49 protein-coding genes, 1 tRNA gene and 1 pseudogene (1 of these 51 only partly in view) are annotated in these 57055 nt (G+C 71.5%); 23 read left to right on the forward strand and 28 right to left on the reverse strand.

Annotation, left to right across the window (positions count from 1 at the left end; genetic code table 11):
• The 3 genes in view from C8250_RS20790 to C8250_RS20800 are tightly spaced (at most 27 nt apart) and all read right to left on the reverse strand, a layout consistent with a single transcriptional unit that may run on beyond the window.
• Positions 1-381: the 5' end (the start) of a PDR/VanB family oxidoreductase gene (locus C8250_RS20790; RefSeq protein WP_198358825.1), read on the reverse strand. The gene continues 774 nt to the left of window position 1, outside the view; 381 of the gene's 1155 nt are visible here — the first part of the coding sequence; the start codon lies at positions 379-381; its stop codon lies off the left edge, out of view.
• Between the two features lie 27 nt (positions 382-408).
• Complete coding sequence (locus tag C8250_RS20795) at positions 409-1284, reverse strand: metal-dependent hydrolase (protein WP_138355857.1); 876 nt, start codon at positions 1282-1284, stop codon at positions 409-411.
• The gene (locus tag C8250_RS20800; protein WP_138355856.1) at positions 1281-2228 is read right to left on the reverse strand and encodes an alpha/beta fold hydrolase; all 948 of its coding nucleotides are present in this window, start codon (positions 2226-2228) and stop codon (positions 1281-1283) included. The genes C8250_RS20795 and C8250_RS20800 overlap by 4 nt, the downstream gene beginning before the upstream one ends.
• A gap of 240 nt (positions 2229-2468) precedes the next feature.
• On the opposite strand from C8250_RS20800, the gene C8250_RS20805 reads away from it, so the two are divergent.
• The gene (locus C8250_RS20805; protein ID WP_138355855.1) at positions 2469-4184 is read left to right on the forward strand and encodes a von Willebrand factor type A domain-containing protein; all 1716 of its coding nucleotides are present in this window, start codon (positions 2469-2471) and stop codon (positions 4182-4184) included.
• A 40-nt stretch (positions 4185-4224) separates the two neighbouring features.
• On the opposite strand, the gene C8250_RS20810 is transcribed toward C8250_RS20805, so the two are convergent.
• The 3 genes from C8250_RS20810 to C8250_RS20820 all read right to left on the reverse strand — a co-directional run bounded on the left by C8250_RS20810 (position 4225) and on the right by C8250_RS20820 (position 7005).
• The gene (locus tag C8250_RS20810) at positions 4225-5526 is read right to left on the reverse strand and encodes a DUF2786 domain-containing protein (protein WP_244809236.1); all 1302 of its coding nucleotides are present in this window, start codon (positions 5524-5526) and stop codon (positions 4225-4227) included.
• A gap of 61 nt (positions 5527-5587) precedes the next feature.
• Positions 5588-6556: a M56 family metallopeptidase gene (locus tag C8250_RS20815; RefSeq protein WP_244809238.1), complete on the reverse strand. Its 969-nt coding sequence runs from the start codon at positions 6554-6556 to the stop codon at positions 5588-5590.
• Positions 6553-7005 carry a BlaI/MecI/CopY family transcriptional regulator gene (locus C8250_RS20820; protein WP_138355853.1) on the reverse strand — a complete coding sequence of 151 codons (453 nt, stop codon included), beginning with the start codon at positions 7003-7005 and terminating at the stop codon, positions 6553-6555. The genes C8250_RS20815 and C8250_RS20820 overlap by 4 nt, the downstream gene beginning before the upstream one ends.
• A 115-nt stretch (positions 7006-7120) precedes the next feature.
• On the opposite strand from C8250_RS20820, the gene C8250_RS43570 reads away from it, so the two are divergent.
• Complete coding sequence (locus C8250_RS43570) at positions 7121-7894, forward strand: DedA family protein (RefSeq protein ID WP_232485926.1); 774 nt, start codon at positions 7121-7123, stop codon at positions 7892-7894.
• Positions 7891-8478: a phosphatase PAP2 family protein gene (locus tag C8250_RS43575; protein WP_244809240.1), complete on the forward strand. Its 588-nt coding sequence runs from the start codon at positions 7891-7893 to the stop codon at positions 8476-8478. Before C8250_RS43570 ends, C8250_RS43575 begins: the two co-directional genes overlap by 4 nt.
• Here C8250_RS43575 and C8250_RS20830 read toward each other — a convergent pair.
• From C8250_RS20830 to C8250_RS20855, 6 genes are all read right to left on the reverse strand, one after another.
• Positions 8465-13303, reverse strand: a complete 4839-nt coding sequence (locus C8250_RS20830) for a DNA repair ATPase (protein WP_244809242.1) — start codon at positions 13301-13303, stop codon at positions 8465-8467. The genes C8250_RS43575 and C8250_RS20830 overlap by 14 nt on opposite strands.
• 66 nt (positions 13304-13369) lie before the next feature.
• Positions 13370-15442, reverse strand: coding sequence for an SPFH domain-containing protein (locus C8250_RS20835; RefSeq protein WP_138355851.1), 2073 nt, complete (start codon positions 15440-15442; stop codon positions 13370-13372).
• A 155-nt stretch (positions 15443-15597) separates the two neighbouring features.
• Positions 15598-16275: a hypothetical protein gene (locus tag C8250_RS20840; RefSeq protein WP_307811570.1), complete on the reverse strand. Its 678-nt coding sequence runs from the start codon at positions 16273-16275 to the stop codon at positions 15598-15600.
• A 198-nt stretch (positions 16276-16473) separates the two neighbouring features.
• Positions 16474-17556, reverse strand: a complete 1083-nt coding sequence (locus C8250_RS20845) for a helix-turn-helix domain-containing protein (RefSeq protein WP_138355849.1) — start codon at positions 17554-17556, stop codon at positions 16474-16476.
• Positions 17557-17650: 94 nt separating this feature from the next.
• Positions 17651-17893, reverse strand: a complete 243-nt coding sequence (gene tatA, locus C8250_RS20850; protein WP_138355848.1) for a Sec-independent protein translocase subunit TatA — start codon at positions 17891-17893, stop codon at positions 17651-17653.
• Positions 17894-18146: 253 nt separating this feature from the next.
• Positions 18147-18779 (reverse strand): response regulator transcription factor, encoded by a 633-nt coding sequence (locus C8250_RS20855; RefSeq protein ID WP_138355913.1) that lies wholly within the window; start codon positions 18777-18779, stop codon positions 18147-18149.
• 149 nt (positions 18780-18928) lie between these two features.
• Here C8250_RS20855 and C8250_RS20860 point away from each other — a divergent pair, with 149 nt between their 5' ends.
• Complete coding sequence (locus C8250_RS20860) at positions 18929-21472, forward strand: ABC transporter permease (protein ID WP_187144925.1); 2544 nt, start codon at positions 18929-18931, stop codon at positions 21470-21472.
• 45 nt (positions 21473-21517) lie between these two features.
• Here the strand turns inward: C8250_RS20860 and C8250_RS20865 are convergent, their stop codons facing one another.
• The 3 genes from C8250_RS20865 to C8250_RS44865 all read right to left on the reverse strand — a co-directional run bounded on the left by C8250_RS20865 (position 21518) and on the right by C8250_RS44865 (position 24205).
• Complete coding sequence (locus C8250_RS20865) at positions 21518-22834, reverse strand: hypothetical protein (protein WP_138359609.1); 1317 nt, start codon at positions 22832-22834, stop codon at positions 21518-21520.
• A 121-nt stretch (positions 22835-22955) separates the two neighbouring features.
• Positions 22956-23465, reverse strand: coding sequence for a SigE family RNA polymerase sigma factor (locus C8250_RS20870; RefSeq protein WP_138359607.1), 510 nt, complete (start codon positions 23463-23465; stop codon positions 22956-22958).
• Positions 23384-24205, reverse strand: coding sequence for a GtrA family protein (locus C8250_RS44865; RefSeq protein ID WP_346268759.1), 822 nt, complete (start codon positions 24203-24205; stop codon positions 23384-23386). The genes C8250_RS20870 and C8250_RS44865 overlap by 82 nt, the downstream gene beginning before the upstream one ends.
• A gap of 119 nt (positions 24206-24324) precedes the next feature.
• On the opposite strand from C8250_RS44865, the gene C8250_RS20880 reads away from it, so the two are divergent.
• On the forward strand, positions 24325-24873 hold the full coding sequence (locus C8250_RS20880; RefSeq protein ID WP_232485925.1) for a GNAT family N-acetyltransferase: 549 nt from the start codon (positions 24325-24327) through the stop codon (positions 24871-24873).
• A 127-nt stretch (positions 24874-25000) separates the two neighbouring features.
• Here the strand turns inward: C8250_RS20880 and C8250_RS20885 are convergent, their stop codons facing one another.
• The 3 genes from C8250_RS20885 to C8250_RS20895 form a co-directional block, all read right to left on the reverse strand.
• Positions 25001-25978 carry a zinc-binding dehydrogenase gene (locus C8250_RS20885; protein ID WP_187144926.1) on the reverse strand — a complete coding sequence of 326 codons (978 nt, stop codon included), beginning with the start codon at positions 25976-25978 and terminating at the stop codon, positions 25001-25003.
• Positions 25979-26093: 115 nt separating this feature from the next.
• On the reverse strand, positions 26094-26996 hold the full coding sequence (locus C8250_RS20890; protein ID WP_138359477.1) for an aldo/keto reductase: 903 nt from the start codon (positions 26994-26996) through the stop codon (positions 26094-26096).
• 32 nt (positions 26997-27028) lie between these two features.
• Positions 27029-27997, reverse strand: coding sequence for an NAD-dependent epimerase/dehydratase family protein (locus C8250_RS20895; RefSeq protein WP_232485924.1), 969 nt, complete (start codon positions 27995-27997; stop codon positions 27029-27031).
• An 87-nt stretch (positions 27998-28084) separates the two neighbouring features.
• Here C8250_RS20895 and C8250_RS20900 point away from each other — a divergent pair, with 87 nt between their 5' ends.
• Positions 28085-28618, forward strand: coding sequence for an Lrp/AsnC family transcriptional regulator (locus C8250_RS20900; RefSeq protein WP_187144927.1), 534 nt, complete (start codon positions 28085-28087; stop codon positions 28616-28618).
• A gap of 153 nt (positions 28619-28771) precedes the next feature.
• On the opposite strand, the gene C8250_RS20905 is transcribed toward C8250_RS20900, so the two are convergent.
• On the reverse strand, positions 28772-29035 hold the full coding sequence (locus C8250_RS20905; RefSeq protein WP_138359475.1) for a hypothetical protein: 264 nt from the start codon (positions 29033-29035) through the stop codon (positions 28772-28774).
• Positions 29036-29169: 134 nt separating this feature from the next.
• Here C8250_RS20905 and C8250_RS43580 point away from each other — a divergent pair, with 134 nt between their 5' ends.
• The 3 genes from C8250_RS43580 (at position 29170) to C8250_RS20915 (ending at position 30305) form a co-directional block, all read left to right on the forward strand.
• Positions 29170-29505 carry a hypothetical protein gene (locus tag C8250_RS43580; RefSeq protein WP_244809246.1) on the forward strand — a complete coding sequence of 112 codons (336 nt, stop codon included), beginning with the start codon at positions 29170-29172 and terminating at the stop codon, positions 29503-29505.
• A gap of 44 nt (positions 29506-29549) precedes the next feature.
• The gene (locus tag C8250_RS43585) at positions 29550-29636 is read left to right on the forward strand and encodes a hypothetical protein (protein WP_244809835.1); all 87 of its coding nucleotides are present in this window, start codon (positions 29550-29552) and stop codon (positions 29634-29636) included.
• A 63-nt stretch (positions 29637-29699) separates the two neighbouring features.
• Positions 29700-30305 carry a class F sortase gene (locus C8250_RS20915; RefSeq protein ID WP_138355775.1) on the forward strand — a complete coding sequence of 202 codons (606 nt, stop codon included), beginning with the start codon at positions 29700-29702 and terminating at the stop codon, positions 30303-30305.
• A 74-nt stretch (positions 30306-30379) separates the two neighbouring features.
• Here the strand turns inward: C8250_RS20915 and C8250_RS20920 are convergent.
• A tRNA-Thr gene (locus C8250_RS20920) sits at positions 30380-30456 on the reverse strand.
• Positions 30457-30560: 104 nt separating this feature from the next.
• Positions 30561-32117, reverse strand: a complete 1557-nt coding sequence (locus C8250_RS20925; protein WP_138355776.1) for an alpha/beta hydrolase — start codon at positions 32115-32117, stop codon at positions 30561-30563.
• A 361-nt stretch (positions 32118-32478) separates the two neighbouring features.
• On the opposite strand from C8250_RS20925, the gene C8250_RS20930 reads away from it, so the two are divergent.
• On the forward strand, positions 32479-33111 hold the full coding sequence (locus tag C8250_RS20930) for a hypothetical protein (protein ID WP_187144928.1): 633 nt from the start codon (positions 32479-32481) through the stop codon (positions 33109-33111).
• 396 nt (positions 33112-33507) lie between these two features.
• Here the strand turns inward: C8250_RS20930 and C8250_RS20935 are convergent, their stop codons facing one another.
• Together C8250_RS20935 and C8250_RS20940 are read right to left on the reverse strand one after the other, a co-directional pair.
• Complete coding sequence (locus C8250_RS20935) at positions 33508-34728, reverse strand: DNA polymerase III subunit delta' (protein ID WP_138355778.1); 1221 nt, start codon at positions 34726-34728, stop codon at positions 33508-33510.
• 133 nt (positions 34729-34861) lie between these two features.
• On the reverse strand, positions 34862-37222 hold the full coding sequence (locus C8250_RS20940) for an asparagine synthase-related protein (RefSeq protein ID WP_244809248.1): 2361 nt from the start codon (positions 37220-37222) through the stop codon (positions 34862-34864).
• 1300 nt (positions 37223-38522) lie between these two features.
• Between C8250_RS20940 and C8250_RS20945 the strand changes: the two genes are divergently transcribed.
• From C8250_RS20945 to C8250_RS20975, 8 genes and pseudogenes are all read left to right on the forward strand, one after another.
• On the forward strand, positions 38523-39938 hold the full coding sequence (locus tag C8250_RS20945; protein ID WP_138355779.1) for an MFS transporter: 1416 nt from the start codon (positions 38523-38525) through the stop codon (positions 39936-39938).
• A 361-nt stretch (positions 39939-40299) separates the two neighbouring features.
• The gene (lhgO, locus tag C8250_RS20950) at positions 40300-41547 is read left to right on the forward strand and encodes an L-2-hydroxyglutarate oxidase (protein ID WP_138355780.1); all 1248 of its coding nucleotides are present in this window, start codon (positions 40300-40302) and stop codon (positions 41545-41547) included.
• 105 nt (positions 41548-41652) lie between these two features.
• Positions 41653-42543 carry a tRNA (guanosine(46)-N7)-methyltransferase TrmB gene (trmB, locus tag C8250_RS20955; RefSeq protein WP_244809250.1) on the forward strand — a complete coding sequence of 297 codons (891 nt, stop codon included), beginning with the start codon at positions 41653-41655 and terminating at the stop codon, positions 42541-42543.
• 132 nt (positions 42544-42675) lie between these two features.
• Positions 42676-44166 (forward strand): PrsW family intramembrane metalloprotease, encoded by a 1491-nt coding sequence (locus C8250_RS20960; RefSeq protein WP_138355781.1) that lies wholly within the window; start codon positions 42676-42678, stop codon positions 44164-44166.
• An 81-nt stretch (positions 44167-44247) separates the two neighbouring features.
• Complete coding sequence (locus C8250_RS20965; RefSeq protein ID WP_138355782.1) at positions 44248-45255, forward strand: hypothetical protein; 1008 nt, start codon at positions 44248-44250, stop codon at positions 45253-45255.
• A 12-nt stretch (positions 45256-45267) separates the two neighbouring features.
• Positions 45268-45837, forward strand: coding sequence for a Uma2 family endonuclease (locus C8250_RS20970; protein WP_138355783.1), 570 nt, complete (start codon positions 45268-45270; stop codon positions 45835-45837).
• A 96-nt stretch (positions 45838-45933) separates the two neighbouring features.
• Positions 45934-46126 (forward strand): annotated as a pseudogene (locus C8250_RS43590) (very short patch repair endonuclease); the annotation flags it as partial.
• Positions 46127-46412: 286 nt separating this feature from the next.
• A complete protein-coding gene (locus C8250_RS20975) occupies positions 46413-46868 on the forward strand; it encodes a very short patch repair endonuclease (protein WP_138355784.1) in 456 nt (151 codons plus the stop codon).
• Here C8250_RS20975 and dcm read toward each other — a convergent pair.
• The 4 genes from dcm to C8250_RS20995 form a co-directional block, all read right to left on the reverse strand.
• Positions 46800-48068 (reverse strand): DNA (cytosine-5-)-methyltransferase, encoded by a 1269-nt coding sequence (dcm, locus tag C8250_RS20980; protein WP_244809252.1) that lies wholly within the window; start codon positions 48066-48068, stop codon positions 46800-46802. The two genes, C8250_RS20975 and dcm, sit on opposite strands and share 69 nt — an antisense overlap.
• A gap of 148 nt (positions 48069-48216) precedes the next feature.
• Complete coding sequence (locus C8250_RS20985; RefSeq protein WP_138355786.1) at positions 48217-50031, reverse strand: DEAD/DEAH box helicase; 1815 nt, start codon at positions 50029-50031, stop codon at positions 48217-48219.
• Complete coding sequence (locus tag C8250_RS20990) at positions 50031-51461, reverse strand: hypothetical protein (RefSeq protein WP_306665060.1); 1431 nt, start codon at positions 51459-51461, stop codon at positions 50031-50033. The genes C8250_RS20985 and C8250_RS20990 overlap by 1 nt, the downstream gene beginning before the upstream one ends.
• A gap of 12 nt (positions 51462-51473) precedes the next feature.
• Positions 51474-52172 carry a hypothetical protein gene (locus tag C8250_RS20995; protein ID WP_138355787.1) on the reverse strand — a complete coding sequence of 233 codons (699 nt, stop codon included), beginning with the start codon at positions 52170-52172 and terminating at the stop codon, positions 51474-51476.
• A 191-nt stretch (positions 52173-52363) separates the two neighbouring features.
• Here C8250_RS20995 and C8250_RS21000 point away from each other — a divergent pair, with 191 nt between their 5' ends.
• Positions 52364-53125: a hypothetical protein gene (locus tag C8250_RS21000; RefSeq protein ID WP_138355788.1), complete on the forward strand. Its 762-nt coding sequence runs from the start codon at positions 52364-52366 to the stop codon at positions 53123-53125.
• Positions 53126-53158: 33 nt separating this feature from the next.
• Here C8250_RS21000 and C8250_RS21005 read toward each other — a convergent pair whose 3' ends face one another.
• Positions 53159-53791 carry an ATP-binding protein gene (locus C8250_RS21005; protein WP_138355789.1) on the reverse strand — a complete coding sequence of 211 codons (633 nt, stop codon included), beginning with the start codon at positions 53789-53791 and terminating at the stop codon, positions 53159-53161.
• A 189-nt stretch (positions 53792-53980) separates the two neighbouring features.
• On the opposite strand from C8250_RS21005, the gene C8250_RS21010 reads away from it, so the two are divergent.
• The 4 genes from C8250_RS21010 (at position 53981) to C8250_RS21025 (ending at position 56900) form a co-directional block, all read left to right on the forward strand.
• Positions 53981-54826 carry a helix-turn-helix transcriptional regulator gene (locus tag C8250_RS21010; RefSeq protein ID WP_138355790.1) on the forward strand — a complete coding sequence of 282 codons (846 nt, stop codon included), beginning with the start codon at positions 53981-53983 and terminating at the stop codon, positions 54824-54826.
• Positions 54826-55038 carry a DUF397 domain-containing protein gene (locus tag C8250_RS21015; protein WP_138355791.1) on the forward strand — a complete coding sequence of 71 codons (213 nt, stop codon included), beginning with the start codon at positions 54826-54828 and terminating at the stop codon, positions 55036-55038. The genes C8250_RS21010 and C8250_RS21015 overlap by 1 nt, the downstream gene beginning before the upstream one ends.
• 75 nt (positions 55039-55113) lie before the next feature.
• Complete coding sequence (lepB, locus tag C8250_RS21020) at positions 55114-55914, forward strand: signal peptidase I (RefSeq protein ID WP_138355792.1); 801 nt, start codon at positions 55114-55116, stop codon at positions 55912-55914.
• Between the two features lie 122 nt (positions 55915-56036).
• A complete protein-coding gene (locus C8250_RS21025; RefSeq protein WP_138355793.1) occupies positions 56037-56900 on the forward strand; it encodes a hypothetical protein in 864 nt (287 codons plus the stop codon).
• Positions 56901-57055 lie beyond the last annotated feature (155 nt).

Below are 57055 nucleotides of genomic sequence, written 5' to 3' on the forward strand. Positions count from 1 at the left end.
GGGGTCGCCGCAGAGGGAGTACTGGCGGCGGCGCCCCGACGGCAGGTCGAGGTCCAGATGCGAACCCGGGTGCCAGCCCGGCAGCGGGCTGCCGTCAGCTGCTGTGAAGCGCAGGCTGACGACGTCCTCGGCCTCCTGCCGCACCTCGGTGACGACGAGCCGCAGCGAGCGGTCGACCGGGCGTGGCTCGCGGCGCTTGCGGCGGGCGCTCTGCCACAGCAGGAAGGGTGTGACGCGCGCCAGCAGGGCGAGGATCGGGTCCGGGCGCGGGTCGGTGGCGCTGCGTGGTGGCGGCGTCCGCAGGTCGTCCCCGGTCCCGGCTCCGGTCCTGGTCCGTGACCCGGTCCTGGTCTCTGTCCCGGTCTCTGTCTCGGTGCTCACGTTCGGTCCTTCGACGAGTGGAACAGGTCAGCGGTGGGCGGCGCGCGCGGCGGGCGAGGCGGCGAGGTAGGCGACGGCCTGGGTCGTCGAGCCGTACTGCGAGGGGTGGTAGCCGGGGCGCAGATAGCCGAAGTACAGCCGCACCAGGCTCTTCGGGCTCGGCAGCACGCCCTTGCGCGAGGCCCGGAACCAGTCGCGGAAGCGCGGCTTGTCGCGGCCCGCGATGCGCTCGGGGTCGGCGGCCATCAGGTAGCGCAGGCCCCGGACCCACCAGTAGACGAGGACGGGGAAGGCGACGACATGGGCGCGGACGCGGTTGCGGTAGCGGCCGTCGAGGTGCGTGAACAGGTCGTAGGCGACCGCGCGGTGTTCGACCTCCTCCGCGCCGTGCCAGCGGTACAGGTCGAGGATCTCGGGGTTGTGGTCGGTGCGGTCGATCGCTTCGGCGTTGAGGATCCAGTCACCGAGGTACGCGGTGACGTGCTCGATCGCCGCGATGATCGCGATCCGGTCGATGATCCAGCCCTGCGCCTTCTTCCCGGTCAGCTCCCGGTCGCCGAGCATCTTGCTGAAGAACCAGCGCAGTTGGTCGGTGTAGGGCGAGGTGTCGAAGCCGACCTTCCTGAAGTGCGTGAGGACGGTCTGGTGCGAGGCGGAGTGCGTCGCCTCCTGGCCGATGAACCCGATGACGTCCTCGCGCAGCCGGTCGTCCTTGATCATCGGGACGGCCTGCTGGAAGACCGTGATGAACCAGTCCTCGCCCTCGGGCAGCAGGATGTTCAGCACGTTCGCGAAGTGCGTGGTGAACGGGTCGCCGTCGATGTAGTGCATCGGCAGGCCCGTCCAGTCCCACTGGACATCGCGGGGGGTGAGAACCAGGTTGTCCGGTTCGGTCGCGGTCATTCCTGCCCTGCCTTCCGTGCGGCGGTCGTCCTTGCGGCGGTCCGCTCGGGCGTCGTCACGCCCGGCGTCCGGTCGATCCGGTCGATGAGCCGTGCCGTGAACTCCGCGACCAGATCGGGGCGGAACGCGGGCAGCCAGTGCCCGCCGTCCACGATGTGGATCTCGGTGTCCGGCGCCCAGTCGGTGATCTCGGTCTGCCACGGCACGAGCACGAACATGTCCCGCCGGGGCGCGAGGACCTGCGCGGGCAGCGCGGCGTGGCGGGTCCGGGGCCGGAGGGTGCGGGGCAGCACATTGGCCCGGTAGAGCTTGAGTCCCGCACGGTTGCGGGCGGCCAGTCCCGGGCCGTAGCCGGCCGGCGGCTCACCCGTCTCCAGCCGCTGCGCGGCCTTGGTCACCGCGTCGAGGAGTCCCGCGCGGCAGGCGAGTTCCGCGATGCCGGGCAGATGGAAGAAGCCCACGTAGCCGGAGGCGAGCGACTGCCGGGTGAAGTGCCGGAGCTTGCGCGGGCTCGGGCGTAGCTGCGCCCGGAACCAGCGGCCGGTGTGGTCCAGGTCCGGGCCGGAGATCGAGGTCAGCGACGCGAAGCGGTGGGCGGTCGCCGGCACGGTCACCGTGTGCCAGCTCTGCACGGAGCCCCAGTCGTGCGCCAGGACGTGCACGGGCGCGTCCGGGCTGACGGCGTCGGCGACGGCGGTGAGGTCGGCGGCGAGCTGCGGGAGCCGGTAGTCCTGGTTCCTGCGCGGTACGCCGGAGGCCCCGGAGCCGCGCACGTCGTACGTCACCACGTGGAAGCGGTCCGCGAGGCGCCGCACGACGCCGTCCCAGACACCGTGGTCGTCGGGGAAGCCGTGCACGCACACGACCGTCGGTGCGGCCGGTTCGCCGTGTTCGTAGACGGCCAGCCGGACGCCGTCCGAGGCCGTGACCCATCGCTGCGACATGGCGGTCACGATGGCAGCTTGTTGACGCCGTGTCTACTAGTGGGCGGAGACTCGTCCGGCCGGATCCGCCGGGCGGGAAACGGGGTCCGCGGGCGGAGTACCGGGCCCACTCCCGGACGACCCGGGGCATACCGACCGGCCGTTGCCCCATCGAGACGCTTCCGCAATTCCTCCGATGCCTCCGTCACGGGCCGGCGTTCGTCACAGGGGCAAAGGCCGACGAGTCCGTGGGGGAATCGCATGAAGCGGTACGAGCAGCGGTACGGCAAGGGGTACGGGACGCGCTCCGGAACGCAGGACGGGACGCGTTCCGTAACGCAGGACGGCAAGCGGGCGGGGAAGCGGGCCGGGAACGCGCGCCGGGTCGCCGTGGCGGCGGCGGTCGCCGGCGGGCTGCTGCTCGCCGGGTGCAGCAGCGGAACCCCCGACGCGTCGCGGAACGGCAGCGCCGACCGAGCCCCCGTACGACCGGCGCCCGCACCGCCGAACCTGAACGGCGGACCGGCCGCGTCGGCGGCCCCGGACGGAGCGGCCAAGGACAGCTCCGGCGAAGCGCAGAAGCACAGCCAGGCGGTGCCCAGCTATCTGTCCACCTTCGCGCTGGACGTCGACACCGCCTCGTACGGCTACGCCCGACGCACCCTGGCCGGCGGCCGGCTGCCGGCCCCCGAGACCGTGCGCCAGGAGGAGTTCGTCAACAGCTTCCGGCAGGACTACCCGCAGCCCGAGGGCGACGGATTCACCGTCACCACCGACGGCGCCCGCACGGACGGCGAGGGCATCTACACCAAGAACGACACCCCGAACGACGTCAAGGGCACCGACAGCGAGGGCAGTTGGTCGCTGCTGCGCGTCGGCCTGGCGACCCGCTCCGCGCAGAGCGGGAGCCGGCCGCCCGCCGCCATGACGTTCGTCGTGGACGTCTCCGGCTCGATGGCCGAGCCCGGCAGGCTCGACCTCGTGAAGCAGGCGCTCGGCAGCTCCATCGACTCGCTGCGCCCGGAGGACTCCCTCGCCATCGTCACCTTCAGCGGCGAGGCGCGGGTGGAACTGCCGATGACCCGGCTGGGCAGGGTCGAGAGCCGCGGCCGGATCCACTCGGTCGTCGACGGCCTGGAGCCGCGCGACGAGACCAACCTCGCCGCAGGCGTGCAGGCGGGCTACAACGAGGCGGTCAAGGCCGCACGGCCCGGCGTCACCAACCGCGTCGTGCTGCTCTCCGACGGCCTCGCCAACTCCGGTGACACCACCGCCGCCGCGATCCTCGACCGGATCGGGACGGCCCGGCACGACCACGGCATCACGCTGTTCGGGGTGGGCGTGGGCAGCCAGTACGGCGACAAGCTGATGGAACAGCTCGCCGACAAGGGCGACGGGCACACGAGTTACGTCTCGGAGCCCGAAGCGGCCCGCAGGCTCTTCACCGAGCAACTGCCCGCCAATGTGGACCTCAGGGCCCGCGACGCCAAGGCGCAGGTCGCCTTCGACCCGCAGACCGTCAGCGAGTACCGGCTGATCGGCTTCGACGACCGGACCGTCGCCAACGGGGACTTCCGCAACGACGCGGTGGACGGCGGCGAGGTCGGCCCCGGGCACACCGTCACGGCCCTGTACTCGGTCCACCTCAAGCCCGGTGCCTCGGGCCACGTCGCCACCGCCACCGTCCGGTGGCTCGACCCGTCCACCCGGGCTCCGCACGAGCAGTCCGGCACGATCGAGGCCGCCGCGCTCACGTCCCCGCTCTGGACCGCCGCCCCGAAGCGGCTGCAGGTCGACGCCCTGGCGGCCTACTTCGCCGACTGGCTGCGCAACCGCGGCGACGCCGACCGCCTCCCCGGCGCCCCGGAGCTGCCGGTCCTCGCCGAGCACGCCACCACCCTGGCGAGCAGCACCGAGGACCCGGCCGTCCGGGACCTCTCCCAGGCGGTGACGCAGGCACGGCACCTGACGGGCTGACGGGCTGACGGACCGACGGACCGAACGGGCTCGGAAAGCGCTACTGGCGGCCGCCGAGTACGGCGCGGTCGGCCGCCTCGGTGCCGTGCGTCCAGCCTTCGTGGTCGCGGCCCTTGAGCCGGTGCGAGGTGGTGGTGGGGAACATGCGGGTGGTGGTGTCGCGGACCGCGACATCCCGCGCGGCGAGAGCCGGCAGCAGGCGTTCCGCCGGGAGGTCGGGGGCGTGGGTGGCCTGCTCGGTGGCGTCGGCGAGGCGTTCGCGGATACGGCCGGCGTAGGCGATGAGGAAGGACTGCCGGAAGTCCTTGGAGCGCGAACCACCGTGCCGGGCCTTGCCGTTGCGGCCCTTCCCCGAGCCGTTCCCCGAGCCGTTCCCCGCACCCTTCGCGGTGCGCAGCATGGCGGCGTCCGCTTGGACGAGCAGCGAGGTGTAGAGCAGCTCGACGGCCTCCAGGTCGGGCTCGAAACCGACGACCGTCGAGAAGCCGACGTCGCCCGCCCACACCGCCTGGCAGCGGTTGGCCGCCGCCACGGCGTCGAGGAGCAGCGCCTTGGCGCCCTCGTAGGGCTGGTCGATGCCGATACGGCAGGCTCCCGGACCGTCGGAGCCGCCCGCGCCCGCGTCCGAGGCGATGAGGGCCTCGTCGATGCTGTGCCGGGCCATCAGTTGCTGGGCCTTCGAGCTGAGGGCCTCGGCCTCCTCCGGGAAGTCGGTGGATTCGGCCTTGGCGAGCAGGGCGCGGATCCGGCCGAGCAGCGGGGCCGCGTGGCGGTGGGCGGCTGCGCAGGCCGCCGTGGGCGCCGCCACCGGCGTGATGCGGGGCAGCCGTCCGAGCAGCCGCAGCAGTTCCATGACGGAGACGGCGGCGGAGAAGCCGTCGAGCCGTTCGCGGCGGCCGTGGGCGGCGAGGAGCGTGCCGTCGCCGTTCCACGGGCCGGCCGCCGCCAGCTCGGCGAGCTGGGCGGCCCAGCGCGGGTCCTTGGACGCGGCCGCCGCGGGGGCCGTGCGGGCCTCGGCGGTGATCAGGTCGGCGGCGAGGCGGGCGTGCCCGTCCGTGAGCCTGCGGCGCGCGATACGCACCACGTCGGCGGGCTGCCAGCCGCGGGTCCAGCAGGACCGTACGAGCCGGTCGGTGAGCGCGAGCAGCGCGTCGTTCGCGGCGGAAGCGGCTCCCGAGGCGGCGGGACCGGAGCCGGCGGCGGCCAGGGCCGAGGCGCTGAGGTCGACGGCGTCCTCGGCGTCGGCGTCCGCCGCGTTGAGCGCGCGGAGGTACGCCCGCTCGATCACGTCTGCCACGTCGTTCTCCGCCACGTCCGCCGCCTCGCCCTTCAGCTCTCCCACCCGGTCTCCCATTCTGCGGGAGAGCCGGGAGCGGGAGAACCGGGAGCGGGAGAACCGGGAGCTACTCGCCCTGGGCGATCTCCACGCTCTCGTGGAGGTCGGTGGCGGCCTCGACGGCCGCCGCCGCGGACAGCAGGAGACAGCCGGCGAGGAGGGCGGCCACGAAGCGCCGGCCACGGGCCTGCCGCAGTCCGGCCGGCGGTGTGACGTGCAGGAGCGCCGCGACGCGGCGTGGGACGGGGCCCGTGGTGGCGGCGAGCGCGGCGCTGGGGCGGGCCGAGCCGGTCGTGCGGGCCGCCAGGGCGGCGCGGCCGACCGCGCGGGCCGCGAGCCGGCGGTCGCCGACGGCGGACGCGGCGGACTCGTCGGCCCAGCGCTCCAGCGCGTACGAGAGCGGCGCCCGCAGCCCGCGCAGCAGCGGATGGCAGGTGGCGGCGAGCGCGGCGACGACGATGAAGCGGTGGTGGTGGCCGGCCAGGTGCGCCCGCTCGTGGGCGAGCAGCGCCTCGCGCTCGCCGGGCCGAAGGGCGCGCAGCATGCCGGTGGTGACGACGATCCTGCCGGGGCGCCCCGGCAGGGCGTACGCGTCGGGGTCGCTGTCCTGGAGGACGGCGAGCTCGCCGGAGGCCACACAGGTGCCGGTGGCGGCGCGGGCCCGGGCCATCTCGGCGCGGAAGCGGTGGCCGGCGAGGGTCACGGCCCCCGCGCAGACGGCGAGCAGCACCGCCGCGACACACGCGGCGGGAACGGTCAGGCCGGCGCTGCCGAGTCCGGCGAAGCCGCCGAGCCCGTCGGTACCGGCGGTGAGCAGCGGCAGCGTGAGATGGCCCAGGGCGGCGACCGGAGGCAGCAGCAGCGCGCCCTGGGCGGCCAGCAGGACCAGGGCCAGGGTGCTGCTCGCGGCCAGGACGGCGGCCGTGCAGGCCAGCAGCCAGGCGGCGGAGCGCGGTGCGAGGGACGCCGCGAGCCGGCGGGCGACGGGGACCGCGAGCAGCGGCATCAGCAGCGGTGGCACGAGATCGGGGTTCACCGGGAACCGCCCCCCTCCCCCGTACCCGATGCCGCGTCCACACCCGACTCCTCCCCCGCACCCGACTCCGCGTCCGTACCCGACTCCGCGTCGTCCAGGAGGGCGCGCAGCAGCTGCTCGTCGTCGGGGCTCAGCTGCGACACGAAGCGGGCCAGTACGGTCTCCCGGTCCTCCTCCTTGTCGAGCTCGGTGCGCATCCGGCGGGCGGCGAGGCCCGGCGAGTCCTGGGTGGGGGTGTACGCGTAGCCGCGCCCGGACCGGCTCCTGGCGACGGCGCCCTTGTCGTGCAGCCGCGCGAGGATGGTGGTGACCGTGGTGCGGGCGAGCGCACTCCCGAGATCGCGCTGGACGTCGGCGGGGGTGAGCGGTCCTTCGGCGGCCCACAGCGCCGCCAGGACGCTCGCCTCCAGCTCGCCCGGCGGGCGACGCGCCGGATGTGTCTCTGGCATGGAACGCCCCTTCCACCTGATTCGTCTACAGTGCTGTAGACCGTCTACGCGACTGTAGTCGGACGGGTGCGGCGCAGCTCGCCCCCGCAGCCCATTATGGGAGGGCCCTCCGCCAATGCCCCTGCCCCTCGCCACACCCCTGCTGGACGCCGTTCCCCAGGCAGCACCGCTGGCGGTCAACGTCCTGGACGCCCACGACCTGCTGGCGACGTTCGGCGCGATCGGCATCGCCGTCGTGCTGTTCGCGGAGACCGGCCTGCTGATCGGCTTCTTCCTGCCCGGCGACTCGTTGCTGTTCACGGCCGGTCTGCTGTGTGTGCCCGGCGCGTCGGACGTGGTGCATCTCTCACTCTGGCAGGTCCTCCTCGCCGCCGCCGCGGGGGCGCTGGCCGGTGCGCAGACCGGCTACTGGATCGGCCGGCGGGGCGGACCGCCGCTGCTCGCCCGGATCCGCAATCCCCATCTGCACGACGGCGTCGGCCGCGCCGCCGAGCTGCTGGAGCGGTACGGGCACGCCAAGGCCGTGGTGCTCGCGCGCTTCGTCCCGGTCGTCAGGACCGTGCTCAACCCGATGGCCGGCGTGCTGAACGTGCCCGCGCGCACCTTCGCCCTCTGGCAGATCATCGGCGGTCTCGTCTGGTCGGTGGGCCTCGTGCTCGGCGGCTACGCGCTCGGCTCCTCGGTGCCGCACGTGGACAAGTACCTGCTGCCGATGGTCGCGCTCATCGTCATCGTCTCGCTCACCCCGCTCGCACTGGAGCTGTACCGCTCACGGAGCCGCGTCAAGGCGGCCGGGGCCGGCGCCGGGGCGGGCGGCGGCACCGGAACAGGGGCGTCCGGAACAGGGTCCGGGGTGGGGCCCGCCGCCGACGCACCGGAGGGCCTGTGAACTCCGGCATCGACGCGGGTCTCTACTCCTGGATCACCGCTCTCGCCCAGCGCGTACCGCGACCCGTCGACACCCTGATCCAGGCGTGGAGCGACTACGGGCTCGCGGTGTTCGCCGTCCTCATGCTCGTCGCCTGGTGGCGCGCCCGGCAGGGCGACGCGGCCCGGATGGCGACGGCGCTGTCCGTGCCGGTCGCCGTCGTCGTCGCCTACGCCGTGAACGACGTGCTCAAGATGGTCTTCGACGAACAGCGGCCGTGCCAGACGCTGCGCGCCGTCACCATCGAGGCCTGCCCGGCGCCCGGTGACTGGTCCTTCCCCAGCAACCACGCCGCCATCGCCGCGGCGGCCGCCGTCGCCCTGCTCGTCATCGACCGCGGTCTCGGCTACCTCGCGGTGCCCGCCGCGCTGTTCATGGCCGCGTCCCGGGTCTGGATCGGGGTGCACTACCCGCACGACGTGCTCATCGGGGTGATCGTCGGCGCCCTGGTCGCCCGGCCGCTCGTACTGCACGCCCACCGCGCCGCGCCGGCCGTCGAGCGGCTGCGCGGCACGAAGCTGAAGCCGCTGCTCAGAGCCGCATAGCGGCCGCGCCGGAGCCGGCAGAGACCACGGTCGCACCCTTCACCTCGGCCCAGCGCGCCGCCTGCTCCGCGGTCTGCCGGCCGCGGAGTGCGGCGAGCTTCAACAGCGCCGCCTCCGCGCCCCCCGCCAGCGTCTGCGCCTCCGCGCGGTAGTGGTCGTCGATCACGGCCTCCACCTCGGCCTCGTTCATGGCCGGCACGATCCGCTCGCTCAGCTTGTTCATGTTGCGGTACGAGCCCTGCAGCAGGAACGGCGGTTCGGTGCGCGTCGCGTCCGCCTGCCCGGCGGAGACGATATACTGCGCGTTCACCGCCAGGACGGTGCCGCGCACCCGCAGCAGATGCCGCAGCACGGCCAGGATTCGGTCCAACTCGCCCTGTTCGTAAGGGTGGACGAGGCGGTCGGCGCGCGCGGTCGGGTCGCCCTCGGCGAGCCGGACGAGCAGTTCGAGGTCCGCGCGGTCCCGGGTGGACAGCGGGGCGAGCACCTCGTTCGAGGTGAGGGCGTTCTCCAGATAGCTGAGCGCGAACAGCGCCTCGCGGCCGGTCACGGCGTCGCCGAGGTTCCAGACGTCGGCCCGGTTGGCGAGCATGTCGGGAACGCGGAAGACCCGTCCCGACTCCGTGTACGGGTTGCCCGCCATGCACACCGCGAAGCGCTTGCCGCGCAGGTCGTAGCTGTGGGCCCGGCCGTCCCGTACGCCCTCGACCCGGCGCTGCGCGTCGCACAGCGGGATGAACTTCTGCAGCAGTTCCGGGGACGTGTGCTGGATGTCGTCCAGGTACAGGAGCGTGTTGGTTCCGAGCTCCAGCGCGAAGTTGATCTTCTCGACCTCGCGGCGGGCGGTCGCGTCCGGTGCCCGCTCCGGGTCGAGGGACGTGACGGCACTGCCGAGCGCGGGCCCGTCGACCCGCACCAGCACCAGGCCGAGGCGGCTCGCCACGTACTCCATCAGCGTCGTCTTGCCGTAGCCGGGCGGCGACATGAGCATCAGCAGACCCATCCGGTCCGCCTTCTCCCCATCACCGGCGCCCGCCGCGCCCGTCGTCCCCGCCGTGCCGAGCTGCTTCGCGAGGTTGTCGCCGATCAGCGGCAGATGGACCTCGTCCAGCAGTCCGTTGCGCACGAACCCGTTGAGCGCGCGCGGCCGGAAGTCCTCCAGCCGCAGCCGCGCCCGCTCGGCCGCCACGAGGGCGGCGCGGTCGTGCTGGTACGCGCGGTACGCCGGTACCTCCTCGGTCCTGAACCGCCCGGTCCTGGTGAGCACTTCGTCCAGCCGGACGGTCATGGACCGGCCGTCGATCCGCGGGTGCGCGCCCAGCAGCCCGTCGACGGTGGCCGACAGGACGGCCTCCGACTCGTAGCGCGTCAGCTCCTCCCCGCACACCAGCGCGGTCACCGCCTCCGCCCGGTCCTCGCCCCCGCCGAAGCTCCCCAGCCAGGCCTCCGCGAGACGGTAGCGGGCCGCCAAGTCACCGCCGAGCGCCTGCAGATCGTCCGTGAACTCCTTGTACGGGACGGCCTGCGGCCCGCCGAGTGCCCCGGCGAACCGCTCGCGCAGCACCCGTGCCGGCGCACCGCCGATGAACCCCTGCCGGGGCGTGGCGAGTTCCTCGACGAGGTACTCGCCCAGGAGACCGAGCCCGTCGCGAGGCCGGGGTACATCGGCGAGACCCGCCCCCGCCAGGAACTCCCCCGCGCAGGCGGCCAGTTCCTCCGCCAGATCGGCGAGAGCCGGAGTGGGTCCGAACAGGCCGCGGGCCCGGCTCAGGGACGTGGCGCGGGTGGTCCACGCCGTGCGGGCAGCGGCGTCCGGGCCGTACGTCCAGAAGAGCTGCGCGGCGGCGCGGACGGCGGAGGGGTAGCGGAGCAGGCCGGCCGTCGAGTGCAGGTCCAGCAGCGCGCGCAGCAGGGTGACGGTGTCGTGGTCGTGGACGCCGCGCTCATAGCCCTCGTCCAGGCGGGACGAGGCGGCGGCCCGGACGAGGGCCGCCAGTTCCCCGTCGTCCGCGCCCGGCGGGACCTCCGGCAGCAGCGTCGCCGCGAGGTACTCCGCGCGGTAGACGTCGGGGGACTCGGAGACCAGCGGGCGGTCCCAGAAGCGGCGGGTGGCGGCGAAGGCAGCGTCCCGCACCGGCGCGCGGTAGTCGGTGCCGGTGACGGTGAACGCGAGCCCGCCCTCGTGCGGGACCAGCGCGAGGTCCAGGGGCTGGGTGTTGACCGCGAACCGGTGCCGGCCGAGGCGGATGGCCGCGCCGCCCGTGTCGTACAGGTCCAGGCGGTCGCGCAGCGCGCGGCCCGCGTCCTGGCGGGCGGCGGCGAGATGGCCGTCGAGCTCGGTGCCGCGCGCCGGGTCGCCGAGGGCCCGCAGCTCGTCCGCGACCTTGCGGACCTTGGCGGCCATGGGGTCGGACGCGAAGTAGGTGTTGATCTCGTCGAGGGTCGCCAGGCCCGCCGCGCGGCGCCGTACGCCGTCGAGGATGCGGGCGGCGGACCCCGCCAGCCGCTCGGTGCGCCGGGCCCGTTCGTCCGTGAGGGTCTGCCGGCGCGCGGAGAAGGTCTCGTGGATCTCCTCGCGCCGGGTGCCCAGCTCGGCGAGGTACTCGTCCCATTCGGCGAACCGCGCTTCGAGGTTCTCCAGCTGGACGAGGAGCCGCCCGAGCTGTTCGTCGCACGCCTCCGGCGTTTCGGCGGCGGCGCGGGCGCTGCTGACGGACTGCGCGAGCAGGGCGAGTTCCGCGGCGAACTCGGCGCGGCCCTCACTGGTGAGGAGTTCCCTGCGGCGGGCGTCGAGGAGCGCGCGGGCCCGGTTCACACCGCCGAGGACGTCCGCGATCCGCGCCAGGATGCCGGTCCTGACGGTGGCGTCGGCGATCTCCAGGGTGCCGACGATCCCGGTGACGGTCTCCAGCGCGGCGGCCTGCTCGGCGAGCCGTTCCGCGACCGGTACCGCGTCCGCGACGACCGCGATGACCTCCGCCTCGGCGCCCGCGCGCTCGACGCGTTCCCGGTAGTCGGCGAAGGCGTCCTCGCGGGAGAGGTGCGCGACGGCGCGGTGCGCGGCGGCGGTGAGGTCGGCGTCCAGGCCGGCCGCCAGCTCGCCGATACGGTCCCGGTCGGCGTAGCGCAGCTCGCGCAGCGTCTCCAGCCTGCCCTGCCCGGCGCGCAGTTCCGACAGCTGGTCCACCCAGTCGGCGGCCGACTTCGGGGCCTCGCCGCGCGCCCGCCGCACCACCGACGCGATCCGGGCCGCCGCCTCCTCCACGGCCTCTGCCGCCCGCGCGGTCAGCGACTGCACCTGCTCGTACTCGGCCAGCACCTGCTCGGCAGTGCTCCGCACCTCCTGCAGCGGCCCGCGCAGATCCCCCGACTCCGCTTCGCCGAGCCAGTGGTAGCGGTCCAGGACCCGCGCGCACAGGGCGGCCAGCGCCGCGAAGACGGCGGCGGCCGGTGCGGTGTCGGCGACGGTGGCGGCCACCGAGAGGCAGTCGGAGATGCCGCGCACCAGGTCCGGGTTGCCGATCCGCTCCAGCGGTCCGGTGCCGACCGGCTGCGCGGCGGCGTAGCTGTCGGAGAGGTACGGGGTCTGCCAGCGGTGCAGCGGGTGCACCCGGGTCGGCTCGTCGCCGGCCGCCCGCATCGTGACGAGCGTGCCGTCCTCGAACAGCGCGTAGCCGTGCGTCCGGATCGGCGTCGCCACGGCCATGCTGATCATGTTGTACGGGAGCAGCAGCCGGCGTCCCGTGGCGGCGGCGTGGAACACGTAGAGCAGGTCCTCGCCGTTCGCCGAGCGCACCAGCCGCTCGAAGGCGAAGCCGCTCTCCGGCTCCAGGTCGCCGACGTCACCGGCATCGTCGAAGGTGCGCATCGCGCCGGTGGCCAGGCAGTAGCCGCCGGGGAAGATGATCCCCTGCTCCTCGGGCAGCCGGCGGCACGCCTGCCCGATCGCGTCCAGCCGCGCCACGTCCCCGGTCCGGGTGTGGACGACCAGGTGGCGCCACGCCGTCTCCTTGTACGGGCGGACCCGCAGCACGAGCAGCGGCCCGACGACCGCGTACGCCACCTCCGCGTCGGCCAGCGACTGCAGCGGCTCGTCCACCGGCTCGGTGTGGTCGTTGACGGTGAGCGTCCCGCCGGCCACCGAGACCGAGACACCGCCGGGCAGCGCGATGTGCGGCTCACGGGCCTGGACGCCGGGAGTACCCGGAACGCCGGCAGTGCCAGGGACGCCCGTCGTGGCGGGGGCGCCCGGGACGTGGTCCTCGCGGGTCGCTTCGGTCCAGGTGAAGTCGTGCGTGGGCGGCACCACATGGTCGCGCTCGCCGCGCGCGTCGACGTACGTCGCGGAGCCGTCCACCGACAGCCGCCAGCGCAGCACGCGGACGTCGTCGACGGCGGGACCGGTCCGGAAGACTGCCAGCAACCTGCCGTCCAGCGGGCGCAGCCGGGTCAGCCGCGTCTGCCGGTAGTAGCGGTACAGCTCGTCGAAGTCCCGGACGAAGCGCGGGTCGTCGAGCAGCCCCGGGACGGGCTCCCCCTGCACGCTCAGCACCTCGCCGACCGCCGGCTGCCCGTCCGTCCGGCCGCCCGGCGCCGGGTTGGCGCCGAACAGCAGCCGTTCGCCGACGGGCGCGATGTCGCACGGCACACAGGCGTGCCCGGTGCTGATCCGGTCGGTGCCGGCGAGCCGCAGTTCGGCCGACCCGAACACCTCCTGGCGGCGCGCGTTCAGCGCCTCCGCGCGCACCGCCAGCGTTCTGGCGGACGCGGCCAGCCGGTCCCGCAGGACCTCGTAGGTACCGGCATCGATCCGGGTCTCAGACACTTCCAGCCTCGTTCACCGATGTGTTCACTGACGCGTGCGCCAAGGGGTGCGTGCGGGTGGTGCTGCTCAGTTGCGCGCGGCGGCCGGCTTGGCACCGTTGACCGCGGGAGGGGCGGCGGCGGGGCCGGCGGCAGGGGCCGCACTGCCGAGCGCGTCCAGCGGGAGCTGGCCCAGGCCCAGCGAGTTGGCCTGGTCGAGCAGCTGCTGGAGTCCGCCGGACTGCGGGCCGCCGGACGCGATGAGCCGCATCAGGAGCGCGGACACCGTCAGGTTCTGGACGCCGCCGCTCCCGAGGGAGCCGAGCACCCGGGTGGCGTCCTCGGTGAAGCGCGACGATCCGTCCAGCCACGGCCCGGCCAGCGCCTTGACGGCGTCGGAGCTGTCCACGAACGCGTCGACGCTCTTGCCCAGCGACATCGCGCCGACCACCCGGTCGAAGAAGACGCTCTCGCCGCCGACGATGCTGATGGTCGCCGACTCCAGGCCGGTGGCGAGCACCGTGGCCTGCGCCTCCGCCACCTGGCGCTGCATGTCCAGGCTCGCGAGCCGGATGTCCTTCTCCGCCGCCAGCCGCAGCCGGTACTCCTCGTGGCCGCGTGAGGCGTCGTCGAGCGCGGCCATGGCGGCGGCCTTGTCGGTGAGCCCCGCGGCCTCCTCCTTCAGCCGGCGGCCGATGCCCTCGGCCTCGACGGTGTTCTTCTCCCGCGCGACGGCCGCCTCCGCCAGTCCGACCTTCTCGATCGCCTCGGCGCTGCGCTCCCGCACCTCGACCTCGGCGAGCCCGGCGGCGGCCGCCTCGGCCCGCATGCCCTCGGCGAGCCGGATCTTGGCCTGGGCGTCGAGCTCGGACGCCTGCTTGCGGGACTCGGCCATGGTCAGCGCCTCACGCGCCCGGTGGGTCGCGGACTGCTCGGCCGCCTCCGCCGCCTTGATGTCCTTGACGAGCTTCTCCTGCGCCTGGCCCTCGGCCCGCACGATGAGCGCCTGCCGCTCCCGTTCCGCCTCCTGCACCAGCCGCAGCGCCTTGATGCTCTCCTCCTGCTCGGCGACGGTGCGGTCGACGGCGATGCGCTCGCGGATCACATCGGCGACCTCGCGGCGTTCCGCCTCGACCTCCTTGTCCTTGGAGATCCGGGACAGCTCCGTCTCGCGCTCGCGGGCGATGACCTCCAGCAGCCGGTCCTTCTCGATCCGCTCGTTCTCGACGGCGATGACCCGTTCACGGTTCTTCTGCGCCACGGCGATCTCGCGGCCCTGGTTCTCCCGCTGGATGCCGAGCAGCTCCTCGGTCCGGATGAACGCGCCCTGCGAGCCGAGCCGTTCCTCCTCCTGGACGCGCATCGTGGACGACTCCTCCTTGGCACGGAGTGTCTCGACCTCCCGGCGCTGCTTGATCTCGGCCTCGGCCTGCCGCCGTTCCAGCTCCAGGATGGTCTCGCGGGCCTCGACGTTCTGCCGGGTGATCTCCTTCTGCTCGGTGCGCTGGAACTCGTTGGTGCGCACGTGCTCGATGGCGGTCAGCTCGGTGATCTTCCGGATGCCCTGCGCGTCGAGGATGTTGGCGGCGTCCAGCTGGGTCATCGGGGTCTGTTCGAGGAAGTCGATCGCGGCGTCCTCGAGGTGGTAGCCGTTCAGGTCGGTGCCGATGACCTGGATGATCTGGTCGCGGAAGTGGTCGCGCTGGGTGTAGAGGTCGACGAAGTCCAGCTGCTTGCCGACGGTCTTGAGCGCCTCGGAGAACTTCGCGGCGAACAGCGCCTGCAGCGTCTCCTGGTGGCTCGCCCGAGCCGTACCGATCGCCTGGGCGACCTTGATGACGTCCTCGGTGGTCTTGTTCACGCGGACGAAGAACGTCAGGTGGATGTCGGCGCGGATGTTGTCCTGGCAGATCAGGCCCTCGCGGCCGGTGCGCTTGATCTCGATCGTCTTCACCGAGATGTCCATCTGCTCGGCGTTGTGGAGGATCGGGAGCACCACGGCGCCGGTGAAGGTGACGTCCACGTGCTTGGTCCTGGAGATGATCAGCGCCTGGCCCTGCTCCACCTTGCGGAAGAGCCGGCTGACGGTGAACACCACGCCGAGCGCGATGAGCAGGAGGACGGCGATCAGTACGCCGATCCCTATGGCGGTGGCATCCATGGCGGATCCTCAGTCGAAGAGTGCGGAGAGTGTTCGGTGGTGGATGGGGCGGTGGGCGGTGCGGGACATGACGGGGTGTCACGTGTCGTCGGACACGTGTCAGGTGAGGGATCGGGGTGGCGGCACGGGCTATGTGACCGGGCTATGTGACCGGGCTATGTGACCGGGTCGAAGGGTGCGACCCAGAAGAACTCGCCCGCCGGCTCGTACTCGTAGAGAAGTGCGGTGCTCCCGGAGGCGAAGGTGTCCTCACCGGTCTGCCGGACCTGGACGACCGCGGACGAGCCGTCCGGCGCGGTGACTTCGGCCTGGCCGAAGTCCGTACCGACCCGCCCGGTGCGGATGACACACAGGCTGCCGACGAAGTCCTCCCGCGAAGGCGGCCGCACCTCGGGGAAGAGCCGGCGCAGCGGCCGCACCAGTACCCAGGTCGCGGACCACGCGCCCGCCAGGGCCACGGCGAGGACCGCGATGCCGAGCAGGACGCGGACGGGCCCGTGCGCGCCGGTGCCGTCCAGCAGCGCGCTGCCTGCCAGGCTCACGAACCAGGCGACGGTGGTCAGCAGCGAGAGGACGACCGTGACCGGCACCCCGTCGAGCCCGGCAGCCGCCAACAGGCCCTCGCCGCCGGGGTCGTGGCCATCGTGATGGCCACCGTCGTTCCCGTGTCCCCCATGACCGTGACCGTGTCCCCCATGGCCCTGACCGTGTCCGGCAGGTCCCGCGTGGCCGTGGGCGGAGACGCCGCCCATCAGTGCCAGCAGCCAGAAGCCGATGACGACCAGGAGCGCGAAGCTGAACAGGACGGTCGGGAACGCCAGCGCAGTTCTCACGAACTCCCCCATGGCACTGACCCCCCGATTCCCAACCGTCCGTCACGGGAGATGGTGGCACCGGGTGCCGCGCGGCCACATTGCCCGATCCCGGCAGTCTTGACGCGTCTCTGACGTCCTACTAACGCCCCTGGGGCCCTGCCGCCTCGCCGGCCTCGCCGGCCTCTCCGGCTTCGACGAACCGATCAACAGCCCGTCCTACAGCGGTCGTTGCGGCCAGTCCAGCAGACGGGCGCCCAGCGCTGCCGTCTCCAGGGTGTAGCGCTGGAGGGCGTCGTCGGGGTCGAACCCGGTGAGGGCCGCGATGCGTTCGATGCGGTAGCTGAGCGCCCGGACGCTGAGATCGAGACGGCGGGCCGCCTCGGCGCCCACATAGCCGGCGGCCGCGTACGCCCCCAGGGTCTGCAGCAGCGGCAGAGCGCCGCCGCGGGCCTCCTCCAGCGGGCCGAGCACGGCCCGTACGAGGTCGGCCATCGCCGCGCGGTCACGCATGAGGACGGGGAAGACGAGCAGGTCCGCCGAGTTCAGGACGCGGGCGTCGAGGCCGAGGCGGTCCCCGAGGTCGAGGGCGCTGAGCGCCTCCTCGTAACTCCGGACCACCCCGCCGGGACCTCCGTGGGGGCGGCCCAGCGCCACCCGCACCTCGCCGGCGAGCTTGACGAAGGCGTCCAGGACGGCCTGTTCCGAGGCGGGCGCGATGCACACGAACCGGCCGCCCTTGGTGGCGAGCAGCACATCGTGGTCGCCGAACCGTCCGGTCAGGTCCCGTTCCACGCGGTGGACGAGGGGATGGCCGTCGTCGTACGCCTCGGTCCCGGTGGCGACGGCCACCACATGGCGGCCGGCCAGCCGGAGCCCGAAGCGCTCGGCGCGCTCGGCCAGCCGCCCCGGGTCGCTGCGCCCGTACAGCAGATCGTCGACGAACTCCCGGCGGGCGGCTTCCTCCTTGCGGACCGCGAGCCGGTGCGACCGCTCATGCCCTTCGGCGAGTGCCGCCACCCCGGCCTCCACCGCCGCGAGGACGGATTCGCCGACGTGGCGCAGATCGGCCGCGCTGCGGGCCTCGGCGACGCCGGGCAGCGCCGACCAGGACCGGCGGGTGGCACCCAGATAGGCGTCGACCAGCTCCCGCAGGCCGTAACCGGCGTCGGCGGCCCGCTCCCCCAGCTCACGGCGGGCCTCACGCTCGTCGCGGCGCAGCGCGCGGCCGCTGCGGGATATGTCGGCGAGGAGCTCCTCGTACCCGTCCACGTACTCGGGCGGTATACCCCGTGCTGCCACTGCGCGTCCCCCGCCACTACCGCGAACTTCCGACGCCCGGCTTCCGGGCGTCAGGAACCTATCAAGACTGCCGGAATCCGGAAGGGCGGACCCGCTACGAGGTGTGGGTGTGCGCCTCGGGTGCGGGGGCCGGCTTGGCGTCCGCGGGGGTGGCCGTGGCGGCGGTCGCGGTCGCGGCGGCGTCGTCGGCCTTCAGCGCACGCGCCTCGGACTTCAGGATGCGCATGGACTTGCCGAGACCGCGGGCGGCGTCGGGCAGCTTCTTGGAACCGAACAGCATGATCAGAACCAGCGCCACCACGATCAGGTGCCACGGCTCCAGCCCGTTTCGCAACACGGGGATCCTCGCTTCGCGTAGAGATGGGCCAGGGGTGCCCGGGGATATGCGTCGACTGTCGCATTGTCACCCGGACGTGCGTCCAATCAGCCCCTCAGTGCTCAAAGCATCGGCAAAGGCTGGGCATACCTCCGATGACGCCGGCGGCCGGTCCGGGGGTGGCCCAGCGGCTCGTCAGGCCTTGGCCAGGCCCGGCTCACGTCCTGGTCGGGCCTTGCTCAGGGCCCTGCTCAGGCCCTGAGCAAGGCCCTGGTCAGGCCCGTAGGAAGGCCAGGACCGCCAGGACCCGGCGGTGGGTCTCCTCGGCGGGCGGCAGGTCCAGCTTGCTGAGGATGCTGCCGATGTGTTTGCCGACGGCCGCCTCGGAGACCACCAGCTCACGGGCGATCGACGCGTTCGACCGGCCCTCCGCGATCAGCCCCAGCACCTCGCGTTCCCGCGCGGACAGCCGCTCCAGCGGATCGCGCCGGCGGCGCAGCAGCTGGCGGACGACCTCCGGGTCGACGACGGTGCCGCCGTCCGCGACCCGGCGCAACGCGTCGAGGAACTCCTCGACCTGGCCCACCCGGTCCTTGAGCAGATAGCCGACGCCGGACCCGTCGCCCGAGTCGAGCAGCTCGGCGGCGTAGCTGTGCTGCACGTACTGGCTCAGGACGAGCACCGGCAGCGACGGGCGCTGTGCGCGCAGCGCGACGGCGGCGCGCAGCCCCTCGTCCTGCAGGCCGGGCGGCATGCGCACATCGGTGACGACGATGTCCGGGTCGTGCTCGGCGACCGCCGCCATCAGCGCCTCGGCGTCCCCGACCGCCGCGACGACCTGGTGCCCGAAACGCGCGAGCAGGCCTACCAGCCCTTCGCGGAGCAGGACGCTGTCCTCGGCGAGCACGATGCGCAGTTCTCGTTCCACGCGCTGGATTCTGCCAGCCGGCGCGGACCGGACGGAGGCCCAGCGGCCTCGGAGGTAGGGCCAGGCATACCCGAGGACTCCGTCCTGCCGTGCTGTGCGGGCGGCCCGCCGCCGATTGGCTGGAGCGCATGCTGAACATCGCGCTGCGCACCCTCCGCGCCCGCTGGGCCACCTTCGCCGGCAGCTTCGTCGCCCTCGCGCTGGGCGTCGGCCTGATCGCCACGATGGGCCTGGCGCTGGCCGCCACCCTCAATGCCCCGCACCGGGCGCCCGAACGGTTCGCGGCGGCCCCGGTGGTCGTGCGCGGCACGGACACGCTGCGGGTCACCACCGCGCACGGGGTGCGCGAGAAGCGGCTCGACCGCCCCCGGCCGGTCCCGGCGGCCACCGCCGCCGCGCTGGCCCGGCTCGGGCGCACCGTCCAGGACCGTACGTTCCCGGTGCGTGCGGACGGCACCCCGGCCGGCACGGTCGGCCACGCCTGGTCGGCGGCGGCCTTCACCCCCTACCGGCTCACCGCCGGCCGCGCGCCCGCGACCCCCGGCGAGATCGTGACGACGGGCGGCTGGGCCGCACCGGGCGCCCGAGTCACGCTGCACACCCCGGACGGTGTCAGCGCGGCCCGGACGGTCGTCGGCACCGTCGTCAGAACTGTCGTCGGAACGGCTCCGGACTCGGGTTTCGAGGACCCGGGTTTCGAGGACCCGGGTTTCGAGCACGCGGGTTTCGAGCACGCGGTGTTCTTCACGGACGCGGAGGCGGCGCGGCTGGCGCCCCGGATCGACACGGTCGTGGTGTACGCGGACCCGGCCGCCGTACGGGCCTCCGCGCCCGGGGACCTGGACGTCCTCACCGGTGACGACCGGCGCCGGGCCGATCCCGACCCGGACCGCGACAGCGAGGCGCTGACGACGGTGAACGCCCTGCTGGGAACGGCCGGCGGGGTCACCGGGTTCGTGTCGGTGTTCGTCGTCGCGTCGACGTTCGCCTTCGCCGTGGCGCAGCGGCGGCGGGAGTTCGCCCTGCTGCGGGCGGCCGGTGCCGCGCCGCGGCAGCTCCGGCGGCTGGTGATCGTCGAGGCCGCGGTGGTGGGCGCGGTGGCCTCGGCGGCCGGCTGCGTCCTGGGACGGTTCGGGGCGCCAAGGCTGGCGGCGTGGCTGGTGGACGCCGACATCGCACCGTCCTGGTTCGCGATCGGCGGCGACGCGTGGCCGTACTGGACGGCCTTCGGGACGGGGCTCGGCGTCGCGCTCGCGGGCGCCTGGGCGGCGAGCCGCCGGGCCGGGCGCGTGGGTCCGATGGAGGCGCTGCGCGAGGCCTCGGTCGACCGCCGCACCATGACGGCCGGGCGCTGGGTGGCCGGCGGCGGACTGCTGCTGCTCGGCCTCGGCCTGCTCGTCCGGCAGGTGCTCACCGATCCGTCCGACGCGCTGCACCGCAAGACGTACACCACCCAACCGATGCTGCTGATCACGGCGTTCGCGCTGCTCGCACCCGTCGTGGTGGGGCCGCTGACGAAGGCGCTGGCCTGGCTGCCCGCTCGGCTGCCGGGCATCGCCGGCCGGCTCGTACGGGAGAACGTGCTGGCCGGGGTGCGGCGTACGGCGGCCGTCGCCGCGCCCGTACTGATCACCGTCGCCCTGGCCGGGTCCCTGCTCGGGGTCACCGCGACCGTCAACGCCGCCAAGGCGGCGGAGACGCGCGCGCAGTCGGCGGCCGACTTCGTCGTGACGTCGGATGCCGGCGGCCTCGACGCGGCGACCGTCGCACGGGTCCGCGCACTGCCCGGACTCGACGCGGCCGCCATCGCGCCGACCACCGTGTGCCGGCTGGAGGACGGAGTGGCGCTGGTCAAGGACGAGGCCCGTGCCGTCGACCCGGCCGCCCTCGCCGCCGTGACGAACCTCCCGGTGACCGCAGGAAAGGTCACCGATCTCGACGACCGGAGCATCGTCGTCAACGAGGAGTGGCCCCAGCACACCGTCGGCAGCCAGGTGGACGTCTGGCTCGGCGACGGCCGGCGGACGTCACTCCGTATCGCCGCCGTGCTGCGCACCGGCACGGGCGGCAACGGCGCCTACGTCACCCCGCTCAACGCGCCGGGCGCGTCCCCCGACCGGATCGACGTCCGGCTCCGGGCGGGGACGGACGCGGGCCGGGCGGCCGGCGCGGCAGCCGCGCTCCGGGCCGCCGTGGCGCCCGGCGGCGGGCACGTGCTGAGCAAGGAGCAGTGGCTCGCGGTGAGTTACCCGGCCACCAGCAGGCAGACCCGGATCGGCACTCTGCTGGTGCTCGGTATCGCCCTGCTCTACTCGTGCATCGCGCTGGCCAACACCCTGGTGATGGCGACCGCCGACCGCGTCCGCGACCTCGCCGTACTGCGCCTCGCCGGGGCCACCCTGGGCCAGGTGCTGCGCATGGTGGCCGCCGAGGCCCTGCTCATCGTCGCGGTGGGCACGACCCTGGGCGCCGGCGTCGCCGCCCTGAACCTGCTGGGCGTCAAAGCCGCACTGGCCGCGCTGTCCGTACCGTCGTCCCCGGTCGTCATCCCCTGGACGGCCACCGGCGCCGCGGTGGCCGTCTGCGCCCTGCTCGCCGTGCCCGCCGCGGTGATCCCGGCCCGCCTGGCCCTGCGGGGGCGGGCGGTCGGGCTGGTGGGAGGGCGGGAGTAGCGGACGACAGCGCCGGGGCACACCATCCAGGCACGCCACCCGGGCTCAGTCCAGCTTCTTCCAATCGGGGCTCAGCGCCATCGACTTGAGACGGTCGATGGTGAACACCGGCGCGGTCCGGGTGGCGGGCTGGTGATAGCCGCCCGCGTTCAGCTCGGCGACGACGATCCGCCGGCCGTTGGGGCGCAGGATCTGGGCGACCCACCGCACGGTCCCGGCACCGCCCTTCTCCGCCGACCCCTGGGAGACCAGCACCCGGGTGCCGTCGGCGAGCTTCTCGCCGCCCGAGAAGAACGCCAGGGTGTCGGGGTCCTTGACCGGCCAGTGCTCCACGTTCACCTCGATCAGGGTCCTGCCGTGTCCGTCGTCCACGGTCACATGGGCGAAGCCCTCCGAGTCGTCCGCGTCACTGCGCTTCATACCGGCCGGGATCAGCCCCTTGAGAACGGCGCTGATCGCGGGGCCCGGCACCGAGGAGCTCGCCTCGGCGAGGGTGGGCGGGTCGGCCGGGGACCGGGTGGCCTGGCCGGCCGGGGCCCTGGACGGGCCGAGGGCGTCGAACACCGGCTTCCAGATCGTCATGTTCACCACCGCGGTCAGCTGCGCGGCGGTCAGCGGCGGGTCGGGCCGGGTGTCCGGGGCGCCCTTCTCCGCCGGGGAGTTCCACTCCATGGCGTCGACGACCTGGCCGTCACGGGTGGTCAGGGTGGCCCGCCAGTTCTTGGTGTTCACCCGGTGGTCCGGGTACTCGTACCCCTTGAGCAGGACGAGTACGGAGCCGTCGGCGAGCACGGACCGGTCGCACGAGTCGAACGGCACGTACACGCGGTCCGGGCACCGGGTACCGGCACCGGGGCCCACGCCCTGCCCCGAAGGTGCGTGGTTCAGGCTGACGCTGACCAGACCGGGGCCGTGTCCGTCGTCGTAGACGACTTCCGCGTACGGGGCGCCGATCGGGTCGCCGGTCCCTTCGGCTCCGGTACCGCGTCCCTGCTCACCGGTGGTCACGCCCGGTGGCAGCGCCGACTTGAGCAGGTTGATCATGTGCTGCGCGGTGACCCGCTCGCCCGACGCGACAGCGACCGAGCGCGGTCCGCCCTGCGCGGCCGGGTCCTCCGCGACGTGGTGTCCGGCCGAACCCGACATCCCGCCCGCCATCAGCCCCCCGACGGCGACCAGCGTGAGCGTCGCCGCACCGCCCGCGACCGCGGCCCTGCGGCGCAGCCGCATCACCCGGCCGCGGGCCGCACCACCGTCCACCAGCGCCCTGTTGTCGGTGAAGAAGGTGCCGGCGGTACCCCGTATGGCTTGGCCGAGATCATCCTCGAAGGGGTCCGAGGGCGCGAAGGGGTCGAAGGGCATGGGGAACCACCGTTTCGTATGGCGTATGGCGTATGGCGTGGGGGGCGTGGGGCGAGCGGCGTGGGGGCGTAGGCGTGGGGGCGTAGGCATGGGGATCGGTGGAAGTGGGAAGTGGGTGGCGTCAGTTCGCGGCGAATTCGGCAAGGGAGCCGCCGAGCAGTTCCCGCAGCTTCGCCAACGCCCTGACGGAACGCGTCCGCACGGAGCTGGACGAAGCGCGCATCGCGTCGGCGGTCTCCTCGATGCTGCGGTCCTCCCAGTACCGCAGCACCAGCACCGCCCGGTCCTTGGGCGCCAGCCGGCCGAGCGCGTCGAGGAGCGTCAACCGCAGCGTCGTGTCGACGCCCGCCTCACCCGGCACGTCCGGCAGGTCGGGGGTCGGGCGTTCGCGATTGCTGCGGCGCCGCTGGTGCGAGAGGAAGACCCGCACCAGGACGGTCTGCGCGTATCCGGCCGGGTTGTCGATCTTGGAGGCCCGCCCCCAGACCACAAACATCCGGCCGAGGGTCTCCTGGACGAGATCCTCGGCGAGATGAGTGTCACCGCTGGTCAGGAGGCATGCCGAACGGAAGAGGTGCCCCGCGCGGTTCGCGGCGAAGTCCAGATAGCCGTCCTCCTGCGTCTGCCGCATCCACCCCCCATTCGCCGTGTACACCTCATTGACGCGCCAGAGGTGCCTGAATGTTTCACGGCCCGGGAGGATTTCCGCAAGGTTCCCGACGGCCCGCTACGCGGCGACCGCCACCGATCCCTGGCCGAGCGCCGAGGCGAGGGCGGGGGCGAGGGCGGGGCGAGCGCCGGGGCGAGGGCCGGGGCCGGAGCGACGGACGGGGCGACGGACGGAGCGGCGATCGGGGTGGTGGCCGGAGTGCTGACCGGCGCGGTGACCGGGGTGGCAGCCGCGATGGCCGTTGGTGCGTGGGCCGCCTTGGCGCCGCCCTTGGCGAAGACGATGACCCGCAGGGCGACGAAGCGGCCGACACCGGCGAGGCCGGAGGCCGACAGATACACGCTCTGCTCCAGCAGCGGACCCGGGTTCGGGTGCACCGCGTGCAGCACGAGCAGCGCGGCGGTGGTGAACAGGTAGCAGATCGCCGCGGTGGCACCGGACTTGATGTGGTCGCTCAGCTGGGCCCGACCGGCCCGGAAGGTGAAGCGGCCGTGCAGCTCGGTGGCCAGCAGGGTGGAGGCGACGGTCACCAGCGCGTTGGCGACCACCAGGGGCAGCGGGCCCGACAGCAGCAGCATGACGGCGCTGGACAGCAGCCCCACGCCCCCGCCGCACACGACGAACCGCACGAAGGCCGCGATCGGCCCGGTCCTGCCGGTTGGGTGGTCGGTGCTCCGCTCGATGCTCCCCGTGGTCTTCATGTCTCCAAGACTCCCGTACGCCACTGACAGCGCGCTGACTTCCGCTGACCGGTCACTGACCGCCCGCTGACACGGTGCCCGCCGAGCTGTCACGATGGGTGTGATCGCAGGAGGAATGCATGACAGAGGTGTTTCTACGGCGTCTGAGCCGGTGGCAGGCCGAGGCGCAAAGGGAGGCCTTCGCGGACCTCTACGTCGAGTCCTACCCCGGCGCCCAAGGCGAGGAGTTCCACAGCCGGCAGAGCTTTCTGCGGCGCTTCGCGGAGCATGTGCAGCACCCCGGATTCGATATGACGATCGCCGGCGACCCTGCGCTCGTGGGCTTCGCATACGGCTTTCCTCCCGATCGCGGCGGCGAGTGGTGGCAGGGATTCGTCGGTGGGGTCCCGCAGGACCTGGAGGAGCACACCGCGTCCGGCCAGGTCTTCGCTGTCGTCGAGCTGCTGGTGCTCCCCTCCCACCGCCGTCTCGGGGTCGCGGGCCGGCTGCAGGACATGCTGCTGTCGCGCAGCGACGCGGCCGTGGCATCCGTGCTGGTGGAGACGCCGAACGTGCCGGCGCTGGCCGCGTACCGGGAGTGGGGCTGGTCGAAGAACGGTGAGGTCCATCGCCGGCACGACCATGTGTTGACGGTGCTGGAATCGTGGAGCCGCAGCCTCGCGGATTAGCGGAGCCGGGGGTGGCGGAGCGGACAGAGGGGGCAGAGGGGGCCGAGGGACTGGCGTAGCGGCAGGGACCCGTGCGTCGGGGAGAGTCCGGCTGCCGGACCGTCGTCACGGCAGCACCGGACCGTCGTCACGGCAGCAGCAGGGTCTTCCCGACGACGTCGCGGGCCTCCATCGCCCGGTGCGCGTCGGCGGCACGCTCCAGCGGGAACGTCTGCCCGATGACGGGCCTGATCCGTCCCGCCACGGCCTCCGACAGCGCACGCTTCAGCAGCCGACGGGCGACGTCGGGCGCGAACTGCACCTGCTCGATACCGCGTACGGTCACCTCGCGCCGGCGCGCCTCCTCCGGGTCGACGGGCGCGAAGCCGCCGGCGGCCGCGCCGTGCGCGGAGAACTGGCCGCCGCGGGCGGTCAGTTCGAACGCGGCCAGCCCGAGCTCCCCGCCGACGCCGTCGTACACCATGTCGGGACCCGCACCGCCGGTCGCCCCGCGCACCCGCTCCTCCCAGCCCGGCAGCGAGTAGTCGACGACGGCGTGGGCACCCAGTTCGCGCAGCAGGTCCAGCTTCTGCTGGCCGCGAGCGGCCGCCACGACCCGTTCCCCCGCCGCCAGGGCCAGCTGCACCATGAGGATGCCCAGCCCGCCGCCGGCCCCGGTGACCAGGACCCACTCCCCCGGCTGCGTGCGGGCGGCGTCCGCCAGGCCCAGCGCGGTGGTGCCGTCGTGGAGCAGCGCGGCGGCCTCACGCGGGCCGAGCCCGTCGGGTACGGGGATCAGCGCGGCGGCGGGCGCCAGGGCCCGCTCGGCGTACCCCCCGCGGTCACCGACATGGACGGCGACGGACCGGCCGATCCAGCCGGGCTCGACGCCCTCGCCGACGGAGAGCACTCGCCCGGCCACCGCGCCTCCCGGCACGTACGGCGGCCGCACCGGCATGAAGTCCTGGGCCAGGCCCTCGCGGATCCGCGCCTCGAAGAGGATCACGTCGGCGGCCTCCACCCCCACGACCACCTCACCGGGACCGGCGACCGGATCCGGCAGCTGCGCCGTCACCAGCACCTCGGGACCACCGAACCGCGTCACCTGTACTGCTCGCACACCCATCACTCCCCGCGTCCGCCACCTGCTGTTCCGTCCACGGAGCAGTCTCAGACGTGAACCTAAGTTCATGTCAAGGGGCGCCCGGGTGCGAGGCGGGGCGTCTGGCGGGGTGCGCGGATCACCGGACCGCGTCGAGCCGTACGAACTCATCGGCGGTGAGCGTCACGTCGCCGGCCGCCGCCGAGTCACGGATCGTCCCGGGCCTGCTGGCGCCCGGGATGGGGACGACGACCGGGGACTTCGCCAGCAGCCACGCGAGAGTGATCCGCTGCGGGCTGACCCCGTGATCCCGTGCGACCTCGTGGAAGGCGGCGAAGGGCGGGGCGGGTGTCCTGGAGCCGGCCGTCGGCGGGGCGTCGAGCGAGCTCCGGGAGATGCCGCCGAGCGGGCTCCAGGGCAGGAAGGCGATCCCGAGCTCGTCGCACAGCCGCAGCTCGGCCGCACTGTCGCGGACTGCGGGCGAGTACTCGTTCTGCACCGAGGCCAGCCGCCCGCCGAGGATCTCGTCGGCCTGCCGGATCTGACCGGCGTCCACGTTGGAGACGCCCACCATCCTGATCGTGCCCGCATCGAGCAACTCCCGCAGCGCGCCGACGGATTCGGCGAACGGGACCCGGGGGTCCGGCTTGTGGAGCTGGTACAGCCCGATCGCCTCGCCGCCGAGCCGCCTCAGCGACTCCTCGCAGGCCCGCTTCAGATGCTCCGGGGTGCCGTTGACGGTCCACGAACCGTCGCCGGGCCGCCCGCGGCCCCCCTTGGTCGCGACGAGGACGTCCGACGTGTCACCGCCGTAGGCGGCGATGGCGCGGGCGATCAGCTCCTCGTTGTGCCCCCGCTCGTCCGCGTGCCAGTGGTAGGAGTCGGCCGTGTCGATGAGCGTCACTCCCGCGTCGAGCGCCGCGTGGACCGTGGCGAAGGCTCTGGCCTCGTCCGGCCGCCGCTCGATGGACAGCGGCATGGCCCCGAGGCCGACCGGACCTACGGTGACGTCACGGATCCGGCGCGCGTTGCTGCCGCTCATCCCTGTCATCCCTGTCATCCCTGTCATTTCTGTCATTCCTGGACTCCCGTCTCGGCGATGGCGCCGGGCAGCCACTCCGAAGTGGTCGAGAACGGGAAACCCAGCTCGGTGGCCCGCGAGTTGTCCATCGCGTAGTAGCGGTCGAACGAGAACGGCGACACCTCGTCGCCCGCCCGGGATCCTGTACGCGTGAACGTCGGCCGTTCCGAACCGAGTTGTGCCGCGACCAGCTCGCTCAGCTCCGTGGCGCTCAGCTCACCGTGCGAGTTGGCGTTGACCGGCCCGGTGAAGTCGGCGCCGGCCGCCCAGAACAGGAACTCGGCGATCTCGCGGTCATGGATGAACGTGGAGGGGTGCTCCTCGGCGTGAACGACGACCGGCCGTCCCGTACGGACCCGGTCCACGTAGTGGTCCAGCCGCCCGGTGAACTCCTCCGCGCCGCCGCCCAGCACATGCGCGCTGCGCACGGAGACGAACGCGAACGCCGGATCCTGGCTGAACACCGCCTCCGCCTGCCGCTTGCCCTCGGCGTAGTGCCGGGCGTCGCCGAGCTGCTCCCTGAACGCCTCCTCCCCCCAGGGGAGTTCGAGGTCGACCGGCCACGTTCCTGGATCCACCGCGCCCTCGCCGACCGGACGATGGGGATGGGGCGAGCCGTCAATGGTCGCCGGGTCATAGACCTCCATCGTGGACGTCATGACGTAGCGCGTGGTGCGGTCGCGGAAGACGCGCTTGGCGATGGCCGCCTGTCGCGGTGTGTAGCAGACCTGGTCGATGACGACATCGAAGTGCCGGTCACCCAGCGCGGCTTCGAGCGCCGCCTCGTCGTCACGGTCCGCGACGAGATGCGTGACGCCGGGCGGCGCCGGTGACGAGCCGCGGTTGATGACCGTGACGTTGACCCCCTCGTCGCGCAGCCGCAGCATCAGCCGCTTGCCGAAATACCGGCTGCCACCGATGACACAGACGTCGCGCAGGACGCCCCCCGTGGAGTCGCTCATTCCCTCAGAACCTTTCCCACCAGGCAGGACACCCCCGCCACTGGGCTCAAGTGTTACCGTCTCGACCCGGCATCTGAAGGGGAGATCATGGGAGATTCAGCGGCGCTGCCGAAAGAACCACGCCATGTGCGGGGCCTCGCCCACGATTCATCGGTGGCCCTCGACAGCGTCGACACGCGGCTGCTCGAACTCGTCCAGACCGAGGGCCGCATCACTCTCAGTGAACTGGGCCGCCGGGTGAGCCTCAGCCCGGCCGCCGTGGCGGAACGGATCCGCCGGCTGGAGAGCAACGGCATCATCACCGGCTACTCCGCCGTGGTCGCACCGGACCGGCTCGGCTACGCCATGCTCGCCTTCGTCCGGGTCTCCCCGCACGGCGGCTACACGCTGCGTCACCCCAGGACGCTGGAACTGATGGCACGCCCCGAGGTCCTGGAGGTGCACCACGTCGTCGGCGAGGACTGCTGGATCCTCAAGGTCGCCGTGGCCGACACCTCGCACCTCGAGGAGATGCTCGAACAGATCTCGGCCCTCGGCCGCACCACGACATCGATCGTGCTGTCCTCCCCGGTCGAACGGAAGGTCATCACCCCGATCGACCGCACCGGCACAGCACGTTAGAGAGCAGCACGTTAGAGAGCAGCACGTCAGAGAGCACCACGCCGGAGGGCACCACGTCAGAGAGCAGCACGCCGGAGGGCAGCACGTCGGAGGGCAGCACTTGGCGAGCAGCGCGCCAGGAAAGAGGCGCGCCACGATCGAGGGCTCACCCGGTCAGGAGGAGGAGCCGTCCGCAGACCGCCAGGCGTCGGCCCCGGCGTGGGTGGCGGCCTGCGAGGCCACCTTCGCCTGCCGGAAGGCGCGGGCCGCCAGCTCGGACGGCAGTACCTCCATGTGACGGACGTATCCGCGTCCTGCGTTCAGCAGCGTGACACCGATCATGACCGTCCCGGCCAGCCCCAGCACCGCCGCGACCCCGGTAACGGCCACGCCCACCGCGAGCGTCCGCGTGTCGATGTCGATTCCGTGCTCAGTCATCCGATTGATCGCCATACATCCAGCCTGAGCGCCCGCGCCGTCTTCCGCACGCCGGGCGGAGCCGTCCGGGGCCCTGATCCCCCGACCACAGCGCTCTGACAACTTCTTCACAGGTGCCTGCCAGCCTGTCGATCATGCCGGCCGCCGCGCGGCAGCCGCCGGACGCGGCGAGCGCCGGACGCGGCGGCCGCTCCGACACCGATCGACCCCCGTCAACGGAAGGCACCACCATGTCCTACCTCCGCACCCTGCGCACCGCCGCCGTCACCGCAGTCATCGCCGGCACGGTGCTGCTCCCGGCCACCGGAGCGTTCGCCGCGGACGCGAGCGCCAAGCCCACCCCGCCCCTCCCGCCACCCCCGGCGCGGCCACCGGACGCCCCGCCCCACCCGTCCGTGAGCGCCCCCGGCGTACCCGCACCGGCGCCGCCCAGCCGACCGCCGCCCGATGCCGCGCGGGCGTCGCCATAAACGCAGCTTGGTAAACCGGGAGCACGGGCACGAGCAACGCCACCATCGCCGGCTCGGCCGCCGCGGCCGCCGCACTCGCGGGTGCCGGTTTCGTCATCGTGCGCCGCCGGGCAGCCCGCCACGACGGCTGATCCTCCGATCCACGTGGTGCGCCGCCCGACCGGGCGGCGCACCACCCCCTTATAAGGACACCCATGGCCCGCATCCCGAACCCGGCGCGCGCCCTGCGAGCCCCGCTCATCGCGCTGACCCTCACCACCCTGGCCGCCTGCTCGTCGGGCTCCCCCTCCGCCACCGCCCCGGACGCACCCGGCCCCGGCGCATCGACCCAGCCCCCCGCGACGGCGCCCAGCACACCCGGTGACCCCACTCGCGTGGTGATCCCCTCCATCGGCGTGGACAGCTCCCTCCTACGGCTCGGCCTCAACGCCGACCAGACGGTTCAAGTCCCTCCGCCGGACCAGGGCATGACCGCCGGCTGGTACACGAACAGCGCGGTACCCGGCCAGCGCGGCTCCTCCGTCGTCATCGGCCACAACAGCACCCGGTACGGCAAGGCCGTCTTCCACGATCTCGCGAAGATCAAGAAGGGCGCCGACATCGCCGTCCGCGGCGCCGACGGAAAGACCGTCCACTTCACCGTCACCACCACCCAGACGGTGAACAAGAAGACCTTCCCCACCCAACAGGTCTACGCCCCCACCCCGACCCCCACCCTCCGCCTGATCACCTGCGACGGCTCGATAGACCCCCAGGGCCACCCCGTCGACAACCTCATCGTCTACGCAACCCTGACCTGAGCCCCGACGCCCGACACCGCCCCGCCGCAGAACGAAGAAGTCCCGGTCAGCAAGCTGACCGGGACTTCCTTACGTGGGGCCGCCTTCGGGATTCGAACCCGAGACCTACGCATTACGAGTGCGTTGCTCTGGCCAACTGAGCTAAGGCGGCATGCTGCGCTCGGCCAGTGTGGCGGGAGCAGCGGCGCCAAGTCTACAGGGTTGTTGGGGGTGCTCCGTGCAGGGGTGGATCGGGCGGAAATGCAGGTCAGCGGGTCAGTCGCACTTTTTGTTCTTGGGCGGGGTGGTGCCTTCGAGGAGGTAGAGGTTCACGGCGGTGTCGATGCAGTCGGAACCGCGGCCGTAGGCGGTGTGGCCGTCGCCGTTGTAGGTGAGGAGGTGGCCGGAGGAGAGCTGGGAGGCGAGGGACTCGGCCCAGGAGTACGGGGTGGCGGGGTCGCGGATGGTGCCGACGACGAGGATCGGGGCCGCGCCCTTCGCTTCGATGCGCTGGGGCTTGCCGGTGGCCGGGACCGTCCAGTAGCCGCAGATCAGGCTGGCCCAGGCCAGGCCCGTGCCGAAGTGCGGGGAGGTGGAGCGGAAGGACGGGAGGGCGCGCTCGACGTCGGCCGGGGAGGAGAGCGCCGGGGGGAGGTCGAGGCAGTTGACGGCGGCGTTGGCGAACATGAGGTTCGAGTACTTGCCGCTGCTGTCGCGCTCGTAGTACTCGTCGGAGAGCTTGAGGAGGCCGGCGCCGTCGCCCTGCTGGGCCTTGGCCAGGGCGGCGCGGAGCGTCGGCCAGGAACCCTCGTCGTACATGGCGGAGATCACGCCGGTGGTGCCGAGCGCCTCGGTGAGCTGGCGGGCCTGGCCGGTGGGGAGGGGCTTGGCGTCGAGGGAGCGGAAGAGTTCGTCGAGGCGGTGCCCGGCGTCGTCGGCACTCTTCGTGCCCAGGGCGCAGTCGGTGTGCTTGATGCAGTCGTTCGCGAAGGCGGTGAAGGCGGTCTCGAAGCCGCCGGCCTGGGTGCGGCTGCTGTCGAGGGCGGAGACCGAGGGGTCCATCGCGCCGTCGAGGACCAGCCGGCCGACGCGCTGCGGGAACAGTCCGGCGTAGGTGGCACCGAGGAAGGTGCCGTAGGACTTGCCGACGTAGGTGAGCTTGTCGTCGCCGAGCAGGGCCCGCAGGACGTCCATGTCACGGGCCGATTCGACCGTGGAGACATGGCCGAGGAGCTTGGCGGAGCGCTTCGCGCAGCCGGCCGCGAACCCCGTGTCGGCGGTGACGAGCTTGCCGGTCTCGGCGGCGTCGTCGGGGGTCGTGTCGACGGCGGTGAAGGCGTCCATCTGCGCGTCGGTGAGGCACTCGACGGGCTCGCTGCGGGCGACGCCGCGCGGGTCGATGGCGGCCATGTCGTAGCGGGCGGTGACCGGTGCGGGGTAGCCGAGCGCCGCGTACTGCAGGTAGTCGATGGCCGAGCCGCCGGGACCGCCGGGGTTGACCAGGAGCGAGCCGAGGCGCGCGCCGGGGCCCGCCGCCTTCTTGCGGGCGACGGCGAGCTTCAGATCGTCGGCCGCGACGGGGTGCGCGTAGTCCAGCGGGGCCTTCATCGTGGCGCACTCGAAGCCGGGGACGCCGCACGAGTGCCAGTTCAGCTTCTGCGTGTAGTACGGCGCCAGGCTCGCGTCGCCGGCCGACGGGAGCGGGCCGAGCGAGCTGGCGGTGGTGGAGGCGGCGGCGCTGTGGCCCGGGCCCCCGCTGCTGCATCCGGAGAGGAGCAGGCCTGCCACCGCGAGGGCGCTGGCGGGGATACGGAGCGGGCTCTTGGAGTACATCGGCGGCTCGGGTCCTCCCGTCGGGTGAGGGGGAGCGTATCCGTCCTGCTGGGGTGGAGGCGGGCTCCGCCGCCCGCTCATGGGCTATTTGTAGGCTTTTTGTGGGCCGTTTGAGGGTTGATCGAGTGGCTGGGTCCGGGTGAGCGGCTGGGTCCGGGTGAGTGTCCCGGCGGGTGTCCGGGGGCGGGTGTCCGGGGCCAGGGGTCTCGCGGGGTGCCTGCGCCGGGTGGTGCGCTCCCGCTACGGGTGCTTCGGGCCGTCGACCTTTTCCGTCAGGTAGCCGGCGACGCGGGCGAAGAGTTCGCGGCGGCCGCTCACGCCGTCGATGACGCGTACCTCGTCGGCGCGGGGGCGCAGCGCCGTGCGGAACCTGAGGGCCGAGTCGCGGGAGGCGCTTCTCGCCGGAGCCGGAGGCGATGAGGAGCGCGGGGCGCTTACCGCCGGGGACGGGGGGCGGGACGGCGACGCCCTCGTACCGGCCGGAGATCCCGGCGACCGCGCGGTAGCGGTCGGGGTGGGCGAACGCCTCGCGGACCGCGCACGCCGCACGGTCGCCGACGCCCAGGATCGCGCGCGCCGACCGGGTCGTCAGGGTGCGGTAGTGCCGGGCGACCGCGTCGAGATCGGGTCCCGCGCCGCCGCAGGTGCGCGGGATCACGAGCAGGAACGGGTCCGCCAGGCGCCGCTGGACCTGGGCGGCGAAGCCCGCGTAGAGCTCCTGGTCCCCGGCGCCGACCTCCGCGACCACCACGGGGAAGGAGACCTTCGCGGCGCGGGGGTACGCGTACTGCTGTGGCGTCCAGACGCGTGTGCCGTCGGCGAGCTCCTGCAGGACGCCGCCCGCCGGGCGGGAGATCGTACGGGGCGCCGCGGACCCGGACCCGGACGCGGGCGGTGCGGCCGCGCGGGCGGGCGGCCGGGGAGGCGCGGGCACCCGGAGGTCCACCGCCGTACGGGCGGCGGCCGTCACCGTGCCCCCGCCGCCTCCCGGTGACAGCAGCGGCACGGCGACAGCGACCACCGCCAGGACGGCCACGCCCGCGGCGGCGGCGCGCAGCGCCGTACCAGTGCGGTCCTGCGCCAACTCGTAGACGCGGCCGGACCGTTCCGACCACCAGTAGCGCAGCGCGGAGCGCACGAGTGCCACGGCGGCGGCAGTGGTGAGGAAGAGCAGAGTGAACAGGACGGCATCAGCCACGGTACGGACCACCTCAGGGACGACTACGGCCCCCGGGTGGGCTCCGGCGGCACTGTCAGCAGCCTGCAACGCGGCACGCCGGGTGGGCGGTCGGCGTTACGGGTCCCTGCCGTTGATCACCCAAAGGCACCAAAGACGCCGAGGTGACGACAGCGGGCCGAGGAGGGCGAAAGCCCCGTCGGCCCGCCCCCGTCAGCCCGCCCGCAGCGACAGCGTCATCGCCTCCACCGCCAGCAGCGGCGCGACGTTCCGTTCCAGTGCCTGCCTGCAGGCCAGGATCGACTCGATCCGGCGCAGCGAGTTCTCCGGACGGGAGGACGCCGCGATGCGCTCGATCGCGTCGCGCGCCTCGACGTTCGCGATGCCGACCTTCGAGCCGACCTGCACCGCGAGCACGTCCCGGTAGAAGCCGGCCAGGTCGATGAGGGCCAGGTCGAGCGTGTCCCGCTGGGTACGGGTCGATCGGCGCTTCTGGCGGTCAGCCAGGTCCTTCATGGCGCCCGCCGTGCCGCGCGGCATCCGGCTGCCGGCGCCCGCCGACGCCCCGAGCGCGGCCCGCAGCTCCTCGGTCTCCTTGCCGTCCACGTCCACGGCGACCTGCTTGGCGTCGTCCGAGGCCGCGTCCACCAGTTCCTGCGCGGCCTTCAGACACCCGCCCACGTCGTCCACCCGCAGCGGTACCCGCAGCACGGTCGCCCGCCGCGCCCGCGCCTGCTCGTCGGTGGCGAGCCGGCGGGCCCGGCCGATGTGGCCCTGCGTCGCCCTGGCGACCGTCGCGGCCAGCTCGGGGTCGATCCCGTCCCGCCGCACCAGGACGTCGGCGACCGCTTCCACGGACGGGGTCCGCAGGCTCAGCAGCCGGCACCGGGAGCGGATGGTCGGCAGCGCGTCCTCGACCGAGGGCGCGCACAGCAGCCAGACGGTCCGGGGCGCGGGCTCCTCGACCGCCTTCAGCAGCACGTTCCCCGCACCTTCGGTGAGGCGGTCGGCGTCCTCCAGGACGATCACCTGCCACCGGCCGCCCGCCGGCGACATGGCGGCCCGCCGCACCAGGTCACGGGTGTCCTTCACGCCGATCGACAGCAGATCCGTCCGGACGATCTCGACGTCCGCGTGCGTCCCGATCAGCGTCGTGTGGCAGCCGTCGCAGAACCCGCAGCCCGGTACCCCGCCCAGCGCCCGGTCCGGGCTCGTGCACTGCAGGGCCGCCGCGAAGGCGCGGGCCGCGGTGGAGCGGCCGGAGCCGGGCGGGCCGGTGAACAGCCAGGCGTGCGTCATCTTGGACGCGGTCGGCAGCGCCGCGCCCTTCGCGCCCGCCGACGTGGCCGTCACCAGGGCATCGGCATCCCGCGCGGCCGCGGACAGCTGCGCCGTCACCGCGTCCTGGCCGACCAGGTCGTCCCACACCGCCATTACGAGTCCTCTGCGGTCGCCGTTCGCTCCATCGCCCGTTGCCATCGCATGCCATCGGACCTGCACACCATTGTCGGGCATCGCACTGACAACGGATCGCCTCCCATCGGCCGACCCCTGACCGCCCTACCGCTCACATCGTGAGCCGGCGCACCCCGCCCGCCACAGCGCGCTGCTCCGGAGCGTCCGCCCCGGTCCAGCAGGATCCGCGGCGGGCCAGCAGCCGGCGGAGCCAGACCTCCGTCGCGACGAGCTCGCCGAGCCCGTCCAGCGGGAGCGCCTCCCCGTCGGCGGCGGCCCGCAGGGCCTGGCGGACGACGCGGGCCTCGACGAGCCCGGCGTCGGCGAGCAGCGGTGTGTCGAACAGCTCGATGAGGTCGTCGACGGAGGACCGCAGCCCGGTGCGGAACGCGGCGGCGGTCGAGACATGGGAGTTGGCGCCCCAGCCCGGCGGCAGCTCCCGGATCCCGGAGCCGGCCAGGACCGCCCGCAGCACCGAGACCCGCGCCCCGGGCTGCACGCGCAGCGCCTCGGGCAGCGCCCGGCAGGCGCGGACGACCTGGTTGTCGAGGAACGGGGCGTGCAGCCGCTGGCTGCGCACCTCGACGGCCTGCTCGAAGACGCGGTGGTCGGCGGCGTGCCGGGCCAGCGCGGCCCGCGCGCGCCGGTCGCCCGGACGTTCCACCGGTCCGGGCCGGGCGGCCGCCTCCTGGAGGCGAACCGATACTTCGGCGAGGGCCTCGCCGGTGAGCCAGCGGGCGGCCGGGCCCGGCCGCACCCAGGCCAGCGCGGCGAGGGAAGCGTTGAGCGCGGCGCCAGGACCTGTGTCACCGGAGCTCGAGCCGGGACCGAAGCCGTTGCCGGAGGCCGCGGACGAGCCGGAGCCGTAGCCGAAGTCGCGCCGCAACAGCCGGGCCGCGGCGTCCTGCACGCCCTGCTGGTAAGGCGTACGGGCCAGCCGCCGGGCGGCGCGGTAGACGGTGAAGGGGACGAGGACGGAGCGGCCGGTCGGGCCGTCCGCCGTGGCGAGCGCGGCCACCGGACGCAGCATGTGCCGGCGGTGCCGGTCCAGGAGCAGGTCGGCGAGGCGTGCCGGGTGCGCGTCGAGGACCTGGCGGGCGCCGTGCCCCACGAGGTGGTCGGCGCCGCCCGCGGCGAGCCGGCGGCGGTGCCGTTCCGCGGTGATGAGGGACGGTCCTGGCTCGTCGGTGAGCGGGCCCGAGCCGAGGTCGGCGTACGGGAGCGCCTCGGTGCCGCCCGGCACCACTACGTGGTGCAGCCGGGGGTCGGCGGCCATGGCCCTGGCCCGTTCGAGTTCGGCGTCGCGGGACTGCAGTCCGCCGCCCGCCAGATCGTTGAAGGTGACGGCCAGCAGCCGCTGCCCGGCCGAGGACCCGTGGCCGAGCGGGGTGCCGGGCATGCCGGGCAGTCCGGCGGCGAGCAGCGCGAGAGTGGCGGAGGCGCTGCCTCCGGACAGGTCCGCGCCGATGCCGGGGGACGGTGCCTCGCCGGCCTCGGGGATGAAGCGCGGCTGGGCGAGCCGGGCCCGTACGGCGTCGACGAGGGCGTCGCGGACCCCGGTGATCGCCGCCTCGGTGTCGGAGGCGGAGGTCTGGTTGCCGACGGCGAGCGACGCGGTCGCCTCGTAGCCGCTGATCTCGGGGACGCCGTCGCGCAGGATGAGGGCGTGGCCCGGCGGCACCCGCCGGACGCCGATGTACGGCGTCCCGTCGCCGAGTGCCTCGGGCGAGTCCGGGCAGGCGAGGGTGGCGGCGAGGTGGGTGACGTCCAGCCCCGCCTCGGTGAGGTCCGCGAGCGGGAGAGCGGCCGTCGCGAAGGCCGTACCGCCCGCCCAGCGGGTGTGGAAGACCGGCCGGGCGCCGGCGAGATCGCCCAGGATCGTGATGCGGCGCCCGAGTTGGAGTACGGCGGTGTAGCTGCCGGGCCATGCGGTGAGGTGGCGCAGGGCGCCCCCGCGGGCGGCGAAGAGGCCGACGCGCAGCTGGGCGTCGCTCGCGTGGCAGCGGCCGAGGATGGCGATCCGGGCGATGGCGGGGTGGCTGCTGCCGTAGCCGCTGCCGTGACCGCCGCCGTAGGTACTGCCGTTGCTGTCGCCGTAGCCGTTGGCGCTCTGGTAACTGGAGGCTCCGCGGCTGCTGTTGCCGCTGTAGCCGTTGTTCCCGTACCCGTTGTTCCCGTCCCCGTAGCTTCCGGAGCCGCTGCCGTACCCGCTCCCGTAGGCCGCGCCGGAACCGGACCCGGACCCGGAACCCGAGCTGGATCCCGAACCGGAATAGCTGCTGCCGCCCTGGTAGGAGGCGCCGGCCGGGTCGGCGTGGATCACGCGGACTTCGTCAGCACGCCAGTCACCGACCGCCCACAGCGGATCCGGGTCGCCCCACAGAAGTTGCGCGCCAACCGGGAGGACCGTACGGGCCTTAGTGCCCGGGAGTGACCCCGCGGCGGCACTGCTCCACCCCACCAACCACCGCATCGCCGCCTCCACAGGCTGTGGACCACTGGCTGTGCGGCATGCGAACTGCCGCTCCGCCTGAGGAACATGCTGCCATGGCACGGCGCACAAGGAGGCGCATGGGCGCAGGGAGGAGCGCCGGGTCGTCCGCGTGAAGCCAAACGTCGGTTTCACGCCAAAGTGGCTGGCACATGCCGGAGTTGATATGCCGGTCGCCGGATGCGTGGTCGAACGGGCTCATATACGGGACATACGCCGCATAAAAACAACAGTCCGGGAGGCGTCCGCACGCCTCCCGGACCGGTCCGCCGCCCGCGGGGATTGTGGCGGCGGAGCCCCCTGGCCCGCCGTCTCTTGCCATTGCCGCTTGTCGAGGCCACGGGCCGACCCACCCGTCCATGGAAGCGCTCCTGATCAGGACGGCAAAGAGCGCACGGGCGGGCGCACAGCCACATATACCGGGAGCACGGGCACTTTTTGGGGGCTGCAATCTCGCCATCCGGGACAGGCCTCTTAACGGTCGGGATGCGGCGAACTACGCTGGGTGTACCCGAGTAGCGAACGCCCCGGCATCTCGGGGCCCGGTTTGTCCTCGACATTGGCCGAATCGGGCTCCACAGACATCACAGCCTCTACAAGGGGGCTGGGGCGGCCGTTCTTTGTGTCGAGGGGGTGGCAAGAGCGTGGTCCACGTGCGCGGCCCTCGTGTGTCCGGACGGACCGGCGCGTCCGGCATCCCCGGCGCGTCCGACACTCCCGGCCCGGCTGCTGTTCCCGGCCCCACCGGCATCCCCGGCCCGGCCGGCGTCCCCGGCCCCGCCGATACCCCCGGCTTACCCGATGCCTCAGGACCACCGGGCCCTTCCGGCTCGCCCGGCCCACCCGGTGCACTTCGCCCACCCGGCTCATCCGGTGCACCTGGCATTTCCGGCTCATCCGATGCCCCAGGCTCATCCGGCCCGATCAGAGCGACCCGCCCGTCCGGCCCGACCGGCTCGCCGGGAACGGCCGTCGCGCCCGGTGCGCCCGGTACGGCCGGTGCGTCCGACGAGGAGTGGCCATGCTGTGCTCTCCCGGGAGGCAGCTTCCGCCGCCCCCCGTTCTCGCCCGAGTTCTCGCCCGCATCCCCCCTCGGTCCCCTATCTGGGTGCCGAACCGGGGACCGAAACGAGTACCCAACCGGGGACCGGACCGAGTACCGAACCCGGGACCGGACCGAGTACCGAACCGGGTTCTCACCCGGGCTCCCGTCTGCACCGACCCCCCGAGAGACAACCAGGCCGTCCGGCCTGCCCCCAGCGGCATCGCGAGGTGAACCGCAGTGAACAAGGAACATCGCGGGCCGAACGAAAAGCTCGGCACCCTTCTCGCCCTGGCCGCCATCAGTAACGCGGGCCTCGCCCGCCGGGTCAACGACCTGGGCGCGCAACGGGGCCTGACCCTCCGCTACGACAAGACCTCGGTGGCCCGCTGGGTCAGCAAGGGCATGGTGCCGCAGGGCGCCGCACCGCACCTCATCGCCGCGGCCATAGGCAGCAAGCTCGGCCGTCCCGTCCCGCTGCACGAGATCGGGCTCGCGGACGCCGATCCGGCGCCCGAGGTCGGGCTCGCCTTCCCGCGCGACGTCGGCGAGGCGGTGAAGTCCGCCACCGACCTGTGGCGGCTCGACCTGGCCGGCCGCCGCGGCCCCGGCGGTGCCGGCATCTGGCAGAGCCTGGCGGGCTCCTTCGCCGTCAGCGCGTACGTGACCCCCGCCTCGCGCTGGCTGATCACCCCCGCCGACGCCCTGGTCGCGCGCGACGCCGCCGCGCCCGGCACCGCCCACGTCGGGCACTCGGACGTGGCGAAGCTGCGCGAGGCCGCGGACGACGCCCGCCGCTGGGACTCGAAGTACGGCGGCGGCGACTGGCGCTCCGGCATGGTCCCCGAATGCCTGCGGGTCGAGGCGGCACCGCTGCTGCTCGGCTCGTACAGCGACGAGGTCGGCCGCTCGCTCTTCGGTGCCACCGCGGAACTCACCCGGCTCGCCGGCTGGATGGCCTTCGACACCGGCCAGCAGGAGGCCGCGCAGCGCTACTACATCCAGGCCCTGCGGCTGGCCCGCGCGGCGGCCGACGTCCCCCTGGGCGGCTACGTCCTGGCGTCGATGTCCCTGCAGGCCACGTACCGGAACTTCGCCGACGAGGGCGTCGACCTCGCGCAGGCCGCCCTGGAACGCAACCGCGGTCTGGCCACCGCCCGCACGATGAGCTTCTTCCAGCTCGTCGAGGCCCGCGCCCACGCCAAGGCCGGCGAAGCCGCCGCGTGCGCCACGTCCCTCGCGGCGGCCGAGTCCTGGCTGGAGCGCTCCCGGGACGGCGACGCCGATCCCGCCTGGCTCGGCTTCTACTCCTACGACCGGCTCGCCGCCGACGCCGCCGAGTGCTACCGCGACCTGCGGGTACCCCGCCAGGTGCAGCGGTTCACCGAACAGGCGCTGGCCCGGCCCACGGAGGAGTACGTCCGCTCGCACGGACTGCGCCTCGTCGTGTCCGCCGTCGCCGAACTCGAGTCGGGGAACCTGGACGCCGCCTGCGCCGCGGGGACCAAGGCGGTCGAGGTCGCCGGCCGCATCTCGTCCGCGCGCACCACGGAGTACGTCCGTGATCTGCTGCACCGGCTGGAGCCGTACGGCAACGAACCGCGGGTCGTCGAGCTGCGGGAACGGGCCAGGCCGCTGCTGGCGGCGCCGGCGTGATGCCGCCCTAGGCACAACCGAAGCCGTAACCGATGTTGTCGCCCTGGTCGTAGCTGTAGCCGTAGCTGTAGCTGTAGCTGTAGCTGTAGCTGTAGCAGTAGACGTCGTGAGTTCGGGAACTCACGAACCCGTGAGCCGCCCGTGGACCGCCTGTGCGGTCCACGGACTGCGTCCACGGGTCGCACACCTTGCCCCGCAAGGGTTTGCGACGATTGTCAGTGGGCCAGTTCATGATGGGGATGTCTTCAGGTCGAGGACTTCATGGCGTCATGGCGGGGGCTTCATGAAGGGGACTCATGATGGGGGCCCATGATGGGGGCGACTGGCCGTCCGGTCAGAAGCGCGGAGCCGGGGAGGTGGCATGGGACCGTACGCCGATGATGTGAACGATGTCGTCGTCATCGGGGCGGGCATCGTCGGCCTGTCCACGGCCTACGCGCTGACCCGTGCGGCACCGGGCACGCGGGTGACGGTCCTGGAGAAGGAGCCCGGCCCGGCCCGGCACCAGACCGGCCGCAACAGCGGAGTGATCCACAGCGGGATCTACTACCCCCCGGGGTCGCTCAAGGCGCGCTACGCCCTCCAGGGCTCCGCCGAGATGGCGAAGTTCTGCGCGGAGCACGACATCGCGCACGAGATCACCGGCAAGCTCATCGTCGCGACGGAGCGGGACGAGCTGCCCCGGCTGCATGCTCTGGTCCAGCGCGGCCGGGAGCACGGCATCTCGGTGCGCGAGCTGGGCCCCGCCCAGATCCAGGAGTACGAACCGCAGGCGGCCGGCCTGGCCGCCATCCACGTCGGCTCCACCGGCATCTGCGACTACGGCGCGGTGGCCGCGACCATGGCCCGGCTCGCCATCGACGCGGGCGCCAGGATCCAGTACGGCGCCGAGGTCCGCTCGATCACCCGCACCCGCGGCTCCGGGCCGGACGGCGCCGGGATCGTCGTCGAGTCCACCACCGGCGAGATCCGTACGAAGACCCTCGTGAACTGCGCGGGCCTGCACTGCGACCGCGTGGCCCGCCTCGCGGGCGACGAGCCCGGGATGCGCATCGTCCCCTTCCGCGGCGAGTACTACGAGCTGAAGCCGTCCCGTACCGACCTGGTCCGCGGCCTGGTCTACCCGGTCCCCGACCCGGCCTTCCCCTTCCTCGGCGTCCACCTCACCCGGGACGTGCACGGCGGGGTGCACCTCGGCCCCAACGCGGTCCCGGCGATGGCCCGCGAGGGCTACCACCGCCGCACGTTCCGCGCCCGGGACATGGCGGAGGTCGCCGGCTACCCCGGCACGTGGCGGATCGCCCGCCGCCACTGGCGGTACGAGATCGGCGAGATCCACCGCTCGCTGTCCAAACGCGCCTTCACCGCCGCCGCGCAGCGCCTGCTGCCCGCGCTCCGCCCGTCCGACCTGATAGCGGCGCCCGCCGGCGTCCGCGCCCAGGCGGTGCTCCGTGACGGCACCCTCGTCGACGACTTCCTGTTCGGCGGCTCCGGCCCCTTCGTCCACGTCCTCAACGCGCCCTCGCCGGCCGCGACGGCGTCCCTCCCGATCGGGCGCGAAGTGGCCCGCCGGGCCCTGTCGGCACTGGCCACCCTGCAGACGGCGTAGCCGGGTCCGGGCTCGCGGGCGGAGGGGCCGGGCCGGGGGCTGACGACCGGCCCCGCCGCCGGCCGGGCGGGGGTGCTTCCACCCGCCCGTAGAATTGGGCCCATCGTGTCTAGTTCACCCACGCCCCCCAGCACCCCCGCGGCCGAGTCCCTGGTTCCTGCCGCGCACGCCGAGCCCGTCGTCGTGGCCATACCGGCAACGGCCGCTGAGCCCGCGGCCCCGGCCCCGGCCGCAGCACCGGCCTCCGAGCGTTCCGCCGGCCGCCCCGCCGCCCGGCCCGCGAAGTTCCCCGACGGTCCGGCTCCGGACCCGGCGGGCTCGCGTGAGGAGCACCGCATCCGGACGTTCCACGCCCGCCGCGGCCGGGTGACCGACGCGCAGGCCGGCGCGCTGGAGCGGCACTGGGCGGAGTGGGGCGTGGAGCTCGACGGCTCCCCCCTCGACCTGGCCAAGCTCTTCGGGGACCCGGGCCTGCCCATCGTCCTGGAGATCGGTTTCGGGATGGGTGACGCCACCGCGCGGATGGCCGCCGACGACCCGGCCACCGGCATTCTGGCCGTCGACGTGCACACCCCCGGCCAGGGTAATCTGCTCAATCTGGCCGACCAGTACGGCCTGACGAACGTCCGGGTCGCCAACGGCGACGCGATCGTGCTGCTCCGCGACATGCTCCCGCCCGAGTCCCTCTCGGGTCTGCGGATCTACTTCCCGGACCCGTGGCCCAAGGCCAAGCACCACAAGCGCCGGATGATCCAGCCCGAGTTCCTGGCCCTGGTGGCGCCGCTCCTCCGCCCCGGCGCGACGCTGCACTGCGCGACCGACTGGGAGCCGTATGCGGAACAGATGCTGGAGGTGCTTTCCGGCAGCCCGGACTTCACCAACCAGTACGGCGACGGCTACGCCCCGCGCCCCGATTTCCGTCCCATGACCAAGTTCGAGCGCCAGGGACTGGCCAAGGACCACATCGTCCACGACCTGCTGTTCACTCGCCGCTAAGCCTTGCCCCCTGCTGCCGCTGGGAGGCGCCCCCGGCCTAAGCGGAATCCGGAACGGTCGATTCCGGCCGCAGCCGAAGACGTATGGGGAAGGGCATCGCGCACACCCTCCATCCCCCCGTACTGTCGACTGGTGTCCTCGTACTCGCATTCGCCCGACTCCTCGAACCACCCGGTCCCCGAGTACCCAGAGCACGCTCAGAAGGCGCCCGAGTTCACCACCGTCCCGACCGCTCCGGAACAGTGGCACTACAAGCCGCGCCGCGCCTTCTGGGAGAGCAAGGCGGTACGCGCCGGAGCCCTCTTCACCCTGCTCGCGCTGTGCGGCGTGATCATCCTCGCGCTGGTGCGGCAGCAGATAGGGACGGAGGGGTTCTTCGTCGGCCTCGCCCTGTCGATCCTGCCGGTGCCGGTGCTGATCTGGGCGTTCATCTGGCTCGACCGGGTCGAGCCGAGTCCGTGGAAGAACCTGGTCTTCGCCTTCGCCTGGGGCGCGTGCGCCGCGACCCTGGTGGCGATACTGGCGAACGAGTACGCCACCGAGCTCCTCGCGACGACCTTCACCGCGAGCCCGTCCCAGACCGACACCTGGGGCGCGACCTTCGTCGCCCCGCTCGTCGAGGAGACGGCCAAGGGCGCCGCGATCCTGCTGCTGTTCCTCTTCCGGCGCCGGCATTTCGAGAGCATCGTCGACGGCATCGTGGTGGCCGGCCTCACCGCGACCGGCTTCGCCTTCACCGAGAACATCCTGTACCTGGGCTCGGCCTTCGGTGAGGACCAGGCCTACGGCTCCTCCGGCCTGCAGTCCTCCACCGCGGCGACCTTCTTCGTCCGGGTCGTGATGACGCCGTTCGCGCATCCGCTCTTCACCGCGATGACCGGCACCGGCTTCGCCATCGCCGCCATGACCCGGCCCGGCCGCCCCTGGCGCTGGCTCGCCCCGATCGGCGGCTGGCTGCTCGCGATGCTCCTGCACGGCGTCTGGAACAGCTCGGCGTCCCTCGCCCCGCTCGGCTTCCTGGCGATGTACGGCGCGATCATGATCCCGGTGTTCGCGCTCGTGGTGTGGCTCGCCATCTGGTCGAGGTCGAAGGAGCTGGGGCTGATCCGCGCCCAGCTGCCGGTCTACGCGATGGCCGGCTGGCTGACCCCGCCGGAACCCGTCGCGCTCGCCTCGATGAAGGCCCGCAGCGTGGCCCGTGCCGCCGCCCGCCGCGCGCACGGCGACGCGGCGGCCCGCACCGTCCGCGAGTACATCGCCTTCGCGACCCATCTCGCCTTCCTCCGCGCCGCCGCCGCCCGCGGCACCGCCGGGCCGCACTTCGTGGCCCGCGAGCAGGAGCTCCTCCACCACCTCTGGCAGCGCAAGGACGTCGCCCAGCCCGCCCTCACCCACGCCGCCTGGGCGACCCGCCCGGCGGTGCCGCCGGCGTGGGGCCAGCGGCAGCAACCGCCGTACGGGCCGTATCCGCAACGCCAGTACGGCCAGCACTACGGACAGCAGCCCTACGGCCCGCAGCAACCCGGGCCCCAGCCCTTCGGACCCTCGTCCCCCGGGCCGCAGCCCCTCCGCCCCCAGCCCTACGGCCAGCAACCGCCCCCGTACGGCGGTCAGAACATCTGACCCACCCGACGCTTCCCTGCGCCCGGCCCGCGCCCCACCCGCACCCTGGCCTGCGACGGCACATCGCAGTAGCGTCCAACCATGTCCGAGCAGCGCGAATATGCCGCCGAAGCCGAGCGGCTCCTGCGGAAAGTCCCCGAGCAACCCGACGACCGCGAGGAGCTGCTTCTCGCCGCCGCCGCGCAGTGGATCCTCGCCGAGCGCCCGGCCGAGGCCCTGCCCCTCTACGACGCACTTCTCGACCCCGCCTCGGACCCCGTCTCGGACCCCGCGCTCGTCCAGGCGCTCAAGGCCGCCGCCCTGTGGGACACCGGCGCCGAGCAGCAGGCCCGCGAGCTCGCCGTCACCGTCCGCGCGCAGGCCCCGGCGAGCCTGCCGCCGTGGCAGATCATCGGCGAGACCTTCGAGGTCCACGACGACCTGCCGGCCGCCGCCGCCTGGTTCGAGGACGCCACCGACCACTTCCTCACCCCCGACGAGGTCACCTACGAGGCCCGCAGGATCCTCATCACCCGGCACCGCGTCCGCCGGCTCCTCGGCGAGTCCCACGACGACCGCGACCACCTCGCCGACTACGTCCACAGCGCCCCGGTCCCCCTCGACGAGCTGCACGACCCCAAACGCCTCTGGTCCCTGGGCTCCGACGACCCCGCCGAGGTCCGCCGCGAGATCGAACGCCTCCGCACCGAACTCGCCGACCACCGGGCCGCCCTGTCCCGCCCCTACCCGCTGGCGGTCCTGTACTGGCCCGAGGCCGAACTCATCGCGCTGCTCACCCGGTACCCCGTCTTCGCCGCCGACTACGGCAGCTACCCCGAGCACCTGCGCAGCGTCGAACAGGCCCTCCACGCGCTCTCGGCGACGGGCGCCCCGTTCCTCGGCGTCGTCACCGCCACCCTCCCCACGTACGAGGCCTACGCCCGCACCCAGACCCTCCCGCCGGCCACCCCGTCCCTCCCCGCGGCCTACGCCACCTCCCTGGCCGCCCGCGGCCACGCCACCCCCTGGCCCCCACCCCGCAACACTCCTTGCTGGTGCGGCGCCCCCGCCCCGTACAGCGAACACTGCGGCAGGCCGGGCACCGCGTAGGAGAATGAAGGCATGGATTACACCCGGATCCGTGCCGTCGCCGAGGACCTCGCCAAGCACACTCCCGACACAGTGCGCGGCTTTGAGATCAGCGGCGACCAGATCGTCATCGCGGTTTCCCGGTCCAGGCCCCACGAATTCATCGCGCTGCGGATCCGCCAGCAGCTCGACCAGCAACTCGATGCCGCCCTCGTCGCGCACACCGGCGGCGAGGTCGAGGATGCTTCCCTCGGCAAACTGCGACGCCCGGACGTGATCGTCGTCCCGCTCGCCACCTTCGCCGAAGACACGATGGATCCCTTCCATCCCCGCGACGTCGCCCTGGTCACCGAAGTTTTCTCACCCTCGAACCACTCCAACGATTACGTCGAGAAAGTCGCGGACTATTCGGCCATGGGCATCGAGCTCTACCTGCTCGTAGACCCCCGCAAGGGCACCATCGCCGTCTTCTCCGACCCCGGCCCCAGCCCCGAAGGCCCCCGCTACCGAGCCCGACACGACTACGCCTTCGGCGAGCCGGTCACCCTCGGCCCCTGGCTCATCGACACCAGCGAACTGCGCCCGTACCCGAGCCCCGCTTGATCAACCCACTTCTGGCACCCGACCCCGACATGCTTGCCGCTCCGGCACAATGCCCTGGTGCCCGCCACTCCTTCCTCCCCAGGCGTCTCGGCCCTTATGAGCAGGCAAGGGCGGCGTGACACCGCCCCCGAACTGGTACGCCGTCTCCTGCACGCTTCCGGGCATCGGTACTGCGTGAACGCTCCAGTTCCGGGGATGCCGTGCCGAACCGTCGACATCGTCTTCAGCAGAGCCAGGGGTCGCTGTCTTCCTCGACGGTTGCTTTTGGCACGGCTCCCCCGAGCACGCCCCCAAGGAATGATCGACAACGCCGCAAGAAGGCGGACGGACAGCGGCGGAAAATGAGTCGGCCTGCACCACACGGGCCAGCGCGGCTTTGGCACAAAGACCGTATTGCGTGCCAACCGGCCCTAGAGGGAGAGTGTTCTGTCTCCGCCGTACCGAAGGATCCGCTGGCCCAAGAGATCCCATTGTCGCGGACCACGCCGATTGACGGATCGGAACTGTCTCCCTACCCTCCCAGTAACGTTCTCTCCGGCCGAACTACCAGCAAACCAGGCAGAAGACAAGGTGCCATGTCCCAGAACTGGACTCCTCCCGAGGGCTCATGGGCTTCCTCGGAGGCGCGACGTCGGAACATGCAGGCGATCCGGAGCCGCGACACAAAACCTGAGAGAGCCATTCGGCGCCTGGTGCACGCACATGGACTCCGCTACCGCGTAGACGCAAGGCCATTGACCAACCTCCGCAGGACCGCGGACTTGGTCTTTCGTCCCGCACGCGTAGCCGTCTTTGTCGACGGCTGCTACTGGCACGGATGTCCTGAACATTACGTACCACCGAGGACAAATTCCGGGTACTGGTCCGGCAAAGTGGCAGGCAACATAGCTCGCGACCGCGACACGGACCGGCAGCTCGCCGACGCCAAATGGACCGTGCTCCGCTTCTGGGAGCACGAATCCTCAGCGGTCTGCGCCGACAAGATTATCGCGACGGTCATTGCGCGACGAATTGACCTCGGCAAAGGCTGACTCTGGAATCTGCGACTGGATGAATCCCGAATCTCCAGCACCGAGCCCTGCATCCTCCATCACGAGGCCCTTGAGCAGATCAGAGCTCCGCTCTGGGATCAAGATTGAGGCAATTGCCCGACCGATAGCCTCGGCGACGGGCGGAGGAAAGGCGTTCCCTACCTGTCGGTACTGCGCGGTTTTACCGCCTTGGAAATTCCAGGATGCAGGAAAACCCTGAATAATTGCCGCCTGCTCAACAGTCAGCATTGGTCCGCGCGGCCGGAATAGGTCACGGTCCTTGTCGCACCGATCGGGGTCATTGGCAATCCCCATACCATCCACGCCGAGCAGACCCCAGGCCTTCTTGGCCCGCGTCGGCCCCAGGTCAGCTCCGCCGTGTTTTCTTGATCCACCCACTAGCGTCGGAGCCACACCGCCACTGTCGCTCCGCTTGGCAGCTTCCGCCTGGTTCAGCCAGTCGAGGAAGACTTTCCTGCCCCTGTCGCCGTGCGGTTCGCATCTCTGCCACATCGTTTCACGCAACGCATCAGCGACGCTGACGATCGCACCCTTTTTCCGTGTCGGCCACACGAATTTCCTGCCGCCCAGAACGTCCCTGCGAATAGCTACCAGGATAGCCCTCGGCCGCAATTGTGGAACACCATAATCTCGGGCCTCGAGAATTCGCCATGTCCTGGAAAGGCCTGGGCCTTCCTCGGCTACGTCATAGCCGAGATGCCATAGTTCATCAAGAATCTTCTTGCGATAAGAAGCAAATGTTTCCCGTGGCGCAAGAATTCCTCTGACATTCTCGATAAGCACGGACTTCGGGCGCAGCGCATCAACAAGCTTGAGCATTTCAGGAAATAGATCGCGCTCATCATTTTCGCCAAGCTGCCGTCCCGCCAGCGAGAAAGGCGGGCACGGAACGCCACCAGCAAGCAAGTCGAGTTCCCCGGGAGGCAGTGCCAGTTCGGTAAATGTATCGGAATTCCGGAACTCTCTGACATCAGCAGGAACAAGTCTGTCTGCTTTGGCTCTGCCCCATTCAGGCCAATTCTTCACATTCTCGCGCAGCGTCGCGACCGCATGAGTGTCGTACTCGACGAGCGCCAGATGCCTGTAACCGGCCTTGTGCAGCCCAACGGCCTGGCCTCCTGCCCCTGCGCAGATCTCGACCGAAGTCAGCTGCCGGCCATCTCGGCTGCTGGCACCCATCGGCACTCCTCTTGGTTTGACGCGAGACATTTTGCTCAAGTGTCCCAGAGAGAGCAGTGCGTTGCTGTCTCTTGCCTCAGGAGTCTCGCAGCCGTGCCAGACGCTGGCCAGGCCGGGGTGCCGGAGCCAGTGTCCGCCCGTGAGGAACCTAGTTCTGTAGGTGACGAAGCAGTGCCGCGATGTCAGTGGAGTCCAGGCCAGCCGCCACGGCAGGTTCCTCCTGAAGATCGGCGAGCTGCTGTACAGCGGGGTCGTCAAGGATCTTGCCCATGAAATCGACCTTCTTGTCCAGCCGGACCTGCACCACTTCATCGATTGTGCCGCGGACAGCGAGCACGGTGACCCTGGTGTCTGTGCCGGGATCGAGCCCGAGGCGGTGGATGCGATCGAGGCTCTGCAGGAAGCGGCCCGCCATGAAGTCCCGGTCCACGTACACGGCGTCATGGCATACCTGGTGGAGGCTGATGCCCTCACCCAGCGTCGCCGGGTTGGAAATCAGCACCATGCAGTTCGGATCCTCGCGGAAGCGTCTGAGCTGTTCGTCCCGGTCAGGGGTTCCGCCGTACACAACTGCGGGCTGATACTTGTCCAGCAAGCTGGCAAGCGTGGTCAGACTGCGGACAAATGTAGTCCAGACGAGAGTCTTGCGTCCCTTTTCCGCATTAGCGGCGACGATTACCGCGGTTTCCTTGTACTTCGGCGACAGTTCGTAGTCGGGAAGTTTCTGCATCAGCGCATACAGCGAGCCAGACTCGGGAACCTCAAGCGGCGGCAGCTGGTAGGCCAGAGGCTCGTAGCGGTCGGCCCCCGCCAGCAGCAGAGCCGGGCTCGTCGCTGCCATCAGCAATCGCAGCGCGCTCTTGCCCAGTGAACTCAGATCGTCGCGCGCGGCTCCGTTACTCAGGCCGCCGACCAGTGAATCGTAGATCTCCCGGTGCAGATCGGGCATTTCGACATAGCGCATACGCAAATACATCGGCGGCAGACCCAGCTCTTGTTTCGTCGTCCGGGTGAACAGCGGGCGCAGAACAGTACTGGCATGTGCCAGGTCCCCGCCGGCCACTGCCTGCACGACGGATCTCTGGCCCTGACCTGGCCATACGAAGCCCAGCAGGTTCTCCAGGTCCTTGGTTCCGTTGGGGGCTGGTGTCCCCGTGAGGATCAGCCTCCGCCGGGCAAGAGGACCGAGCGCCATGCAGGCGGCCCCGTAGGTCCCTCGCGCCCCGAGCTTCATCCGGTGCGCCTCGTCCAGGATGATCATTGAGGGGCCCGCCTTCAGCCAGCCCGCGAGCACGGCGAGCGAACGGTCCAGTCGCTCATAGTTGACAATCAGAACCTCCGCCCACGGATCCAGCCGCCGGTCGAGGAAGCCCGTGCGCAGCGGATAGCTGAAGCACACGGCGGTTTCAAACTGCCATGATTCGTAAGCCGATTTGGGACAGACAACCAGTAGCCTGCCGACTTTCCCCTGAACTTTCTCTGCGGCGTACACCGCGAGTGCCGCACGTGTTTTACCGGCACCAGGGACGCTGAAGTTGGCTCCATGCTGCAGAGACAACAGTTTCGCGATATCGCGTCGTTGGAATCCGCCAAGGTCTGCCTCCCAGCGTTCCCCCAGCAGACCGAGGACCTCGTCAGGGGTGATCTCTCCTGGCTGATCGGGAGCGTCAAGCCGCTTCCTGACCACCTCGGCGTCCTGTAGAACCCCGAGGACCAGCTCCCTGAGTTCCGTTGCCCATTCCACGCCAACGTGGTGCGGCCAGGTTCCTATCGCGTCCAGACTGGCAAGCAGATCGTCAAGTTCTACCGATACCGCCAGCGGGGCAAGCTGGCCGCCCGTGCGGAAGCGGGCAGCCAGGCGGACAAGATCCTCCCGGTGTTTCTCGACGGTCGTGAGAACGACCTTGGTACGCGTCTCATCGAAATCGAGGTGCAGAGAGGTTTCGGCAGCGATCGCCGTCATCAAGAGCCTTCCACGGTAGTCAGCAACCAGGACACACCATCGCCCGGATGCGGCATACCGCGTCCGGCCTGCTGGGCGAGCTTCCGCAGGCTTTGCCGCAGCTTCAGCAGTGCCTCGTCGAAAGCCTCCTCGTCCAGGCTTCTCGTCGAGCGTGCCTGGACGAGATCGACCAGGCACTGATCGATGTCTGCGCAAGCGTCTGCGAGCCGCGCCGGGGCCAGTTGCTGGCGCTTGCGCACGCGTGCGTCCCGGCCGGCATCGTCGATCGCCCTGTCGAACGACGTTCGTGCGTCACTGAGGAGCTCCTGCGCGGGGTGCTGCCCGCCGTCGAGCAGGTCTGGCTCTTTACTACCCACAGCGGCCTTGGCTCGCAGGATCTGATCACTGAGCGCACGGGCGGCCGCAACAGCAGAGGACGGACCCGGCATCGACGCGCCGAGTCCCGGCACAGCTACAGCCTCTAGGTCTGTGCCGGCGCCGCCGGCCTTCAGACTCGCCGGCAGCGTCCCTTCCAGGTAGTTTTTCGCCAGGAAACTCTCATCAATGTGCCGGACGTCTGTCTTTGCGAACCCCAGGAGAATCGCGGACAGCCGCATCTCCTTGAGTACCTCTGCCTGGTCACGGTCAGTCGCCGCAATTTTCACGTACAGGCGATGCAATTCCTTGAATTTCTCCTGGTCGTCTTCGAAATCGACCAGCCGCAGCGCAACGGACCCCCCGCTCTTGCTGCGGTCGATCAGATCCCGGATCGTGCCGAGAATCCATCGTTCCTGGTGATACGTGGATGTGCGAATCCTGAAATCCTTGGCGATAGCCTCAGGCGTCCTGCCCAGCGATGCCTGCTCCTCCATGGCCAACAGCCGGTTGATGTAGGAGTAGTCCCTCCGATGGTCCTTCCTTAGCTGCAGCGACAGCTCGACCGCGTTGATGTCTGCCCAGGTGAAGGACTCCGGCAGCACTCCCACCCGCATCGACTGAGCGCCGATCTCCCGCAGCGCGGCGGCTCGTGTGTTGCCGTTGACGAGCACGCCGTAGTGGGTGACCAGCCCCGGGTCGTTCTGCCCGAACTGGGCCAGGCTCTCCTTGAGTTTGTCGAAATCTGGATCTCTGCGGTCTGGGTTCGCCGGCTCAGCCTGCAGCAGATACTTCAGGTATCTCTGGCTCTCAACACTCCACGAATCCCTGTCGAGGGCCGCCTCACGCACGGGGTCGTGGCTGCGCTGCGCACGGACTCGATGTGTGCCGGGATTGAAGTAGAGGCCCTCAAGGGGAAGGTCGATCACCTCTACGGTCACCCGCTGTTCACTCCAGTCAACCGTCACCGTCTCCCGCGTGCCGCCCGATGTCTTCACCTCTTCCAGCCTCTTGCTGATCAGCTCGCTGAACTCAGCTGCGCGCGGTGGCGGCGGAAACTCCCTCAACATCTCCATGTCATTCCTCTCCTATACATCCATACCGGTCACGGCCCGGGCTACGGAGGCCCGGGACTCCTCAGGAAGCGTGCGGAAGATCCCCCACAGTTTCTCCAACGCACTCGTCGTCCGGAGATCGGCTTCGATCCAGCTCGCCAGAATCTTCCGCTCTATCGGTGCGAGCGCCTCTACCCTGCCGAGCAGCGCACCGAGGTCGACGTTCCGGTCACCGCTGCCAGCCCCGCACCGCTTGCACTCGGTGACGAACTGCACCTCAACCGTCCCGTCGGGCTGCAGTACCTTCCGGCGGGCAACATTCAGCTTGGACAGTTCAATATCATCACCGTAGGATTCGCCCACGCCGATGCCGCAGGTCCGGCAGAGATAGTTGTCGGCCTGCCAGACCTTGTGCCGCTGAGCGGATGTAAGGCTGCCCTTACTCTTGGCGACCTTCGCCTGGCCGGGAAGCCATACCTTTGCGCCCTCGCTGACATACCGCTGTTCCATCTGCTTCAGCGCGGGGTCATCCCTGCTGGTATCAATCCGCCAGCCGTAGTCCCGGAGTTCTCGTACCCGCCGGTCAATCTGCGCAACGTCCGGAAAGGCCTTGCGCAGCTGGGCCTTGGTGAAGACATGCCCCTCCCCCACCTCCGTAGCCAGCCAGAGAGCAGCCCGTGCCTTGCCCCCGGCCTTCTGGTCCTGCCACGACGGCAGATTCGATGCCTCCATTGCGCGTCCCTCACACTTCGTCAGATTCAGCGCGTGTCCCACCGGCCCCATGCAGCTCAGCGGCTGTCTCTTCGTAATAGTGGCCCGGTCCGCACCGGAAGATGGCAGAAAAATCATCTTGCGCCGGCGTTGGCAAGACCCTCTGCGCGCACAATTGGCCTGAGTGACCGGAACTTGGAGGAGATCAGGGCATGCCGCCACGGGGACAAGTGGGCAGAAGGATCGACAGCAGCCTTCCGCCGGGGCGGCGGGCACTAGCGGAAGCGCTCGTCACCCTCTACCAGCAGCTCGCGCGGCCCACGACGCTCAAGGAGGTGGCTGTCGGCCTCCCTGCGGACGAGAGCACCATCTCGCGGTACCTCAATGGTCGGCGCCGACCGCCACAGACCTTCATTGACCTGCTCCATAACAGGGCGAGCGAGGACGCCGGGGCCGATCGCGTCGCGATCTCCCTGGAAAATCTGCGCAAACTCCACCACGAGGCAGAACGTTCTCGCTGCCCCACCTGCGCCACGCTACGTCGCACGATCGACACCAAAGACAAGCAGCTGCGCGACCTGCAGGCCGGCTTGCAGGCGAGCATCGCGAGCGCGTCCCTCTCGCGACCCGCACCGCTGCCGGTCCCCCGGCAACAGGGGGACCGGCAGCGGAGTGCGTTGGAGGCCGTTGCGGCACAGCAGCTGGCCGCCCTGGTCATCAGGCTCCAAACCCGGGGAGAGGCTACGGAAGTAGCGGAACTTCTGAGAGACGCCCCCGGGGTGCTCACACCCACAGAAAGCGCGGCAGCGCTCGCACTCCTGCATGACCGCGAGCAGCACGCACTCGCAGATGCCCTGGTCTCGATCTACGGCCGAGATAGATCACTAGATGAGGTGCTGCGCTTCGCGTCGGCGCTCCATGAGACGGGCTTGGCAGCCGATGCCGGCGCTCTGCTTCGGGCAGCAGTCGGCTGACGGCCCGGTACCTGGGTCACGGCGGTTTTTCGTTCACGCTCTCTCAGCCTCGAAGTGTGACCTGGCACGGTCGAGGATGTCGTCGGTGTCAGCACCGAAGGGCGCCAGCCACCAGAGGAGGTTGGCAATGAGGACGGATACCGCTTCCTTCGCGGCCGATGCGGTATCCGCGAGCGCTGGCCTGGCCTCCTCGCCGTCAGCACAGGAGGAAATGTCCGAAATGCTGCGCCTGAGCTGACGTGCAGAACCTGCCTCGGAAAGCGCCAGTTGGCAGTGCACGACCTTGCCGCCTGCGGTGGCCCTCGCGAACCAACTGTCCGTGAGGGCCGCGATCAGGGCGAGACCGCGGCCCCCTTCGTCATCCGGGCCTGCTAGCCGGCAGGCGGGGAGTTCCGCGCTCGTGTCGTGCATCTCGATCTGGAGCACCCCATCGCGAGTCTCCAGGCATAGGGCGGCCGGGCTGCCTTCGCCAACGTGTTTGATGACGTTAGTGGCAAGTTCAGTGACGACGACTTCCGCCTGCTCAGTGAGCTCCGAGGTTCCCCACAGACGCAGCTGGTTCTGCATGACCAGGCGCAAGCCCGCGACCTCTCTGGGCTCAGCCTCAAACGGAACCACGCATCGTTGCCGGGGAGCCACACCCCGGGGGTCACGGAATTGGTACATGAGAGCCGCCCCTCCGCTGCTGTTCGGCGAGTTGAGTCGACGGGCACGTGCGGTTGTGGCCCGTGGCACGTCACGCTGAGTATGGCGCCCATGGGCGCACTGTGAAACTTCTCATGGAGAAACCCCACGAATTGACTACACCAGGCCATGATGAGCTGCACATCAGCACCAGGAAGGCGGGCAGCAGGAATGAACACCGGGCCGACCACGCGGCGGCGCCAACTCGGGGCGACTCTCCTCAGCATGCGGAACCGCAAGGGCCTGACCTTGGAGGAGGCTGGGAGGCTCGTCGGGGTGTCCAAAGCAACGGTGAGCCGCTACGAGACCAAGGAAGGACCGGTCAAATGGCTTGTCGTTGACGCGCTATGCCGCGAGTACGGAGCCTCCGATGCTGAGCGGAAGGCCATGGTCAGCCTCGCCAAGGATGCCAAGCTGCAGGGCTGGTGGCACTCGATCTCGGATGCCGTTCCCGAAGGCATGAACCTCCTCCTGACACTGGAAGAAGAGGCGCTCGGGGAGGATCACTACGCCGGGGTTTACGTACCCGGGCTTCTCCAGACCCGCCGCTACGCCACTGCCGTGCACCACGCTTCCGAGATGAGGGAGTCCCCAGAGTCCGTCGAGCGCATGGTGGACATCCGCATGAAGCGTCAGGAGATTTTGGCCAGGCCGGCTCCGCCGCACATCTGGGCCGTGCTCGATGAGGCCGTAGTGAGGCGGGTCGTCGGGAGCCCCGAGGTCATGAGGGAGCAACTGGACCGGCTTGTTCTTTGCGCCGGATCTCCGCACATCACCTTGCAGCTCCTGCCCTTCTCCTCCGGGGCCCATGCTGCCGCGCTTGGCAGCTTCGCCCTGATCCGCGGGGCGGATCCAACGCTCGATGTCGTCTACATCGACGTCCTGACCGGTGCCCTCTTCCAGGAGAAGCCAGCGGAGTTGGAGCGGTATAGGTTGGCGATTGACTACCTCCGCGCCCAGGCGCTGGACATCTCAGCCACGGCTGCGGAGCTCAAGCGGATTCGCAAGGAGCTTTGATGGCCTCTCAGGTCCACGGCTTGGCCGGCACGACCTGGTTCAAGTCCTCTTACAGCGGTGGCAGCGGTACAGAATGCGTCGAGGCCGCCTTCCTGGATGACGGCGGCGCCGCCGTAAGGGACTCCAAGGATCCCGGCGGGCCCGTGCTTCGCTTCTCCGCCGGTGCCTGGACGGAGTTCATACGGTCGGTGCGCGAGGGCATCGTGGTGTAGGGGGTGAACAGCCCGTAGGGGAACTCCCCTTCGTTAGGCAGGCGACGGGTGGGCACTGCGGGAGGACGGGGCTCGATGGTGGCCAGGACAGGCGTGGCGGGGGCGCGAGTGCGGAGCGTGCGGCGGAAGCGGCCTGCCTGGGTGGAGTGGCCTCTGTTGGTTGGGGTGGCGCTGGTGCTGGCGCTGGGGATCAAGACGTTCTTCGTTCAGGCGTTCTCGATTCCCTCGGGGTCGATGGAAGACACCCTGCAGATTGGTGACCGGGTGCTCGTCGACAAGCTGACGCCGTGGTTCGGGGCCGAGCCCGAGCGGGGAGAGGTCGTGGTGTTCCACGACCCGGGGGACTGGCTGAAGGACCAGCCGGTGAAGCATCAGAATGCCGTGGAGCGGCAGACGCAGCGGGTGTTGAGCTTCATCGGGCTGATGCCGTCGGCCGATGAGAAGGATCTGATCAAGCGGGTGATCGCGGTGGGAGGCGACACCGTGGAGTGCAACGCCGGCGGCCCGGTGAAGGTGAACGGGGTGGCGTTGGACGAGCCGTACATCTTCCCCGGGGCGACGCCGTGCGGGGACGATCCGGTGGGAACGGTGAAGGTGCCGCAGGGGATGTTGTGGGTCATGGGGGACCACCGCAACGGTTCGCAGGACTCGCGGTACCACCAGCAGCAGCGCGCTGGTGACGGTTTTGTTCCGGTCAAGAATGTGGTGGGGCGGGCGTTCGTGGTCGCCTGGCCGATGAACCGTTGGGCGACGCTGCCGGTGCCGGCCACGTTCAAGGGGCCGGGAGCTCTCGCGGCGGTCGCCACCGCGCCGCTGGCGTTCTGGGTGCGGCGGCGGCGCGTGGCCGAGGCGGCGGGCCGCATCGATCACCCGTAGGGGTGAACGGGAGTTTGAATGCTGGGAGTTGGCGCTACAGTGCGTCACATCACATAAACAAACATGTGACCCCGGCGGCGCGCCAACGCCCCGGGGTCCGGCACCAGGAGAAAGCCCTCCCCATGCACATTCATCGTAGCGCGCACCGTCGCGCTTACACGGTCATCGACAATGCGGCGCTTCAGGACAACCGGCTGTCGTTCGCCGCGCGGGGCGTCCTCGGGTACCTGCTCTCCCGCTTCGACGGCGAGCGGATCGATGTACGCAAGCTGGCCACGCTGTGCAAGACAGGCCGACAGCAGGTCGCCAACGCGCTCGACGAGCTGAAGACGTGCGGGTATTACGTCGTCGAGCGCGTACAGGACCCGGAGACGGGGCGCGTCACGACGCGGACGTCCATCCACGAGAACCCGGAGAACCGGCAGAAGCCGCAGGTCGTTCCGGCAGCCAGGAAGCCGGACTCCGGGGATCCGGGAAATACCCCTACGGGGGAAAGTACGGGGGATGAAGTACCTCCCTCCCCGGAGACCCCGGAGACCCCGGCGGGCCAGGCAGCCCCGGCGGAGGTCGCGGACGCGGACGGTGCGCTGCTTCGGCGTATCGCGCGGATCGAGCCGAGGCTGACGGTCGGAGTGGCGGAGGCGGGGCCCTTGCTGCCGTTGTTCGCGCAGTGGCGGGCGCGGGGCGTGCCGGATCGGGCACTGGCGCAGATGCTGACGACAGGGCTGCCGAAGCAGGTGTTCGCGCCCGCCGCCTTCCTGGCGGCGCGGCTGGTCCGGAAGCTACTGCCGGATGTGAGGGCGGCCGAGCCCGGGCCTGGGCGTCGCGAGTGCGATGAGTGCGGACGGCCGTTGGCGGTCGGCGCGAACGGGTGCTCGTCGTGTACGCGGCAGGAGCGGAAACGTACGCTGGAGGGCCCGGCGCCGTCCGTCGCGCGGGACGGACGGGCGCGGGTACGGGCCGCGCTGTCCGCGGCGATGGCTTGACCCGGGCTCAACCCGCCGGTGGCGAGTCGCGGGCGAACCGGTCGGTCAGCGGACCGCAGCCGCCGCTCTACGGTCCGCTGCCAGTCGGCCTGGACGACCGAAGCCAGTACGGCGCGCAGCCCGGTGGCCGTGCCGGTCCAGTACGCGGCAGCGTC

The sequence above is a fragment of the Streptomyces sp. So13.3 genome, assembly GCF_005860785.2.
Lineage (GTDB): Bacteria > Actinomycetota > Actinomycetes > Streptomycetales > Streptomycetaceae > Actinacidiphila > Actinacidiphila fildesensis.

Bases quoted from the DNA above. Each gene is read 5' to 3' on its own strand.
- C8250_RS20985 (WP_138355786.1), bottom strand. From the start codon at position 50,031: ATGACGGCGATCGCTGCCGAAACCTCTCTGCACCTCGATTTCGATGAG.
- C8250_RS20915 (WP_138355775.1), top strand. From the start codon at position 29,700: ATGGCCCGCATCCCGAACCCGGCGCGCGCCCTGCGAGCCCCGCTCATC.
- C8250_RS20900 (WP_187144927.1), top strand. From the start codon at position 28,085: ATGGGAGATTCAGCGGCGCTGCCGAAAGAACCACGCCATGTGCGGGGC.
- C8250_RS20800 (WP_138355856.1), bottom strand. From the start codon at position 2,228: ATGTCGCAGCGATGGGTCACGGCCTCGGACGGCGTCCGGCTGGCCGTC.
- C8250_RS20870 (WP_138359607.1), bottom strand. From the start codon at position 23,465: ATGCGGCAGACGCAGGAGGACGGCTATCTGGACTTCGCCGCGAACCGC.
- C8250_RS20880 (WP_232485925.1), top strand. From the start codon at position 24,325: ATGACAGAGGTGTTTCTACGGCGTCTGAGCCGGTGGCAGGCCGAGGCG.
- C8250_RS20835 (WP_138355851.1), bottom strand. From the start codon at position 15,442: ATGGATGCCACCGCCATAGGGATCGGCGTACTGATCGCCGTCCTCCTG.
- C8250_RS21005 (WP_138355789.1), bottom strand. From the start codon at position 53,791: ATGTACCAATTCCGTGACCCCCGGGGTGTGGCTCCCCGGCAACGATGC.
- C8250_RS21015 (WP_138355791.1), top strand. From the start codon at position 54,826: ATGGCCTCTCAGGTCCACGGCTTGGCCGGCACGACCTGGTTCAAGTCC.
- C8250_RS20965 (WP_138355782.1), top strand. From the start codon at position 44,248: ATGTCCGAGCAGCGCGAATATGCCGCCGAAGCCGAGCGGCTCCTGCGG.
- C8250_RS20820 (WP_138355853.1), bottom strand. From the start codon at position 7,005: ATGCCAGAGACACATCCGGCGCGTCGCCCGCCGGGCGAGCTGGAGGCG.
- C8250_RS20865 (WP_138359609.1), bottom strand. From the start codon at position 22,834: ATGCCCTTCGACCCCTTCGCGCCCTCGGACCCCTTCGAGGATGATCTC.
- C8250_RS20805 (WP_138355855.1), top strand. From the start codon at position 2,469: ATGAAGCGGTACGAGCAGCGGTACGGCAAGGGGTACGGGACGCGCTCC.
- dcm (WP_244809252.1), bottom strand. From the start codon at position 48,068: ATGGGTGCCAGCAGCCGAGATGGCCGGCAGCTGACTTCGGTCGAGATC.
- C8250_RS20895 (WP_232485924.1), bottom strand. From the start codon at position 27,997: ATGAGCGACTCCACGGGGGGCGTCCTGCGCGACGTCTGTGTCATCGGT.
- lhgO (WP_138355780.1), top strand. From the start codon at position 40,300: ATGGGACCGTACGCCGATGATGTGAACGATGTCGTCGTCATCGGGGCG.
- C8250_RS20970 (WP_138355783.1), top strand. From the start codon at position 45,268: ATGGATTACACCCGGATCCGTGCCGTCGCCGAGGACCTCGCCAAGCAC.
- C8250_RS20925 (WP_138355776.1), bottom strand. From the start codon at position 32,117: ATGTACTCCAAGAGCCCGCTCCGTATCCCCGCCAGCGCCCTCGCGGTG.
- C8250_RS21025 (WP_138355793.1), top strand. From the start codon at position 56,037: ATGCACATTCATCGTAGCGCGCACCGTCGCGCTTACACGGTCATCGAC.
- lepB (WP_138355792.1), top strand. From the start codon at position 55,114: ATGGTGGCCAGGACAGGCGTGGCGGGGGCGCGAGTGCGGAGCGTGCGG.
- C8250_RS20975 (WP_138355784.1), top strand. From the start codon at position 46,413: ATGTCCCAGAACTGGACTCCTCCCGAGGGCTCATGGGCTTCCTCGGAG.
- C8250_RS20940 (WP_244809248.1), bottom strand. From the start codon at position 37,222: ATGCGGTGGTTGGTGGGGTGGAGCAGTGCCGCCGCGGGGTCACTCCCG.
- C8250_RS20860 (WP_187144925.1), top strand. From the start codon at position 18,929: ATGCTGAACATCGCGCTGCGCACCCTCCGCGCCCGCTGGGCCACCTTC.
- C8250_RS44865 (WP_346268759.1), bottom strand. From the start codon at position 24,205: ATGAAGACCACGGGGAGCATCGAGCGGAGCACCGACCACCCAACCGGC.
- C8250_RS20935 (WP_138355778.1), bottom strand. From the start codon at position 34,728: ATGGCGGTGTGGGACGACCTGGTCGGCCAGGACGCGGTGACGGCGCAG.
- C8250_RS20890 (WP_138359477.1), bottom strand. From the start codon at position 26,996: ATGAGCGGCAGCAACGCGCGCCGGATCCGTGACGTCACCGTAGGTCCG.
- C8250_RS21010 (WP_138355790.1), top strand. From the start codon at position 53,981: ATGAACACCGGGCCGACCACGCGGCGGCGCCAACTCGGGGCGACTCTC.
- C8250_RS20795 (WP_138355857.1), bottom strand. From the start codon at position 1,284: ATGACCGCGACCGAACCGGACAACCTGGTTCTCACCCCCCGCGATGTC.
- C8250_RS20990 (WP_306665060.1), bottom strand. From the start codon at position 51,461: ATGGAGATGTTGAGGGAGTTTCCGCCGCCACCGCGCGCAGCTGAGTTC.
- C8250_RS20995 (WP_138355787.1), bottom strand. From the start codon at position 52,172: ATGGAGGCATCGAATCTGCCGTCGTGGCAGGACCAGAAGGCCGGGGGC.
- C8250_RS43580 (WP_244809246.1), top strand. From the start codon at position 29,170: ATGCCGGCCGCCGCGCGGCAGCCGCCGGACGCGGCGAGCGCCGGACGC.
- C8250_RS20905 (WP_138359475.1), bottom strand. From the start codon at position 29,035: ATGACTGAGCACGGAATCGACATCGACACGCGGACGCTCGCGGTGGGC.
- C8250_RS20885 (WP_187144926.1), bottom strand. From the start codon at position 25,978: ATGGGTGTGCGAGCAGTACAGGTGACGCGGTTCGGTGGTCCCGAGGTG.
- C8250_RS21000 (WP_138355788.1), top strand. From the start codon at position 52,364: ATGCCGCCACGGGGACAAGTGGGCAGAAGGATCGACAGCAGCCTTCCG.
- C8250_RS43570 (WP_232485926.1), top strand. From the start codon at position 7,121: ATGCCCCTGCCCCTCGCCACACCCCTGCTGGACGCCGTTCCCCAGGCA.